The sequence below is a fragment of the Nocardia sp. NPDC051929 genome, assembly GCF_044548645.1.
GTDB classification, from domain to species: domain Bacteria; phylum Actinomycetota; class Actinomycetes; order Mycobacteriales; family Mycobacteriaceae; genus Nocardia; species Nocardia sichangensis.
Map to the genome: position 1 here is coordinate 1 of NZ_JBIUCG010000004.1, position 57,671 is coordinate 57,671.

45 protein-coding genes and 1 riboswitch (1 of these 46 running past the window's edge) are annotated in these 57,671 nt (G+C 68.1%); of the genes, 20 read left to right on the forward strand and 25 right to left on the reverse strand.

Annotation, left to right across the window (positions count from 1 at the left end; all coding sequences use genetic code 11):
- The first annotated feature begins 379 nt into the window (after window positions 1-379).
- Window positions 380-1,900, forward strand: coding sequence for an alpha/beta hydrolase (locus tag ACIHAX_RS06045; protein WP_397276063.1), 1,521 nt, complete (start codon window positions 380-382; stop codon window positions 1,898-1,900).
- Window positions 1,901-1,912: 12 nt separating this feature from the next.
- Here ACIHAX_RS06045 and ACIHAX_RS06050 read toward each other — a convergent pair whose 3' ends face one another.
- A complete protein-coding gene (locus ACIHAX_RS06050) occupies window positions 1,913-3,793 on the reverse strand; it encodes an ABC transporter ATP-binding protein (RefSeq protein WP_397076888.1) in 1,881 nt (626 codons plus the stop codon).
- An 849-nt stretch (window positions 3,794-4,642) separates the two neighbouring features.
- Between ACIHAX_RS06050 and ACIHAX_RS06055 the strand changes: the two genes are divergently transcribed.
- From ACIHAX_RS06055 to ACIHAX_RS06075, 5 genes are all read left to right on the forward strand, one after another.
- A complete protein-coding gene (locus tag ACIHAX_RS06055; RefSeq protein WP_397276345.1) occupies window positions 4,643-7,432 on the forward strand; it encodes an FAD-binding and (Fe-S)-binding domain-containing protein in 2,790 nt (929 codons plus the stop codon).
- 363 nt (window positions 7,433-7,795) lie between these two features.
- A complete protein-coding gene (locus ACIHAX_RS06060; RefSeq protein WP_397276347.1) occupies window positions 7,796-8,719 on the forward strand; it encodes a DNA-3-methyladenine glycosylase family protein in 924 nt (307 codons plus the stop codon).
- 205 nt (window positions 8,720-8,924) lie between these two features.
- Window positions 8,925-9,395 (forward strand): DNA-directed RNA polymerase subunit beta, encoded by a 471-nt coding sequence (locus ACIHAX_RS06065; protein WP_364424856.1) that lies wholly within the window; start codon window positions 8,925-8,927, stop codon window positions 9,393-9,395.
- 178 nt (window positions 9,396-9,573) lie between these two features.
- Window positions 9,574-9,798 carry a DUF397 domain-containing protein gene (locus tag ACIHAX_RS06070; RefSeq protein WP_355071076.1) on the forward strand — a complete coding sequence of 75 codons (225 nt, stop codon included), beginning with the start codon at window positions 9,574-9,576 and terminating at the stop codon, window positions 9,796-9,798.
- A gap of 89 nt (window positions 9,799-9,887) precedes the next feature.
- Complete coding sequence (locus ACIHAX_RS06075) at window positions 9,888-10,085, forward strand: hypothetical protein (RefSeq protein ID WP_355071078.1); 198 nt, start codon at window positions 9,888-9,890, stop codon at window positions 10,083-10,085.
- 46 nt (window positions 10,086-10,131) lie between these two features.
- On the opposite strand, the gene ACIHAX_RS06080 is transcribed toward ACIHAX_RS06075, so the two are convergent.
- From ACIHAX_RS06080 to ACIHAX_RS06110, 7 genes are all read right to left on the reverse strand, one after another.
- A complete protein-coding gene (locus ACIHAX_RS06080; RefSeq protein WP_355071079.1) occupies window positions 10,132-10,878 on the reverse strand; it encodes a succinate dehydrogenase/fumarate reductase iron-sulfur subunit in 747 nt (248 codons plus the stop codon).
- 2 nt (window positions 10,879-10,880) lie between these two features.
- A complete protein-coding gene (locus tag ACIHAX_RS06085; RefSeq protein ID WP_364424855.1) occupies window positions 10,881-12,821 on the reverse strand; it encodes a fumarate reductase/succinate dehydrogenase flavoprotein subunit in 1,941 nt (646 codons plus the stop codon).
- 25 nt (window positions 12,822-12,846) lie between these two features.
- Window positions 12,847-13,677: a hypothetical protein gene (locus ACIHAX_RS06090; protein WP_355071083.1), complete on the reverse strand. Its 831-nt coding sequence runs from the start codon at window positions 13,675-13,677 to the stop codon at window positions 12,847-12,849.
- Between the two features lie 770 nt (window positions 13,678-14,447).
- The gene (locus ACIHAX_RS06095; RefSeq protein WP_355071084.1) at window positions 14,448-14,735 is read right to left on the reverse strand and encodes a hypothetical protein; all 288 of its coding nucleotides are present in this window, start codon (window positions 14,733-14,735) and stop codon (window positions 14,448-14,450) included.
- A 191-nt stretch (window positions 14,736-14,926) separates the two neighbouring features.
- Window positions 14,927-15,889 (reverse strand): alpha/beta fold hydrolase, encoded by a 963-nt coding sequence (locus ACIHAX_RS06100; protein WP_397276066.1) that lies wholly within the window; start codon window positions 15,887-15,889, stop codon window positions 14,927-14,929.
- A gap of 330 nt (window positions 15,890-16,219) precedes the next feature.
- Window positions 16,220-18,175, reverse strand: coding sequence for an acyl-CoA dehydrogenase family protein (locus ACIHAX_RS06105; RefSeq protein ID WP_364424853.1), 1,956 nt, complete (start codon window positions 18,173-18,175; stop codon window positions 16,220-16,222).
- A 161-nt stretch (window positions 18,176-18,336) separates the two neighbouring features.
- Window positions 18,337-19,518 (reverse strand): ATP-binding protein, encoded by a 1,182-nt coding sequence (locus ACIHAX_RS06110; RefSeq protein WP_355071089.1) that lies wholly within the window; start codon window positions 19,516-19,518, stop codon window positions 18,337-18,339.
- A gap of 168 nt (window positions 19,519-19,686) precedes the next feature.
- On the opposite strand from ACIHAX_RS06110, the gene ACIHAX_RS06115 reads away from it, so the two are divergent.
- The 3 genes from ACIHAX_RS06115 to ACIHAX_RS06125 all read left to right on the forward strand — a co-directional run bounded on the left by ACIHAX_RS06115 (window position 19,687) and on the right by ACIHAX_RS06125 (window position 21,416).
- A complete protein-coding gene (locus ACIHAX_RS06115) occupies window positions 19,687-19,944 on the forward strand; it encodes a hypothetical protein (RefSeq protein WP_355071090.1) in 258 nt (85 codons plus the stop codon).
- Between the two features lie 219 nt (window positions 19,945-20,163).
- Window positions 20,164-20,333: riboswitch (cyclic di-AMP (ydaO/yuaA leader) on the forward strand.
- 78 nt (window positions 20,334-20,411) lie between these two features.
- Window positions 20,412-21,008, forward strand: a complete 597-nt coding sequence (locus ACIHAX_RS06120) for an NlpC/P60 family protein (protein WP_355071092.1) — start codon at window positions 20,412-20,414, stop codon at window positions 21,006-21,008.
- A 3-nt stretch (window positions 21,009-21,011) separates the two neighbouring features.
- A complete protein-coding gene (locus ACIHAX_RS06125) occupies window positions 21,012-21,416 on the forward strand; it encodes an RNA-binding S4 domain-containing protein (protein WP_355071094.1) in 405 nt (134 codons plus the stop codon).
- A 21-nt stretch (window positions 21,417-21,437) separates the two neighbouring features.
- On the opposite strand, the gene ACIHAX_RS06130 is transcribed toward ACIHAX_RS06125, so the two are convergent.
- From ACIHAX_RS06130 to ACIHAX_RS06140, 3 genes are read right to left on the reverse strand one after another with little or no spacing between them, the layout of a single operon-like run.
- Window positions 21,438-23,300 (reverse strand): fatty acyl-AMP ligase, encoded by a 1,863-nt coding sequence (locus tag ACIHAX_RS06130; protein WP_364424852.1) that lies wholly within the window; start codon window positions 23,298-23,300, stop codon window positions 21,438-21,440.
- A complete protein-coding gene (locus ACIHAX_RS06135; protein WP_397276071.1) occupies window positions 23,297-28,366 on the reverse strand; it encodes an SDR family NAD(P)-dependent oxidoreductase in 5,070 nt (1,689 codons plus the stop codon). Before ACIHAX_RS06135 ends, ACIHAX_RS06130 begins: the two co-directional genes overlap by 4 nt.
- The gene (locus ACIHAX_RS06140; protein WP_397276073.1) at window positions 28,363-28,659 is read right to left on the reverse strand and encodes an acyl carrier protein; all 297 of its coding nucleotides are present in this window, start codon (window positions 28,657-28,659) and stop codon (window positions 28,363-28,365) included. The genes ACIHAX_RS06135 and ACIHAX_RS06140 overlap by 4 nt, the downstream gene beginning before the upstream one ends.
- Window positions 28,660-28,809: 150 nt before the next feature.
- On the opposite strand from ACIHAX_RS06140, the gene ACIHAX_RS06145 reads away from it, so the two are divergent.
- On the forward strand, window positions 28,810-29,781 hold the full coding sequence (locus tag ACIHAX_RS06145; RefSeq protein ID WP_397276076.1) for an MBL fold metallo-hydrolase: 972 nt from the start codon (window positions 28,810-28,812) through the stop codon (window positions 29,779-29,781).
- Between the two features lie 6 nt (window positions 29,782-29,787).
- Here the strand turns inward: ACIHAX_RS06145 and ACIHAX_RS06150 are convergent, their stop codons facing one another.
- Window positions 29,788-30,765: a nitronate monooxygenase family protein gene (locus ACIHAX_RS06150; RefSeq protein WP_364424849.1), complete on the reverse strand. Its 978-nt coding sequence runs from the start codon at window positions 30,763-30,765 to the stop codon at window positions 29,788-29,790.
- 342 nt (window positions 30,766-31,107) lie between these two features.
- Here ACIHAX_RS06150 and fadD5 point away from each other — a divergent pair, with 342 nt between their 5' ends.
- Window positions 31,108-32,679, forward strand: coding sequence for a fatty-acid--CoA ligase FadD5 (gene fadD5, locus ACIHAX_RS06155; protein WP_397276079.1), 1,572 nt, complete (start codon window positions 31,108-31,110; stop codon window positions 32,677-32,679).
- A gap of 68 nt (window positions 32,680-32,747) precedes the next feature.
- Complete coding sequence (locus tag ACIHAX_RS06160) at window positions 32,748-33,350, forward strand: cysteine hydrolase (protein ID WP_355071104.1); 603 nt, start codon at window positions 32,748-32,750, stop codon at window positions 33,348-33,350.
- Between the two features lie 46 nt (window positions 33,351-33,396).
- Here ACIHAX_RS06160 and ACIHAX_RS06165 read toward each other — a convergent pair whose 3' ends face one another.
- Window positions 33,397-33,969 carry a TetR/AcrR family transcriptional regulator gene (locus tag ACIHAX_RS06165; RefSeq protein WP_397276081.1) on the reverse strand — a complete coding sequence of 191 codons (573 nt, stop codon included), beginning with the start codon at window positions 33,967-33,969 and terminating at the stop codon, window positions 33,397-33,399.
- Between the two features lie 98 nt (window positions 33,970-34,067).
- Here ACIHAX_RS06165 and ACIHAX_RS06170 point away from each other — a divergent pair, with 98 nt between their 5' ends.
- Window positions 34,068-34,766, forward strand: coding sequence for a class I SAM-dependent methyltransferase (locus ACIHAX_RS06170; protein ID WP_364424846.1), 699 nt, complete (start codon window positions 34,068-34,070; stop codon window positions 34,764-34,766).
- Here ACIHAX_RS06170 and ACIHAX_RS06175 read toward each other — a convergent pair.
- Window positions 34,763-37,135: a lysylphosphatidylglycerol synthase transmembrane domain-containing protein gene (locus ACIHAX_RS06175; protein ID WP_364424845.1), complete on the reverse strand. Its 2,373-nt coding sequence runs from the start codon at window positions 37,133-37,135 to the stop codon at window positions 34,763-34,765. The two genes, ACIHAX_RS06170 and ACIHAX_RS06175, sit on opposite strands and share 4 nt — an antisense overlap.
- A 279-nt stretch (window positions 37,136-37,414) precedes the next feature.
- Here ACIHAX_RS06175 and ACIHAX_RS06180 point away from each other — a divergent pair, with 279 nt between their 5' ends.
- Window positions 37,415-38,314, forward strand: coding sequence for a polysaccharide deacetylase family protein (locus ACIHAX_RS06180; protein ID WP_397276084.1), 900 nt, complete (start codon window positions 37,415-37,417; stop codon window positions 38,312-38,314).
- 21 nt (window positions 38,315-38,335) lie between these two features.
- Window positions 38,336-39,205: an SDR family NAD(P)-dependent oxidoreductase gene (locus tag ACIHAX_RS06185; protein ID WP_397276086.1), complete on the forward strand. Its 870-nt coding sequence runs from the start codon at window positions 38,336-38,338 to the stop codon at window positions 39,203-39,205.
- Window positions 39,206-39,213: 8 nt separating this feature from the next.
- Here the strand turns inward: ACIHAX_RS06185 and ACIHAX_RS06190 are convergent, their stop codons facing one another.
- Together ACIHAX_RS06190 and ACIHAX_RS06195 are read right to left on the reverse strand one after the other, a co-directional pair.
- Complete coding sequence (locus ACIHAX_RS06190) at window positions 39,214-39,978, reverse strand: SDR family NAD(P)-dependent oxidoreductase (RefSeq protein ID WP_397276089.1); 765 nt, start codon at window positions 39,976-39,978, stop codon at window positions 39,214-39,216.
- Window positions 39,965-40,759, reverse strand: a complete 795-nt coding sequence (locus ACIHAX_RS06195) for a 2OG-Fe(II) oxygenase family protein (protein ID WP_364424843.1) — start codon at window positions 40,757-40,759, stop codon at window positions 39,965-39,967. Before ACIHAX_RS06195 ends, ACIHAX_RS06190 begins: the two co-directional genes overlap by 14 nt.
- 85 nt (window positions 40,760-40,844) lie before the next feature.
- On the opposite strand from ACIHAX_RS06195, the gene ACIHAX_RS06200 reads away from it, so the two are divergent.
- A complete protein-coding gene (locus ACIHAX_RS06200) occupies window positions 40,845-41,444 on the forward strand; it encodes a GDSL-type esterase/lipase family protein (protein WP_397276092.1) in 600 nt (199 codons plus the stop codon).
- Window positions 41,445-41,563: 119 nt separating this feature from the next.
- Here ACIHAX_RS06200 and ACIHAX_RS06205 read toward each other — a convergent pair whose 3' ends face one another.
- Window positions 41,564-43,054: an ABC1 kinase family protein gene (locus ACIHAX_RS06205; protein ID WP_397276094.1), complete on the reverse strand. Its 1,491-nt coding sequence runs from the start codon at window positions 43,052-43,054 to the stop codon at window positions 41,564-41,566.
- Between the two features lie 105 nt (window positions 43,055-43,159).
- On the opposite strand from ACIHAX_RS06205, the gene ACIHAX_RS06210 reads away from it, so the two are divergent.
- Window positions 43,160-43,936: a GntR family transcriptional regulator gene (locus tag ACIHAX_RS06210; RefSeq protein ID WP_355071122.1), complete on the forward strand. Its 777-nt coding sequence runs from the start codon at window positions 43,160-43,162 to the stop codon at window positions 43,934-43,936.
- Between the two features lie 379 nt (window positions 43,937-44,315).
- Here the strand turns inward: ACIHAX_RS06210 and ACIHAX_RS06215 are convergent, their stop codons facing one another.
- From ACIHAX_RS06215 to ACIHAX_RS06230, 4 genes are all read right to left on the reverse strand, one after another.
- Window positions 44,316-45,440 (reverse strand): NAD(P)H-dependent flavin oxidoreductase, encoded by a 1,125-nt coding sequence (locus ACIHAX_RS06215; RefSeq protein WP_397276096.1) that lies wholly within the window; start codon window positions 45,438-45,440, stop codon window positions 44,316-44,318.
- A gap of 218 nt (window positions 45,441-45,658) precedes the next feature.
- On the reverse strand, window positions 45,659-47,002 hold the full coding sequence (locus ACIHAX_RS06220; protein WP_397276098.1) for a wax ester/triacylglycerol synthase family O-acyltransferase: 1,344 nt from the start codon (window positions 47,000-47,002) through the stop codon (window positions 45,659-45,661).
- Between the two features lie 134 nt (window positions 47,003-47,136).
- Window positions 47,137-47,802, reverse strand: a complete 666-nt coding sequence (locus tag ACIHAX_RS06225) for a methyltransferase domain-containing protein (protein WP_397276100.1) — start codon at window positions 47,800-47,802, stop codon at window positions 47,137-47,139.
- A 102-nt stretch (window positions 47,803-47,904) separates the two neighbouring features.
- Window positions 47,905-48,816 (reverse strand): DMT family transporter, encoded by a 912-nt coding sequence (locus ACIHAX_RS06230; protein ID WP_355071129.1) that lies wholly within the window; start codon window positions 48,814-48,816, stop codon window positions 47,905-47,907.
- A 249-nt stretch (window positions 48,817-49,065) separates the two neighbouring features.
- Here ACIHAX_RS06230 and ACIHAX_RS06235 point away from each other — a divergent pair, with 249 nt between their 5' ends.
- Window positions 49,066-50,286: a hypothetical protein gene (locus tag ACIHAX_RS06235; protein WP_364424836.1), complete on the forward strand. Its 1,221-nt coding sequence runs from the start codon at window positions 49,066-49,068 to the stop codon at window positions 50,284-50,286.
- Between the two features lie 113 nt (window positions 50,287-50,399).
- Here ACIHAX_RS06235 and ACIHAX_RS06240 read toward each other — a convergent pair whose 3' ends face one another.
- Window positions 50,400-52,070, reverse strand: coding sequence for a cutinase family protein (locus ACIHAX_RS06240; RefSeq protein WP_355071133.1), 1,671 nt, complete (start codon window positions 52,068-52,070; stop codon window positions 50,400-50,402).
- Window positions 52,071-52,264: 194 nt separating this feature from the next.
- Between ACIHAX_RS06240 and ACIHAX_RS06245 the strand changes: the two genes are divergently transcribed.
- A complete protein-coding gene (locus ACIHAX_RS06245) occupies window positions 52,265-53,281 on the forward strand; it encodes an NADP-dependent oxidoreductase (protein WP_397276104.1) in 1,017 nt (338 codons plus the stop codon).
- Window positions 53,282-53,307: 26 nt separating this feature from the next.
- Window positions 53,308-53,721, forward strand: a complete 414-nt coding sequence (locus tag ACIHAX_RS06250; protein WP_355071136.1) for a MerR family transcriptional regulator — start codon at window positions 53,308-53,310, stop codon at window positions 53,719-53,721.
- A gap of 18 nt (window positions 53,722-53,739) precedes the next feature.
- Here the strand turns inward: ACIHAX_RS06250 and dnaB are convergent, their stop codons facing one another.
- From dnaB to rpsR, 3 genes are all read right to left on the reverse strand, one after another.
- A complete protein-coding gene (gene dnaB, locus ACIHAX_RS06255) occupies window positions 53,740-56,334 on the reverse strand; it encodes a replicative DNA helicase (protein WP_397276107.1) in 2,595 nt (864 codons plus the stop codon).
- 629 nt (window positions 56,335-56,963) lie between these two features.
- Entirely contained in the window at window positions 56,964-57,416 is a 453-nt protein-coding gene (rplI, locus tag ACIHAX_RS06260; RefSeq protein ID WP_355071139.1) for a 50S ribosomal protein L9, read from the reverse strand.
- Between the two features lie 17 nt (window positions 57,417-57,433).
- Window positions 57,434-57,671, reverse strand: partial view of a 30S ribosomal protein S18 gene (gene rpsR / locus ACIHAX_RS06265; RefSeq protein ID WP_043700357.1) — the 3' portion only. The gene runs 14 nt beyond the window's last position; only the last 238 of its 252 coding nucleotides appear in the window; its start codon lies beyond the right edge, outside the window; it ends in the stop codon at window positions 57,434-57,436.

Here is a 57,671-nt window from a genome sequence, read left to right on the forward strand (position 1 = left end):
GACCCTGGAGAACTACGCTCCGATCACCGATGTGGAGCGGGTGCTGCACTCCATCCGCAACGGCAGCCACCGGGGGCGCACCGTTCTCGGCGTCAAGGGCGAATTCTGACCGCAAGTCCTCGGTAGCGCTCGGACGACATCCACGCCGGATGCGTTCCGGACCTACCGAGACCGCAGGGCATGAGACCGATCAGCGAAGCCCGGCTCGATTCGTTCGAGCCGGGCTTCGCCGGTTCGCCCGAGCGTGCTCCCCTTCCGCGGACGGCCTCGATCGGAGCTCGCCGCGCGGGGGAAGCCGTTGCCACCGTCGCGAGCACCGATCCGATACGGTTCTTCCGCATCCACCTACGTGCTTGCTCCGGTCGAGAGGCGAATTTCGTTGTCCACGAATCCGTTCTGGCGTTCGATGTCGATAGTGGCGGTGTCCGCACTGCTGGCCGCGCCCGCGTACGGCCGGGCCGAGCCGGTGGCCGACTCGCACCCGAGCGGCGCGGACCGCTTCTACCGCCAGACGCTCGAGTGGAAGCCGTGCGGGGTCGAGAACTTGGACAAAGCCGGTGGTGAGTGCGCGAATGTCCTCGTGCCGCTCGACTACGGGCGTCCCGACGGTCGCACGATCACCTTGGCGATATCCCGGGTGAAGGCGAGCGATCCGGCGCGGCGGCGGGGCATCCTGGTGTCGAATCCGGGCGGTCCCGGCGGCCCGGGCCTGGACAGTGTGGATCTGCTCGGTGACGTGCTGTCGCCCGACGTGCTGGCGAGTTACGACCTGATCGGAATGGACCCACGCGGAGTCGGCGAATCGACCTCGAGTCCGCGATGTGGGTGGCCGGTCGGCGAGATGATCCGGTCGGCGGGCCTGGATCCGCTGGGTTTCGCGCACGACACCGTTCAGTCCGCAGGCATGGCCGTGAGCTGCGTCGTTCGTGATCCGGAGTTGGTGCGGCAGTTCACTACTCGCAATACGGCGCGGGACATGGACGTCGTCCGGGCGGCCCTGGGCGAGGAAAAGATCAATTTCTACGGCTTGTCCTACGGCACGTATCTCGGGGCGGTGTTCACCCAGATGTTCCCCGAGCGCAGCGATCGGGTCGTGCTCGACAGCGCGATCGACCCGGATCGGTATTGGACGGGCTTGGTACAGGATTGGGGACCCGCCGACGAGGTCGCGCTGGACGATTGGACGGTGTGGGCCGCCGCCCACGACGAAGAGTTCCGGCTCGGCGCGACACCGCAGCAAGTGCGCGCGAAGATCGAGGAGCTGGTTCGCATCGTCCACCGCCAGCCGATCGTCATCGACGGATTCGCGATCGACGACCATTGGTTGCCGTTCATCCTGCACGCCTTGCTGTGGAACTTCCGGCTGAACGAACCGCTGGCCGCGACGGTGCGCGAACTCGCCGACGCCGCGGGCGGTCCGCCCACGACCTCGCAGACGCCGCGGTTGCGCGCCATCGTGGCGGCGCTGCGGGACAACGAGAACTCCGTCCTGGCGGAGGTCGCATGCGGCGATGTCAGCGCGCCCATCGATCCCCTCTGGTACTGGCGCAATATCGAGGAGAGCCGGGCCACGCAACCGGTGTTCGGCGCGCTGGCGGGCAACATTCAGCCGTGCGCCTTCTGGCCTCGACCGGTCGAACCCGCGACCGTGGTCCGGAACGCGGTGCCCGCCCTCATCGTGCAGGCGACGGGAGATCCGCGCACTCCCTATGCGCACGGCGTCCGGCTGCACCAGTATCTGTCGCAGTCGCGGATGGTCACTTTGCAAGACGTCCGTATCCACATGACGTTCCGGCCGGAGCTGAGCAGTTGCGTGAACAACGCGATCAACACCTACTTCGGCGCGGGAACCCTGCCGGACGCCGACACGACCTGTACCGCGGACCAGACGGCGAGCTGACCGGATGACGGATCACGCCGCGGCCGTGACGGGTTCCTCGGCGAACTGCGTGCGGTACAGCTCCGCGTAGCGGCCATCGGCGTTCAGCAGCTCGGGGTGCGTGCCGCGTTCCACGATCCGGCCGTCTTCCAGAACCAGGATCTGGTCGGCGGCGCGGATGGTGGACAGCCGGTGTGCGATCACCAGCGCGGTCCGGCCCTCCAGCGCTTCGGACAGCGCCTCCTGCACGGCGGCTTCCGAGGTCGAGTCCAGCGAAGCGGTCGCCTCGTCCAGGATCACCACGCGCGGCTGCTTGAGCAGCAGGCGCGCGATGGTCAGGCGCTGGCGTTCACCGCCGGAGAGCCGGTAGCCGCGCTCGCCGACCACGGTCTCCAGCCCGTCCGGTAGCGACGCGACCAAGTCGCGCAGCCGGGCGCGCTGGAGTGCGTCCCAGAGTTCGTCCTCGGTGGCCTCCGGCCGCGCGAGCAGCAGATTGGCGCGAATGGTGTCGTGGAACAGGTGTCCGTCCTGGGTGACGAGCCCGACCGTGTCGCGGATCGATCCGGTGGTCAGCTCGCGCACGTCCACGCCGTTCAACCGCACCGCGCCCGCGTCTACGTCGTAGAGGCGGGAGACCAGCTGCGCGATGGTCGACTTGCCCGCGCCCGACGAGCCGACCAGCGCGATCAGCTGACCGGGCTCAGCGCGCAGCGACACGTCGTGCAGCACCTCCACCCCGCCGCGGGTGTCCAGATTCGCCACGTCCTCCAGCGAGGCCAGGGACACCTTGTCGGCCGACGGGTAGCCGAAGCGCACCGCGTCCAGCTCCACCGCGACCGGGCCCGCCGGCACCGTTTTCGCATCCGGCGCGTCCTCGATCAGCGGCTTCAGGTCGAGTACTTCGAAGACGCGCTCGAAGCTCACCAGCGCGGCCATGATCTCCATCCGGGCGCTGGCCAGCGCGGTGAGCGGCGTGTAGAGCCTGGTCAGCAGCAGCGACAGCGACACCACCGCGCCCGCGTCCAATTGCCCGCGCAGCGCGTACCAGCCGCCGAGCCCGTACACCAAGGCGATCGCCAGCGCGGACACCAGCGTGAGCGAGGTGACGAAGACCGTTTGCAGCATCGCGGTGCGCACGCCGATGTTCCGCACCCGGCGGGCCCGCAGCGCGAACTCGTCGGACTCCTGTTCCGGACGGCCGAACAGCTTGACCAGCGTCGCGCCCGGCGCGGAGAACCGCTCGGTCATCTGGGTGCTCATCGCCGCGTTCAGCCGGGCCGCTTCCCGCTGCAAATCGGCTAGGCGATTGCCCATCCGGCGCGCAGGCAGCACGAATACCGGAAGCAACACCAGCGCCAGCAACGTGATCTGCCACGAGATGCTGATCATCACCCCGAGGGTCAACGCGAGGGTCACCAGATTGGCCACCACGCCGGACAGGGTGTCGCTGAACGCGCGCTGGGCGCCGATGACGTCGTTGTTCAAGCGGCTGACCAGCGCGCCGGTCCTGGTTCGGGTGAAGAAGGCGACGGGCATCTTCTGCACGTGGTCGAACACGGCGGTGCGCAGGTCGAGGATGAGCCCTTCCCCGATTCGCGCCGACATCCACCGGGTCGCCACCCCGAGTCCGGCATCGAACACCGCGAGCACGCCGATCACCACCGCGAGGACGACCACCACCCGCGGCGCAGCGCCGCCGACTATGTGGTCGACGACCCGGCCAGCCAGCACCGGCGTGGCCACGGCGAGTACCGCCGATATCACGCTGAACAGCAGGAACGCGCCGATCCGCCGCCGGTGCGGCGCGGCGAACCGAACGATGCGCCCTGCGGTGGCTCGGCGGAACGGGCGCTGTTCCTGCGGCGCGTTCGCCCGCCGGTACATCTGGCTCCACGCCACGGATTCGATGCTCACGTTGCTCTCCCTCTCGCTCCCCGCCCCATCCAAGACCTGGCCACCGACACTAAGACCTCAACAATGGTTGAGTTCAAGTCGATTCCGGGCAGGCGGTGTTTCCGCCCACGGCGAAACGAGCGCAACCCGAACCAAGACGGCTGATCGACATTCGCGTAACTAGCGCATCGCGCGCACCACAAGCGCAGCAGTCGTCATTGGCGTATACCGCGACCGTGAACATGGAGACACCGGTTCCTCGAGGCTGCGGTCCAGGCATCGACGCGGCGAGCCGGCGACTACGACCAAATGGCTCTTCCTCGAACCGGCCTGATACGAGTGATCTTGTTGCGAATACCTCGCCGCCATCGCGGGCGGTCCAGAGGGCCATCACGTCCTCGACGAGCCACTACTGCCGACGAGCCTGACAATGGCCGCCCTCACTCCGCGCGCACCGGGTCCGCGACTCACAAGCCCGACGCGCTCAGCGCACCTCAGCCATGTCTTTCGAGCGAAGCGAGACCGAGCCTGTTCCGTTCGCGGCCCGGGGCGGGGGTTGGGGGGGGCCGCGGGGGGGGGGGGGGGGCGCCGGGCGGGGCGGCAAAGCCCCCCCCCACCGGGGCGCCACCCCCCCCGCGCCCCGCCCCCCCCACCCCCTACTTCACGGCGAAGCGAGACCGAGCCTGTTCCGTTCGCGGCCCGGCTCGCGTTTGCGCGGCCGCCGCGTAGGCGACGAAGGAGCAAGCGGCGGTCGCGCAAACGCGAGCCACAAGAGGGCCGCGAACACGCCGCGCCGAAGGCGTGGCCAAATAACACAGCCCGTGAACACCCAGCGCCGCAGGCGCTGGAAAAATCAACACAGTGAACCGTATGGCGGCGCTGCGCGCCAGGATCGCGGGTGAGGTCGACGCCTCCGAGCGGCGGCGGGCGGAGTACTCCTCGGACGCGTCGAACTATCGGGTTCTCCCGGCGGCGGTCGTCTTTCCGCGGACCGACGAGGACGTCGCGGTCACCTTGGACTTCGCCCGAGCCGAGGGGCTGCCGGTGACCGCGCGTGGCGCGGGGACGTCGGTGGCGGGCAACGCGATCGGTCCCGGTCTGGTGCTCGATTTCAGCAAGCATATGAACCGGATCGTGGCGATCGATGCGGCCGCGCGCGTGGCTACCGTGCAGCCGGGCGTGGTGCTGTCGGAGCTGCAGCGCGCGGCCCGTCCGCACGGCCTGCGCTTCGGACCGGACCCTTCGACACAGAATCGCTGCACGCTCGGCGGCATGATCGGCAACAACGCGTGCGGACCGCGTGCCGTCGCGTGGGGCCGCACCTCCGACACGGTGCGCGAACTGCGCATTCTGGACGGCACCCGCACCGAACGCATACTGGCCGCCGACCTGTCCACGGTGCCGGGTCTCGCGGAATTCAGCCGGGCAAATCTCGCGGTGTTGCGCACCGATCTCGGGCGTTTCGACCGCCAGGCGTCCGGATACGGTTTGGAACATCTGCTGCCCGAGCGCGGCGCGTCGGCGGCGAAGGCGTTCGTCGGCAGCGAGGGCACCTGCGGTCTGCTGCTGGACGCGACCGTCGAGCTGGTCGAGCTGCCCGCGGCCACCGTGCTCACGGTGCTCGGCTACCCGGACATCGCCACGGCGGCCGACGATGTCGCCGCCGTGCTGGCCTGCGCGCCGATCGCGGTGGAGGGCATCGACGCGCGGCTGGTCGACGTGGTCCGGGCGCATCGGGGAACGGTGCCCTACCTGCCGCGCGGTGGCGGTTGGCTGTTCGTGGAGACCGCGGGCGCGACGCAGGCCGACGCGCTGGCCGTCGCACAGCGACTGTGCCGGACGGCGGGCGCGATGGACAGCAGGATCGTCACCGATCCCGGTACCGCCGCGCAGCTGTGGCGGATCAGGGCCGACGGCGCGGGGCTGGCCGGTCGCACGCCGGACGGGCGGCCGGCCTGGCCGGGCTGGGAGGACGCGGCCGTCCCACCGGAACGGCTCGGCTCCTACCTCCGCGATTTCGCCGCGCTGACGCGCGAGCACGGTGTCGACGGGCTGCTCTACGGGCACATCGGCGACGGCTGCATCCACGTCCGCCTCGATCTTCCGATCGCCGACGCGCCGCGGCGCTTCCGCGCCTTCCTGTTCGACGCGGCGGAGCTGGTCGTCCGGCACGGCGGTTCGCTGTCCGGCGAGCACGGCGACGGCCGGGCTCGCTCCGAGTTGCTCTCGGCGATGTACTCCCCCGCGGTGCTCGATGTCTTCGCCGGGTACAAGGCCTTGTTCGACCCCGGCGACATCTTGAATCCGGGCGTGCTCGTCGCGCCGCGTCCGATCGATGCCGACCTGCGGCTGGCCGGACTCGGTGAGGTCGGCACATCGAACGGTTACCCGCTCGGAGAAGACGACGGCGATATGAGCGTCGCGGTGCACCGCTGCGTCGGCGTCGGCAAATGCCGGGCCGACGGTGGTTTCATGTGCCCGTCTTACCAGGCGACCCGGGACGAGAAGGACAGCACACGCGGGCGGGCGAGGGTGCTGCAAGAGGTGGTGCGCGGCGCGCTGCCCTGGTCGTCGGAGGCCGTCGCCGAGTCGCTCGATCTGTGCCTGTCCTGCCGGGCATGCCGGTCGGACTGCCCGGCGGGCGTGGACATGGCCACCTACAAGTCGGAGACGCTGTATCGCCGCTACCGCCACCGGCTCCGGCCGATCGATCACTATTCGCTGGGCTGGTTGCCTCGATGGCTGTCCGCCGCGAGCCGGATGCCTCGGGTCGTCAACGCGCTGGCGGGCCGGACCGCGCTGCGTCGAGCCGGGCTGCGGGCGGCAGGCATCGACCCGCGTCGTGAGGTGCCGCGCTTGGCCGCGCGTACGTTCCGCCGCATCTGGCGCGATCTGGACGAAGGCGCGCGCCTGGCCGAGTCCGCCTACGCGCCCGAGGTGCGGGCCGAAAGCGGTGTCTCCGGCGAGGTGATGCTGTGGATCGATACCTTCACCGACGCGTTCGACCCGGAGATCGCCTTGGCCGCGGCGCGGCTGCTTGCCACCTTGGGCTACCGCGTTCGCATCCCCGAGCAACGCGTCTGCTGCGGACTCACCTGGATCAGCACCGGTCAGCTCGACGGCGCTCGCGCGCGGTTGCGGGCCACGTTGACCGCGTTGCAGGAGCATGTGGAGGCGGGTGGAGTGGTCGTGGGACTGGAACCGTCCTGCACCGCGGTTCTGCGCGCGGACCTCACGGAATTGTTGCCGGACGATCCCAGATCCGCCCCGACCGCCGCCGCGGTGCGCACCTTGGCCGAATTCCTCGCCGATCAGCCCTCCTGGCGCCCCCCGCAGCGCACCGGCCGATCGGTGGTGGTTCAACCGCATTGTCACCAGCACGCGATTCTCGGATTCGATGCCGATCGCCATTTATTAGCCAGTATGGGCGTGACGGTGACGGAAATCACCGGGTGCTGCGGTCTGGCGGGAAATTTCGGAATGCAGTCGGGCCATTACGACATTTCGGTCGCGGTGGCCGAGAGCGGCATGCTCCCCGCGCTGCGCGCCGCGGGAGACGACGCGATCCTCCTCGCCGATGGCTTTTCCTGCCGCACTCAGGCCGCGTCCCTCGCTGGGCGCCGGGCGCGGCATATCGCGCAATTCCTACTGGGCGAGTGACCTTTTGGGGCGCCCGCCGGACAGGCAGGGCGGGCGCCGCGCGGTTCAGCTGCCGAACGGCAGGGTGCCCGGCGGAATCTGGTAGCCCGAGCTGCCCGCGGAAACTCCACCCCAGGCGTTGAGCAGCCAGTTGAGCAGATTGGTGATCATCGAAGAACCTCCGTCATTGCTACTGCCAGATATTTGCCGAACGAAAACAATATCGCCGTGAATCTCATGCCGTTACATCTGATTGCGAAACCATAATCATGTGCGATCGGTATGAATGGCTTTAGGTGTGGCTCAGATAATAATCCGCGTGTCCCGGTGGAGGGGGACGCGGCGCCGCGCGCCGCACCGGGCAGAATGTCTCGGGTGCGCAGCATGACGGTCGAGCCGGGAGCCAGCCGGACCGTGACCACGGATCGGCCGATCGACCTGGCGTGCACGCTCGCTCCCCTCGGTCGCGGCACCGGCGATCCGTGCCATCGGGTGACCGGCGACGGCGCGCACTGGCACGCCTCCCGTCTGCCGACCGGGCCGGTCACCTACCGCCTCGCCCAGTCCGATCCGCGCACTGTGCGGGCCCGCGCCTGGGGGCCGGGCGCGGCGGAATTCCTCGCGGGTCTCGAGCACATGCTCTGCCTGGACGAGGATGTCTCGGCGTTCCTCCCGGCCCATCCGAAACTCGTCGATGCCCATCGCCGTTTTCCCGGGCTGCGCATGCTGCGCACGGGCTTGGTCTTCGAAGCCCTTGTGCCGTCGGTGCTGGAGCAAAAGGTGCACACCGTCTCCGCGCGGGCGTCGTGGCGGAAACTGGTGCGGCAGTACGGCGAACCGGCGCCCGGCCCCGCACCAGAGGGAATGCGGCTGCCGCCGGACGCGGACACTTGGCGGCGAATTCCTTCCTGGGTGTACCACCGGGCCAATGTCGGACCGCAACGCGCGCAGACCATCGTGCGCGCGGCTCGGATCGCCGAATCGCTGGAGCGCGCGGCCCGGGTCGATCCGGTCGAGGCGGCACGAAGGTTGTGCGGTGTCCCCGGTATCGGGGTGTGGACGGCAGCGGAGATCGCGCAGCGGGCTTTCGGCGACGCGGACGCGCTGTCGGTCGGCGATTACCACCTGTCCGCCGCGGTCGGCTGGACTCTGCTCGGCCGTCCCATGGATGACGATGCGATGGTCGAATACCTGGAGCCGCTGCGCCCGCACCGTTATCGAGCGATCCGCCTGCTGGAAATCAGCGGCCACTTCTACAAGCCGAAGTTCGGCCCGCGCACCCCGCTGACCGATCACACCTGGCACTGAGTTCACAGCGGCCCCTCGGCGCGTTCACTTTTCCGCAGTTTTGCCCATTCTTTATCAGTCGGTTCCGGCCGGAGAAAAGCAAAACTATAGGTAGTCGCGCCACACTCGGCCATCGCCGCATTCTCATCGGTACGCGAGCGGTAGCCGGAGGGGTTCCGTATGGCGCGCACTCATCGTCGAACCACACAACTGCAGGGGGTTGTCAGTGGAGCAGAGGCCACTCGGGGATACGCCACGATCCAGATGCCTGTTCTACCGGCGGGAATGCGATCTGCCCGCCGTTGTGGATCCGCCCGAGCTCGGCCGGATCGTGATGCGCGCAGGGTCGGTGTGGGCGTTGACCATGCCGAGCAGCCTGGGTCAGGCGGTCAAGGCGCACATGCAGAGCAAGAGCGTGCGGCTGGGCCCGATCCTGGCGCACCCGCGCTCGAATCGATGGACCTTCCTGATCGCGCCGGACCTGCCGGAAAACGACACGCGCCTGTTCGCGGAGTTGTTCCGGCTCAACGTCTCGGTCTGCCGCACAGGGTCGACGATCGCGTTGCCGTCCCCGACGGCGTCGGTCGGCGCGATTCGGTCTTGGATAGTGCCGCCACGGAACAGGTTTCGCCCGTCCGGCCGGGTGGTCGTCGCGGCCATTCGTGCGTGGGCGGAGCCCGCGCCACGCCGCCGCTGAGCGCAGGCGGCGAATCACGTGGTCGGTCGGAGTACCGGGCCGTTCTTCGTCGGTTGTTCGCCCGACAGCGCCGGTCGGCGGCGGTACTATCGGGCGCGCGTGCGTGCGCCCAGCGGTGGTGCTGGGTTCTCGGTCCGTACACACGTCTCCCACGGCAGATAGCGAAGGAGTCCGTCTCGTGAGCATTCAAGGCAACACGAACATCGACCTGTCCGGCGCCACGTGGCGGAGGGCCGGGGAAGGGGCGGGCAACGACAGCGTCGAAGTGGCGCTGCTCGCCGACGGACACGTGGGAATGCGCAACGGGAACGATCCCGAGGGGCCGGTGCTGATCTTCACGCCCGCGGAGTGGGCCGCCTTCACCGCCGGTGTGCAGGACGGAGAGTTCGACCGGCCGCGATAAGGCACGGCCGCCTTCGAAGATCACGGAATGACACATTTTCGGCAACGAAAAGACGTTTATCGAGGCCGAATACGGGTAGCCCATCATCTGTGGACCGAGGGCTCAAGAGTTCCCATCCCCGGTACCGGAAATTGCGGCCGGACGATTGGGTGGAATGGCTGATCGTCGCGCTGTTGTTCGCGGTGTCGGCGGTCGGAGTCTTCGTCCTCACCAGCTCGCTGTTGTCGGCGCTGCTCGTCGGCATGCTGGTGTGGGTCGTGGCCCTCGGCGTCGTGGCCATGTTGTAAGGGTGCGCCGACCGGCCGGGGATCGCCCCGGCCGGTTGTCCGGCGTCTATCGGCGGAACAGCTTGTTGCCCAGCCAGACCAGCGGGTCGTACTTGCGGTCGGCCACCCGTTCCTTCATCGGGATCAACGCGTTGTCGGTGATCTTGATGTGCTCGGGGCAGACCTCGGTACAGCATTTGGTGATGTTGCACAGACCGAGCCCTTGCTCGTCCTGGGCGAGTTCGGTGCGGTCGCCCGCATCCAGCGGGTGCATCTCCAATTCACTGATCCGCATCAAATAACGCGGTCCGGCGAACGCTTTCTTGTTCTCTTCGTGGTCACGCACCACGTGACAGGTGTTCTGGCACAGGAAGCACTCGATGCACTTGCGGAATTCCTGCGAACGTTCGACGTCGACCTGCTTCATCCGGTACTCGCCCGGTTTGAGATCGGCGGGTGGCGTGAAAGACGGTATCTCCCGCGCCTTTTCGTAATTGAACGACACGTCCGTCACGAGGTCCTTGATCACGGGGAAGGTGCGCATCGGCGTCACCGTGATCACTTCGTCCTGGGTGAAGGTGGACATCCGGGTCATGCACAGCAGGCGCGGCCGCCCGTTCACTTCGGCCGAACAGGAACCGCACTTGCCCGCCTTGCAGTTCCAGCGCACGGCCAAATCGGGCGCCTGGGTGGCCTGTAGCCGGTGGATGATGTCGAGTACGACCTCGCCCTCGTTCACCAGCACGGTGAAATCCTGCAGTTCTCCGCCGTCGAGATCGCCGCGCCATACGCGGAATTTGGCGTCGTAACCCATCGTTACGCCTCTCGCTCCGTCGATTGCCCGGCCGCGGCCGGGTGCCCGGCGAGTTCATCCGGGGTGTAGTACTTCTCGAGCTCGCCGAGATCGAAGAGGGCGAGCAGGTCCGATCGCATCGGGATCTGATCCTTGCGCGTCACGGTGACGCCGGGGATCGGGTCGCAGGCCGTGCCCGGATCCACCGCGCAGACCAGCAGTTTGTTCCGCCAGTCGGGGTCCATCGACGGGTGGTCGTCCCGGGTGTGCCCGCCGCGGCTCTCGGTCCGCAGCAGCGCCGCGTGCGCCACGCATTCGCTGACCAGCAGCATGTTTTGCAGGTCGAGCGCGAGATGCCAGCCGGGGTTGAACTGGCGGTGGCCCTCGACGGTCACCTGGCGGAACCGGGCACGCAACTCGGCGAGTTTGTCGATCGCCTCGCGCACCTCGTGTTCCTTGCGGATGATGCCGACCAGGTCGTTCATCGTCTGCTGCAAATCGGTGTGCAAGGTGTAGGGGTTCTCGCCTTTGCCGTCGGCGGGCGGATCGAACGGCGCCACGGCGGCCTTCGCGGCGTTCGTGACATCGTCGTCCGCGACTGCGGGCCGCTCGCCGAGCTGTTCCACATAGGCCGCGGCCCCGAGCCCGGCCCGGCGGCCGAACACCAGCAGGTCGGACAGCGAGTTCCCGCCGAGGCGGTTGGACCCGTGCATGCCGCCGGAACACTCACCCGCGGCGAACAGACCGGGCACCGTGGCCGCGCCGGTGTCCGGATCGACCTCGACTCCGCCCATCACGTAGTGACAGGTGGGCCCGACCTCCATCGGTTCCTTCGTGATGTCGACGTCCGCCAGCTCTTTGAACTGATGGTGCATCGAAGGCAGTCGTCGCACGATCTCCTCGGCAGGCATCCGGGAAGCGATGTCGAGGTAGACGCCGCCGTGCTCGGTGCCGCGCCCGGCCTTGACCTCTTCGTTGATGGCGCGGGCGACCTCGTCACGCGGCAGCAGGTCCGGTGTGCGGCGAGCGGAGTCGTTGTCGCGCAGCCACTGGTCGGCCTCTTCCTCGGTCTCGGCGTACTGCCCCTTGAAGACCGGCGGAATGTAGTCGAACATGAACCGCTTGTCCTCGGTGTTCTTCAGCACCCCGCCGTCGCCGCGTACGCCCTCGGTGACCAGGATGCCCTTCACGCTGGGCGGCCAGACCATGCCGGTGGGGTGGAACTGCAGGAACTCCATGTTGATCAGCGTCGCGCCCGCGCGCAGCGCCAGCGCGTGCCCGTCGCCGGTGTACTCCCAGGAGTTCGAGGTCACCTTGTACGACTTGCCGATGCCGCCGGTCGCCAGGACCACCGCGGGGGTCTCGAACAGGATGAAGCGGCCGGATTCGCGCCAGTAACCGAACGCGCCGGAGATGCGGTCACCGTCCTTGAGCAATTCGGTGATGGTGCATTCGGCGAAGACTTTGATGCGCTTCTCGTAGTCACCGGTCTCGGCGAAATCCTCCTGTTGCAGCGACACGATCTTCTGCTGCATGGTGCGGATGATCTCGAGGCCGGTCCGGTCGCCGACATGCGCGAGCCGCGGGTAGGTGTGGCCGCCGAAATTGCGCTGACTGATGCGGCCGTCCGCCGTCCGGTCGAACAGCGCCCCGTAGGTCTCCAGTTCCCACACTCGATCGGGCGCTTCCTGAGCATGCAATTCGGCCATGCGCCAGTTGTTCAGGAACTTGCCGCCGCGCATCGTGTCCCGGAAATGAACCTGCCAATTGTCCTTCTCGTTCGCGTTGCCCATCGACGCCGCGCAGCCGCCTTCGGCCATCACGGTGTGCGCTTTGCCGAACAGCGACTTGCACACCACCGCGACGGACAGGCCGTGCTCCCTGGCTTCGATGACCGCCCGCAATCCGGCGCCGCCCGCTCCGATCACGACGACGTCGTACTTGTGCCGTTCCACTTCTGCCATGCAGAGAAACTCCTCGATGAGGCGGTCAGTCGATGAACCGCAGGTCCGAAATCGTTTGGCTGGCAACCAACATGACGTAGAAGTCGGTCAGCACGAGCGTGCCGAGAGTGGTCCAGGCCAGCGCCATGTGCCGGGTGTTCAGCTTGGAGACCTGAGTCCAGAACCAGTAGCGCACCGGATGCGCGGAGAAGTTCTTGAGCCGTCCACCCGCGATGTGCCTGCACGAGTGGCACGACAGCGTGTAGGCCCACAGCAGGATCACGTTGACCAGCAGCACGATATTGCCGAGGCCGAAACCGAAGCCACCGGTCTTGCCGTGGAAGGCGACGATGGCGTCGTAGGTGTTGATCACCGAAACCACCAGGGCCACATAGAAGAAGTAGCGATGCGCGTTCTGGACGATCAGCGGCAGCCTGGTCTCACCGGTGTACTTGGCGTGCGGCTCGGCCACGGCGCAGGCGGGCGGGGAGAACCACACCGCCCGGTAGTAGGCCTTGCGGTAGTAGTAGCAGGTCAGGCGGAAACCGAGCAGGAAGGGCAGCACCACGAAGCCCAGCGGCAGGATCGCGGGCAGATCGCCGAAAGGGGTGCCGAAATGGCTGGAGCCCTCGACGCAGGAAGTGCTCAGGCACGGTGAATAGAACGGGGTCAGATAGTGATAGTCCGGGACCCAATATGCCGTGCGCACATACGATCTGATCGTCGCGTAGATGACGAACGCGGCTAGCCCGAGCACCGTGACGAGTGGGGGGATCCACCATCGGTCGGTGCGCAACGTGCGATCCGAGATTCGGGCCCTTGTTCTGCTGAATACGCCGGTGCCCGCTTCGGGGGCGGCGGTCGGTGCGGCACTCACAGGCGGATGCCTCGCTGATCTTGTGTGCGGGTGGTCATCGTTACCTCCGCAATCGAATGTGATGCTGAGCACCATACGACACGTGCGCTATTGATCGAACGGGGTCTCGACAAACATGCCCCGCCGTCAACCGTATGATTTGCGCCACATCAGGCACGCCTCATGCTTGTCTACGCGGGTTCCGGGCCAACCGGACTTTTCGAAGTCACCTTCCGCGAAACAAGATTCGAGCAGGCAAAAACGGAATGCCGTAATTGTCTCTTCAACCGCAGGGTGAAGACATCGATCGTCGGCCATATCCGACCGGAATCAACCTGTTGACCTGCTCGGATGCACCCGGCAACGGGAGGGTGCGACTGGAGCGCCTGTGCAGGCAGCGGCACGCGCCGCGCGGCCTCGCCGGATGTCGGTCTCGATGGTGTGCCCGCCGCGGTGACCGAACGCTCGGTGCGGGAACCGACACGGGTGGCGGTCTCGGCGCTGGTGCGAGAAGAACGACTCGATCGTCGCGCCGGGCAAGGTGAACATCTTCATCGCGCTCGGTGTCCGGCGGGGGTGAGCGGCTTGCGCACCATGGCGGGTCGCTGCACGAACTGTGTCGTGCGGAGGACCGATACGGCTCAGACGTCCATCGCGCGCTGTGCGATCACGGCGGCGCCGTGCGCCAGGCCGCCGGGACCGCGCGCAGCCCGGTGGCACGGGTGCGGCCGCCACGGCAGGCATCGGGCAGGGAGTACCGCGATGGGCGGCGCGCGCCGCCCACCCCGGAACTACTTCGTCCGCGGACGGGAGTGGAAGCCGAGCCCCTCGTCCTGTGCGCCCATCCAAGCGGCCTCGTCGGACTTGCTGTCCGGCACGTAGATGACGTCTTGGGCGGTCCGCCGCACCTCCGGCGGCGGTGACTGCTCGAGTTCGTCGGCGTCGATGGCGAGGCGCTCGAGGTCGTTCTCCAACCGCCGCACCGTGCTGGCGTCGCCGTACTGGGTGCGGAGTACGCCGATGGATTGCCGGAGTTGGCCGACCGCGTAGCGTAGTTCCGCGAATTCGCTGCGAGTCATCGATACCTCCTGGATTCCCTGGCGGACATGCGAACTCGGTGCCGTGACGCGCGGTTGCCCGTTCGCCTTGGGCCGCGCTGTACCGAGTCGTGTGACCCACCACACAACGTGATCTACAACACAGTACCGAAAGAATCCGATCCTGGCTCGCGTGCGGTCGAAATCCGATGGTTGCCGCCCGCTTGCCGAGCTCAGCCCGCTGCGGCGTACCCGGCGCCCGACGGCGCCGCGGCGAACGCGCGTTCGGCGAGTCCGGCGATGGACAGCGCGACTTCTTCGGCCCGCTCGAGCAGCACGCTGTGCCCGGCGCCTTCGAGCCGGACCAGTTCGGAACTGGCCAGCTGGGAGGCCAGTGCCACCGAGTGCGCGAACGGGAAGATGAGGTCCGCCGAGCCCGCCAGCACCAGCGTGGGAATCGCGCCGAGCCGGTGCAGAGTCGCCGTCTCGTCGAAGGTGATCAGCGAGTGCAGGAATCCGGCCATGGTCAGCAGCGGCGTGTCGTTCAGCATGGCCGTGGCCAGCGCGGCGATCCGCGGGTTCACCTTCCTGGTGCCGAATTCGGCCTCGCGCAGGATCGGCGTGAACAGGCGGCGGGTCAGGTGCCTGGACGCCTGCATCACCTTCGGGGCGTGCGTGACGGCGGCTTGCAGCGAGTTCACCGCCCGCCGGTTCAACAGGCGCGCCAGCCCCACCTCGGTGATCCCGGCGGCAGCGGCCGCGAGCAACCCGACGCCTGCGATCCGCGTGCCGATGGCCTGCGGGTAGAGCCGGGCGTAGGCGAGCACGACCATCGCGCCCATCGAGTGGCCGACCAGGATCACCGGACCGGTCGGCGCGACCGTCCGCAACACGGTGTCCAGGTCGTGCCCGAGCTGTTCGATGGTGTAGGTCGACGGATGCGCCACCCCGGATTCGCCGTGGCCGCGGTGATCGTAGAACACCATCCTGGTGTCGTCTCCCCACTGCCGCAGGAGGTGCTCGCGCAGGTAGATCCAGGATTCGGTGCGCAGGCAGTGGCCGTGCACGAAGACGACGGTCGCGAGGGCGTCGTCGCCGCCGAAGACGCGGACCGCGAGGGGAACGCCGTCTTCGGCCGACACTGTGACGTGGTGGCCGTCGTGATCTACGGCGCGGCGGGCGATGGTCGTGGACATGGCACCCTCCTGTGGGCGCGGCGCATGTTCGGCGCCTCTTGCCCAGATGTCGCACTGGATTTCCGCCCCGTTAACCCCCTACACCTGCCGTTACGTACACGTTGTCCAACCGACGCTGCCGGTCGATCGAGCAGCTGGCTTCGCTCGCACAGAAAAATCTACGAAATAGTAGTTGGAGAACTAGATAGCTTTAGATTGCCCTGATCGCTATGTGCGGCACGCTCGCGAGAAATATCTGCGGTTCTCTAGGAGAATTCCGATATTGGCGAATAGTTCGCGAGCGACCGCCCGCCGCACGCTCGGGTGGGCGTGCGGCGGGTCCGCTACCGCTCAGGCTTCCGCGCGGGAACGCGTGGACGGCAGGAATGGATGCAGGAGGTTCTCCTCGGTGGACGGGCCCATCTGCCACTCCGCGATCCACGGGCCGGTCCCCTCGCTCGGGTCGAGCACGCCGCCCTCCAGCCATTCGTAGCGGCCGTCGAGCACGCCGCGGGTCAGGGTGCGGTCGTCGTCGTCGGTGTTGTCCCACAGCGCGTCGAACAACTCGCGCACGCGCAGCCGCGACTGCCTGCAGAAGGTGTCCGCCAGTTCTTCGGCCGCCTTGCCCTCCGGCGCGTCGGCGGCGCGCAACGCGTGGGCTCGCACGCAGGCCGCCGACATCGCGAACAGCTCGGCGCCGATGTCGACGATCCGGCCGAGGAAGTTCTGCCGGTACTCCAGGCCCGCCTGCCACCGGCCCATCGCGTACATCAGGGACCTGGCCTGCTTGCGCGCACTGCGCTCGACGAAGCGCAAATGCCGGGCCAGCACGCCGAATTCGGTGTACGCCGCGGGTACCGTCCCCGCGCCGACCGCGAGCTGCGGGAACCACTTGGCGTAGAAACCCGTCGCGCCGACCGCGGCCTTCGCCTTGTCCTTGAACTCTGCTTTGCGGTCGACCAGCGCGCCGGCGGCCGCCATGTGCGCGTCGGCCATCTCCCTGGCGATCAGCAACCGCATGATCTCGCTGGAGCCTTCGAAGATGCGGTTGATCCGCAGATCGCGCACCAGCTGCTCGGCGGGGACGGCCCGCTCGCCCCGCGCGGCGAGCGAGGCCGCCGTCTCGTAGCCGCGGCCGCCGCGGATCTGCACGAGTTCGTCGGCGATCCGGCAGCTCATCTCACTGGCCCACAGCTTGGCCAGCGCCGCTTCGATCCGGATGTCGTTGCGGCCCTCGTCGGACATGGTGGCCGACAGATCGAGCGCCGCTTCCAGCGCGAACGTCGTCGCCGCGATGAACGCGATCTTCTGACCGACGGCCGCGTGCTCGCCGACCGGCCTGCCCCACTGCACCCGCTGGGTGCTCCACTCCCGCGCGATCTTCAGCGACCACTTGGCGGCGGCGGTGCACAACGCGGGGATGGCGAGCCTGCCCGCGTTCAGGGTGGTGAGCGCGATCTTGAGGCCGTCGCCCTCCCGGCCGATCAGGTTGCGCTTGGGCACCCGGACGTCGTGCATCCGGGTCAGGCCGTTCTCGATGCCGCGCAAGCCCATGAACGAGTTGCGCCGCTCGACGGTGATGCCCGGTGAGTCGGCTTCGACCACGAACGCCGAGATGCCACCGCGGTGCCCCTCGCTCTTGGGCACGCGTGCCATCACCACCAGCAACTCGGCGACCACGCCGTTGGTCGTCCACAGCTTCACGCCGTTGAGCAGGTAGGCCTCGCCGTCCTCGGTCGGCGTCGCGGTACTGGCCATCCTGGCCGGATCGGAGCCGACATCGGGCTCGGTGAGCAGGAACGCGCTGACCGCCCCGGCCGCGCAGCGGGGCAGGAACTCGGCCTTCTGCTCGTCGGTGCCCGCCAGTTTCAGCGGTTCGGGCACCCCGATCGACTGATGTGCGGACAGCAGCACGCCGAGGCTCGGGTGCGCCGAGCCGACCAGCATCAACGCTCGGTTATAGCCGAACTGGGAAAGTCCCTGGCCGCCGAACGATTGTGGGATCTTCAGGCCGAAGCAACCGAGTTCGGCCAGGCCCTTGACGTATTCGTCCGGGATCCGGCTCTCCGCTTCGATCACCGATCCGTCGATGGACTCGCACAGCGTCCGCAGCCGGGACAGGAACGCCTCGGTTCGCTCGGCGTCCTCGGGGCCGGGCTCCGGATACGGGTGGATCAGGTCGAGCCGGAACCGCCCCAGGAACATTTCCTTGGCGAAGGACGGCTTGGCCCAGCTCGTTTCGCGGGATTCCTCGACCAGTGCGCGGGCCTGTTCTTCGGTGGCGTCGACTTTCGCGGCTGTCGCCATGATGTCCTCCCTCGGACGTGATCAGGATCACATCCGAGTGTAGGAGGGTTTGTTACTCATCGGTAGGCCTGCTGGTCGAGATAAATCTACGAATATCTATTGATCTTGAAAGACGGGCGAATAGTTGGCAATCAATCGCTGCGCGCGTGGCCGGCGGGCGCTCACACCGAGCGCAGATAGCGGCCGAAGTGCGGCACCGTGAATCCGATGGTGCCGCGCTCGGCGGAGTAGATGAGGCCTTTCTTGATCAGGCCGTCCCGGGCGGGCGAGAGGGAAGCCGGTTTGCGGCCGAGTTCGTTGGCCACCGCCGCGGTCGCCACCGGCCCGTCGTCGCCGGACAGGTCGGCCATGGCGCGCATGTATTCCCGCTCAGCGGGGGTAGCCCGCTCATAACGGGAACCGAAGAATCCGACCGCCAACTCTTCCTCGGCGGCGGGCGAGGCCACCTCCACATCCTCGGCCGTGATCGGGCTCTCCGGCGCCTGATCCCATGCGGCCTTGCCGTACGCCTGCACGAAATACGGGTAACCATCGGCCTTGCTGTACAACGAGTCCAATGCCTCGTCGGTGAACTTCACATCCTCGCGCTGGGCGGGCGCGATCAGCGCTTGGTCGGCGGACTCCCGATCCAGGCGGTCGATGCGGTGATAGCTGAATAGTCGTTCCGAGTAGCTCTTCGAGGCGGACAGCACCGCGGGCAGGTGCGGCAGGCCCGCGCCCACCACGATCAGCGGTGCGGCGTCCTGGCTCAGTTCGTGGCACGCGCCGCAGATCGCGGAGATGTCGGCGGGCCCCAGATCCTGCATCTCGTCGATGAAGATCGCGATGCCGACGCCGATGTCACCGGCCAGCGCCGCCGCCTCGACCAGCAGCTCCACCAGATCGATCTCGATGTCGCCGGAATCGGCCCGGCCGCTCACCGCGGGCACGTCGATGCCGGGCTGCCAGCGTTCCCGCATGCCCTTGTCCGCGGTGGACCGCAGCGCGAAAGCCTTGAGGATGCCGAGGAAGTCGTCCACCCGTTCCGGATTGCGGTGCGCCGTCGCGATCGCACGCGCCGCCATGTGCAGCGCCGAGGACAGCGGGCGGCGCAATTCCTGGTCCGGGCGCGCCTCGATCTTGCCGGTGCCCCAGCCGCGCGAGATGGCGGCCGAGCGAAGCTGGTTGAGCAACACCGTCTTTCCGACGCCGCGCAAGCCGGTGAGCATGACGCTGCGTTCCGGCCTGCCGCGCGCGACGCGTTCGAGCACGATGTCGAAAGCCGTGAGTTGCTTGTCGCGCCCGGCCAATTCGGGCGGGCGCTGTCCCGCCCCAGGGGCATACGGATTCCGCACGGGGTCCATGCCCCGACACCGTAGCGCGTTTCGTCCGGATAATCTGGGCACATCTATGGCGTGTTCTAGAAAGCCTTAGCGTTTCGTATTGCACTATTGCTCTCGCCGCCGGCTCTCTAGGCTGGTTGCGGTTCGCCAGAACGGTCGCGCGGCACGGCAGCGCGGGAACGGAGGGGCATGTCCGACGAACCACCTCTCGCCGGCCTCGCCGAGGTAGTCGGGTCTTGGAACGTGCCGGCGGGCGCCACGGTGGCCCAGCGCATCCGGTCCAACATCCTCGTCGCGATCGAGCGGGGCTACGACGATCCACAGCTGGTCGCCGATCTCGCGGTCGGCCCGCTGGTCATGGCGCTCGGCAAGCTCGAGGTCGAGCTGGCCGAGGCGCGCCGCAGGATCGACGAACTCGAGCGCGCGGTGCACGGAACGCGCCCCTGAACCCGAGTGGTCGGACGGGCCGGCGATGTCCTTCGGTGACCTCGCGCCGCCCGGCGAGATCAGTCCGTGACCTTCGCTTGGGCGGCCATTTTCCGCCGATCCAAGCGGGCTCCGGTCGTGATGGAAAAGACGCAGCTCTGTGGGGTGGACAACATCGCGTCGGCGCCGTAATCTCTTCGTGACTTAGTGGAACCAGTCGCTTCGTAAGAGAAACGGCGCCACTAGTTACCGCCTTAACGGCTGTCGGGGCCAACCGGTCTCGGCTGTCGTACCGGGGACCCACAGGTTCGTCTGGGGTGAATCCTCGAGGCCGATTTCGGTCGCGAGGTAGGGCCGCTCTCCCGGCCCGAGCCCGTCAGCTAACCCGGTCGGCGGGAGAGCAGCAAGATCGGAGACGTAGCTCGGTGGGTAAACACAGCTTGCAACGGGATTCTCGGGTTCCGAATTCCGTCAAGGGTGCGATTGTCATGGGTGCGGTGGCCGCGACCGGCGCCATGCCCGCGATTCCGGCCATGGCCGCGACCATCAACGTTCCCGGTGTCGGCAATTTCGATGTTCCGCAGGAATGGGAACAGCCGGTCCAGCAGCTCAATCAGCAGATCCAGCAGGCGCTCGCGGCCGTTCCCGCCGCCCCTGCCCAGGCGCCGCAAGAGGTCGCTCCTCAGGCTCCCAATTTCGCGCCCATGCTGCCGGGCCTGTTCGGCCAGCAGCAGAGCAACTCCCCGGGTGACATCGCCCTCGACGCCGCCAGGACCAAGGTCGGCGCCCAGTACTCCTGGGGCGCGGCGGGTCCCCGCTCCTTCGACTGCTCCGGTCTCGTCCAGTGGGCATTCCGTCAGGCGGGCATCGAGCTTCCCCGCACCAGCTTCGAGCAGTCGCACGTCGGCGCTCCGGTCGCTTACAACGAGCTGAAGCCGGGTGACATCGTCATCACCAACGGCGGCGGTCACGTCGGCATCTACGCGGGCGACAACAAGCTCCTGAACGCGGTGCAGACGGGTACGCCGGTGTCCTACACGCCGCTGCGCCCCGACATGGTGGTCACCGCACGCCGTATCGTCTAACGAGTGGCCCGCGCCGAATCCGGCATCCAGAACATCGCCACCCAGGCCCGCGTTGATTCGTGGACCTGGGCGGTGCGTCTGTTCAAGACCAGATCCGCCGCTGCGGAGGCATGTCGTGGCGGGCACGTCCGGGTGAACGGCGCGACAGTCAAGCCCGCACAGCCCGTGCGTCCCGGTGACGAGGTCCGCGTCCGCGCGGGCGGTATCGAACGCATTGTCATCGTGGAGCGGATCGTCACCAAGCGCGTCGGCGCTCCGATCGCCGCGCAGTGCTTGATCGATCGCAGTCCGCCTCCTCCCCCGCGCGAAATCCTGGCGAGCATGCCCCGCCGTGACCGCGGCGCAGGGCGGCCCACCAAGCGCGAGCGTCGCGAGACCGACCGTCTCATGGGCCGAGACGAGCACTGAACGAAAGCCGGCGACCGCTGTTCAGATCATGGCCACCGGGCTGAGTCGGCCCGCCAGATAGCGTGCCCTGCACTCGCCGCGGCGGAGCTTTCCGCTGCTGGTCTTGGGGATTCGCCCCGGTTCGAGGAGCAGTACCGCACCGGGCATCACCTCGTGGGTGGACGCGACCGCGGTGCGGATGCGCCGGGCCAGGGCGAACAGTTCGATCGGCTCGCGTCCGTCGACCGTGCCGAGTTCGGCGGCAACGACCAGGTCTTCGCGCAGCCCGTCGTCGTGCCCGAACGCCGTCACGTGACCCGGCCTGACCTCGGGCGCGCATGCCTGCACCGTCGCCTCGATGTCGGCGGGATAGTGATTGCGTCCGTCGACCACGATGACGTCCTTGCGGCGGCCCGCGATGTAGAGCTGGCCCTCGTGCTGGAAGCCGAGATCGCCGGTGCGCAGCCAGCGGGCAGTGCTTCCCGGCAGCGTGGCGCAGAATATCTCCGCCGTGGCATCCGGTCTCCCGAAATATCCGTCGCACACATTGTCTCCGGCCACCCAGATCTCGCCGACGCGTCCAGCGGGCAGCGCGGTTCCGAGCACCGGATCGACGATCCGCAGCTGTTGTCCAGCGGGTGCGCCGCACCCGACCAGTGGCACACCGTCCACGGATCCCGCCGCGTCCTCGGACAGCGCGACCGCGCGGCCTTCGGACAGTGCGGCGCGGTCGAAACGGTGCCATACCGGGTTCTCGCGCTGGTCGCAGACGGTGACCGTCAGGGTGGCCTCGGCCAAGCCGAAGCCGGGAGTGTGCGCGTGATGGCGAAAACCGTAAGGGGCGAAGGTCTCGGTGAACTCCTGCAAGGCGTCGGCGCGGACCGGCTCCGAGCCGTTGAGCACGATGTCCAGTCCGGACAGGTCCAGCCCGGCCCGCTCGGCGGGGGTGGTGCCGGACACCGCGAGTTTCAGGCCGAAATTGGGACACCCCGTGGTACCGGCGCGGTAGTCGGCGATCGCGCGCAGCCAGCGGACGGGGCGCTTCACGAACTCGGCGGGCGCCAGCGTGATGCCGTGCACGCCCAGGAAGAGTGGCAGCGAAAGGCCGAGGATCAGACCCATGTCGTGGAAGAACGGCAGCCAGGTCACGACGGGCCGATCGTCCGCGACCGACACGGCGTGCCCGAGTTGCGTCAACGCCGTGGCGAGATTGTCGTGCGTGACCCGGACGCCCGCGGGAGACCTCGTCGATCCGGAGGTGTACTGCAAATAGGCCAGCTCGTCGCATACCGGATCGATCACCGGTGCGGCCGACGGCGTGGCGGGACCAATGCCGGGCGCGACGAAGCGTGTCTCGAGTGACCCCGCGCGGCGTGTCGTCGGGTCGGCCACGCTCGCCGACGCCATCGCGGTAGGCGCGCCGCACCTGATTCCCGCGGCTGAACCCCATTCCGGCACACCGGGATTCGCGGGCAAGGCGAGTGCTCGTCCCAGTGCTGTGCCCAGGATCGGCGCGGTGATCTCGTCGTGAGCGGAGAGCAGGCTGAGCGAGGGCCTGGCATCGGCCAGGACGGCGTGCAGGCGTTCGCGGTTGCGTGCGCCCGCGGCCGGGAACAGCGGCACCGCGACTCGATTGCTGTACAGGCAGGCGAGAAATGCCACCGCGTAGTCGATGCCGTGGGCGCAGAGGATGCCCACGCGGTCGCCGGGGGCGCTTTCCTGCCGCAGTCGTGCGGCCAGCGCGCCCGACGCGGCATGCAGGCGCGCGTAGGTCAGCGTGACGGGCTTGCGTTCCTGGACGCGGAACCGCAGCTCGGTGAAGGCGGGCTCGTCCGGGCGGGTGGCGGCCCACGCGGCCACCGAAGTCGCGAGACCATTCCCCGCCGGGTGGTCGCCGCGGCTCACGAGGTCTCTCCGGTGTTCGCGGCGACCCGATCCAGCAGGGCGGCGCCGAGGGCGGTGATGGTGGGGTGTTTGAACAACTCCGCCGTCGCGATCCGGACGCGTAGCCGCGCTTCCAGGTTTCGGCGCATCTCGATCGCGAGCAACGAACTGAGTCCGAGGTCGTTGAAGTCGGCCCCGGCGTCGATGTGCTCGGCGGGCAGATCGAGCGTGCTCGCCAGAACGCGGCGGATGGTCGTGGTCAGCGGTTCGGCGGGCTCGGGCGTGCGCTCACTCGCCTCGGCGCGGGCGGGCGCGGGGTCGGGACGGCCGACGGGCACGAGCAGATTCGTCAAACGGATCGCGATCGGGGAAGTGTCGGTCGTCGGCGTGTGCTCCAGCACCAGAAGGTATGGGCCGTCGTAGCGCAGGACCTGGGACAGTACGGCACTTCCGCCCGGCAAGTCGAACGCGCCGATGCCCGCTCGACGCAAATGGCTCGCGCCGCCCGCCGCCGCGGCGAGGCCGGAATCCCACAGCCCCCAGCCGACGCTCAGGATCCGTCTGCCCGGATCACGCTGCGCGAGTGCGTCCATCGCGGCGTTGGCGGCAGCGTACGCGGCCTGCCCCGGCGCACCGAGGGCGCCGGTGGCCGAGGAGAACAGCAATACGAAGTCGGTGGCGTCGGTGGCGGTGAGCTCGATCAGATTGCCCGCCGCGGTGGATTTGGGCAGGAACGTCCTGGTCAGCTGGCTCGCGGTAATCGCGTCGAACCCGGCGTCCTCCAGCACGCCCGCCGCGTGCACGACACCACGGATCATCGAGTCGGAGGCCCGGATGTCGCTGAGCGCGTTGGCCAGGTCGTCCCGGTCGGCGGCGTCGCAGCGCACCACGACGATGCGGTCCTCCAAGCCGTCGAGCAGCGCGGGCACCGGGCGAGGCGCCCTGGTCAGCACCACCACGTCGCGCGCGCCCGCGTCGAGCAACCAGCGCACGGCGACCGAGCCGAGCCTGCCCAGTCCGCCGGTGACGACGTATGTTCCGTTCGCGTCGACGCCGACGGCAGGCACGGCGCGTGGTCGCGCGGGCGTGAAGCGACGCACCGCGGTCTCGCCCGCTGACAGGCGCAGCTCGTCGGGAACGGCGCTGTCGGTGGTCGCCACCAGGCGGGTGAGCAGCGGCAGGTTCCTGGGGTCGGAATCGGCCCAGACCAGGCGCACCGTACGACCCGTCTCCAGTTGCAGCGAGCGCACCAGCCCGGCGATCGCCGCGGGGACGACCGAGGCCGCCGCGGCGGGCTCATCGGGCCGCGGGAGCGGGCGGGCCGGATCCTCGTGCGGCAGTACCACCGTCACGGACGCGGTGGCGTCGTGAGCGGAGATCAGTTGCAGCAGTTCGAGGACACGACCGGCCGCCGCGGCGCTCTTGCCCGCGCTCACGCCGAAACCGCTGGGCCAGACGGCCACTACGGCGTGGTCACCGCTGCGCCCGGCCAGTACCGCGCTGACGAGCGAGCTCGCGTCGTCCGGTTCCCGCGCGATCCGCTCGGTGGGCAGCTCGGCGTCCAGCGCGCGAGCGAGCCGGACGGCGAGGTCGGAGGCGCCGACCACCACCGCGCGCCGCACGAGGGGCGCGGGTGCGTCACCGAGCCCGAGTGAACCGGGATCGCGCGACTCCCAGGACTCCTGACGGAAGGGCGCGTTTCGCGTTTCGTGTTCGGCGTGCGCCGTGCGAAGCCTGCCGAGCCCCTCCTCGTCGGTGGGGTCGGCATAGCGAATGTGTACACCGGAGAAGGCGAGACAGGGCACCCCGTGCTGGTCGGTCGCGATGACGTCGCCGATCAATCCGGTGTCGGCGCGCTCGCGGACCAGCGCGTGCACCTCGAGCACGTGGCGATTCGGTTCATGTGACAGCCAGGCCGAGTCGATGCCGATGGGCAGCGGAATCGACGTGCCGGGCAATTCGTCGAACACCGCCGCGGCGAGCACATGCAGGCAGCCGTCCAGCGTCGCGGTGCGATGCAATTCGGCGGCGTCGAACAGGCCCAGCGCCCGTCCGGTGCCCGCGGCGATGCCGCGCAGCGGGCGGAATCGCGGACCGTACTCCAGCCGTCTGCGGCGCAATTCCTGGTAGAAGACGCCGATGGTGATGACGCGCATGTGATGTCTTGCGGCCCGGTTTGCGTCGACCACCCGCATCCATGCGACGATATCCGCGGGTGTGGGGTCACCGGCGGGCCGGGCCGAAGCCAGCGTTCCGGTGCCCGTGACCTCCGCCCGTACGCTTTCCTCCGCTCCCGGCCCGCGATAGACGACCTCGGGCAGGGCGCTGGGATCGGTCCTCTCATGTACGGCGAAGTCGGCCAGTGCGGCCGCCCCCGCCGTGTCCTTGGCGAGCCGCAGCAGCCGCCGCAGCCAGAAGACGGCGGGCACGATGTTGTCGCCCTGTACCACGTGATGGGTCAGATCCTCGGCGGCGAAGGCGGATTCGGAGACGTGCGCGCTCGCGGGTCCGGCCACCAGCAACGGGAATTTCCGCTTGCGCCACTGCCGCGGTACGGGTGTGCCGAAGGGGCCGAGTGCGGACCAGTCGACCGGCCGCCCCTCCAGGTACAGCCCGGCCACGCCGGTGAGGAAGCCGCTCGCCTCGTCATCGCGCAGCGCCGCGGCATGCGTGCCGTCGCGGAAGTCCGGGTACTCCCGCACCGCCGCGAGCAACACCGGCTGCGGGCCGATCTCCACCACGGTGGCGATGCCGTCTTCGGCCGCGCGCTCGAGCGCGGCCGCCAATTCCACCGTGCCCGCGGCATTCTCCGTCCAGTAGTCGCGGTCCATGGCGGCGGTGGTGATTTTCGCGCCGCGCCGCGCCGTCGAATACACCGGCAGGCGCGGCGTCAGGGGCGTGATCTCGGTCAACGCCGCGACGAAAGGCGCGAGCACGGTGGTGACCTGCGGGCTGTGCGCGGCGAAGTCGACCGCGAGCCTGCGCGCGAACATGTTGCGGCGGGTGGCTCGCCGCACCAGCGTGTCGATATAGCGCGGGGTGCCGGACACGACTACCGACCTCGGGCCGTTGATCGCGGCGACGGCCACTTCCGATCGCATCGGCTCCACGAGTTTGGCCGCCTCGCCCGGGGCCGCCTCCAGCACTGCCATCGCGCCGCGCCCGTCCAGATGCGCCAGCGTCGCGCTGCGCAGCACCACCACGCGCGCCGCGTCCGCGAGGGTCAGCGCGCCGCTCACCGCCGCCGCCGCGATCTCGCCGAGACTGTGGCCTGCCACCGCATCAGGGCGGATCCCCCATGCCGCCAGCAATTTCACCAGCGCCACCTGGAAGGCGAACAACGCGGGCTGCACCAGATCGGTGGCTTGCGCCGCACCCGCGGAGGTGAAACCGTGACGCGGCGTCCAGACCCGCGGCCCGCCCGCCGTCACGATCGCGTCGGTCGCCTCGGCGAGTGCGGCGGCGAAGACCGGATATCGCGCCGCCAGCGCACGGCCCATCTTCGGATGCTGGCCGCCTTGCCCGGAGAACAGGAACAACAGCCCGCCACGGCGGCGGTTCGCCACGGGGCCCAGCGCCGCGTCGGCGTCGCCGTGGCCGAGCGTGCGCAACCGGTGCACCGCGTCGGCGTGATCGTGCGCGAGGATCGCGGCCCGGGTCGGCGCCGGCACCGCTCGCGCCGCCGCTGCGACCGATTCGGGCAAGGAGGGCCCTGTTCGGTCGAATTCATCGGCCAGCCGCAGCGCGCGGTCGCGCATTTCCTCCTCGTCACGTGCGGTGAGCGGCAGCAGTATCGGGAAGTGCGCATCGTGTTCGGCCCGCGCTCGCGTGGCGCCGCGGAGCACGAGATGCGCGATCGTGCCGCCGAATCCGAACGAGCTGATGCCCGCCACGCGTTCCGTCGCGTCCACCCCGCTCCAGTCCACCGGCTCGGTGGGCACGCGCAGGCCGCGCTCGGCCAAGCGCAGCAGCGGATGCTCGGTGTGCACGTTGATCGTCGGGGCGATCACCCCGTGGTGGACGGACAGCGCGGTCTTCACCATCCCGGTGACTCCGGCGGCGGCCTCCAGATGCCCGATGTTGGACTTCACCGAACCGATCCAGATCGGGTCGTCCGCGCCGGGCCCGAGCGCGGCGGCGAGCGCGCCGACCTCCACCGCGTCACCCAAAGGCGTTCCGGTGCCGTGGCATTCGATGTACCCCGCGCTGCTGGGCGGGCGCCCGGCTCGCGACCACGCGGCCCGCAACGTCTCCTGCTGTGCGCGGCCGTTCGGCGCGTACAGGCCGTTGGAGCGGCCGTCCGATCCGACGGCGGTTCCGACGATCTCCGCGTACACCCGGTTGCCCTCGCGTACCGCGTCCGCGCTGCGCTGCAGAATCACCACGGCGCAGCCGTCGCCGCGGGTGTAACCGTCCGCGGCGACGTCGAACGGCGTCGAGCGTCCGCCGGGCGACAGGAAGCCGCCCTCGGCCAGGTAGTTCGAGGTGTGTTCCAGCAAGACGAGATTGACGCCGCCCACGATGGCGAACGGGACGGCGCCGTCGGCGAGCAGCCGGACCGCGAGGTCGACCGCGGCGAGCGAGGACGAGCATGCGCTGTCGAGTACCAGACTCGGCCCGTGCAGGTCGAGCACGTACGACAACCGGTTGGCGATGATGCTGAGCGCCGACCCGGTCACCGCGTAGGGCGCGTCGTGACCCGCGCGGCCGAGCACCGCGATGCCGTGGTCGTACCCCGACGCGCCGAAGACGACGGCCGCGCCGGAACCCCGCGTGCGATAGCCGATCCCGGCATCGTCGAGCGCCTCGACCGCGACTTCCAGCGCGAGCCGCTGCTGCGGATCCATCAGCGCGGCCTCGCGGTCGGAGATGGCGAACCAGTCGTTGTCGAAGGACTCGACATCCGCGAGGTACCCGCCGCGCCGCGAGCCCAGCCGCCCGGCGGGCGGGGCGGACGTGGCGTCCCGGCCCTCGAGCAACAGCTGCCAGAACTCGGCGACGCTCGCCGCCCCGGGCAGTCGGCAGCCGATGCCGATGATGGAGACGGGTGGATGCGAGCCGACGGAATCAGTGGCCGCGCTGCTCATCGCATCGCGAGATACTCGACAAGCTGTTCGATGTCCGGATGGTCGTAGAGCGCGGTCAGCGGAACTTCGACTCCCATGGCGTCCTCGAGATAGGCGGTCAGCCTCGCGAGCTGAGTGGAACCGAGGCCGAGATCGGTGAATGGCGAGCTGGTCGACACCGAGGCGGCGTCGACACCTAGTAGATCCGCTACGGCAAGGACGGCGGCACAAGTGAGTGCGGTGCGTCGGCTATTGCCGAGCGAAACGTCGTGTTCCGGTGCACCACTGTGCCCGTCCGGAAGACCGGGCCGCATCGCGTCCTCCCTCCCCGTCTCCCCGGCTGCTGTCACCGCTCGAGAACGGTACCCCCGCGATTATGCCGCAGAAACCGCCCGGAGCAACGTCGCATATCCGCTGCCTGCCCGGCTCTTTCGCGAACCGGCGTGATCACATACCGTGGCACCGTGACCGAACCGGACAGCGGTGCCGCCACCCGTGCCGAGCGCACGCCGACTCTGCCCACCCTGCTGCGCTGCTGCGCCGCCTTGGCGGCCACGCCGGGCCGGTTGTTGCGGCCGCGCCGCCCCGACACCGCCCTGCTGGCGAACCTCGAAGCGCTGCCGCCGCCCGCCGCGAGCGCCACGGTCCGGCTGACCGTGCTCACCCAGGCCACCATGTCGGCGCCGACCACGATCGTGGCCGAGGGCGTGCGCAGCCTGCGGGAGATGCGGCTGTCGATGGCGGCGTTCCTGGTCGAGCATCCGAAGGCGCGGTTCCTGGTCGACCCGGCCCTGTGTGCGGGCGTGCACGAGCGCGTGCTGCCCGAATTGCCGTTCCCGGTGCCGCTGCTCGTCGCGCCGGACAAGCCGGTGCTCGGGCTGTCCGACGCGCTCGCCGCGCACGATGTCGCGGGCGAGGACATCGATTTCGTGGTGCCGACCCATCTGCACTGGGATCACGTCTCCGGCCTGCTGGAGCTGCCCGCCTCGGTCGAGATCCGATTGCCCGGAGTCGAGTACGACTGGGCGATGGGCGGCCCGCACGCACCGGCCGGTGTGGCGCGCGGACCGCTGCGTGGGCGCAGTTTCGACCGCTTCGAGCTGGACGGACCGCCCGTGCTGACCTTCCCGCGCAGCAAGGACCTGTTCGGCGACGGCTCCATGCTGCTGGTCGATCTCGCGGGCCACACGCCGGGCAGCATCGGCGTATTGCTCGCGGTGGACGACGGCAGCCGCGTGCTGTTCGCCGGCGACGCCGTCTGGAGCAAGTTGCAGGTCGATCTGCTGCGGGAGAAGGCGCCCATGCCGGGCAAGCTGTTCGACGCCGACCGGGACGCCGCCTTCACCACGATCCATCGCCTGCACGCGCTGCCCGACGGCATCGAACTCGTCGCGAGCCACGACTACGCGGCCGTCACCGCCCGCGCGGCCAAGTAAACGCGGTCAGCCGACCACCACGGTTTCGGCCAGACGGGCCGTGATCAGCTCCTCGGCCTCGGTGACCATCCGGCCGATCAGCTCGGCGCAGGTCGGGATGTCGTGGATCAGGCCCTGGCACAGGCCGACCGACCAGATGCCCGCGTCCAGGTCGCCCTCCTCGAACACCCGGCGGCCGCGCGCACCCGCCACCAGGTCCCGCACGTCGTCGAAGGTGCCGCCGGACTTCTCGATCTCGACGACCTTGCGGCTGATCTCGTTGTCCGCCACCCGCGCCGTGTTGCGCATGGTGCGGAAGATGAGCTGGGTGTCGCGCTCGGAGTTCGCGACGATCTTCTCCTTGACCTTCTGATCGATCGAGGACTCCTGCGTGCACAGGAACCGGGTGCCCATGTTGACGCCGTCCGCGCCGAGGGCGAGCGCGGCGACCAGGCCGCGGGCGTCGGCGATGCCGCCGGAGGCGATCATCGGGATGCTCAGCTCCCGTGCGGCGGCCGGGATGAGCACCAGGCCGGGGACGTCGTCCTCACCGGGGTGGCCCGCGCATTCGAAGCCATCGATGCTCACTCCGTCCACGCCGATCCGCTCGGCCTTCAGCGCGTGCCGCACGCTGGTGCACTTGTGCAGCACCTTGATACCCGCGTCCTTGTAGTACGGCAGGAACGGTTCGGGGTTGCTGCCTGCCGTTTCGACGATCCCGACGCCGCTGTCGATGATCGCCCGCACGTATTCCGCGTACGGCGGCGGATTGATCGACGGCAGGATGGTGACGTTCACGCCGAACGGCTTGTCGGTGAGTTCTCTGGTGCGCTCGATCTCGCGGAGCAGGTCGTCCGGGGTCGGCTGGGTCAGCGCCGTGATGAAGCCGAGCCCGCCCGCGTTGGCGACGGCCGCGACGAGTTCGGCCCGCCCGACCCACATCATGCCGCCCTGCACGATCGGGTGTTCCACCCCGAACTTCTCGGTGAACCTGGTCCGCAGCATTGCGCTTCTCCTATGTCTCGCGCGGGCGTGCCGGTTCGCCCGTTCGGGTCGATGGTGACACGAGAATCGGCCCGTCTTCAACTCACAAGTGAGCCGAGGTTCGCATATTTGACGATCTTCATCGCTGCCGTTTCCGCTTCGCAACCGTTCGGTGGGAGGTCAAATGGCCTGCTAGAAGAGTTCAAGCCGAACCGGGTACCAGCTCCAGGCTGATTAACCCGGATTCATTCCGCAATCTCTTGCCGGGCGTTTAAGTTAGTTGATATTCTGCACGCGATTCAGCCCGTCGCCGCCGTCGGACCACCCGGCGGGCCGATGACGGTCCGAGAGGAGTTCGTGGCAATGACCACCGGGGCAGCAGCGCTCGACGAGCCGATCAGGTCGCGGCGTAATCACTGGAACAACCAGATCGCCGTGCACGCGCAGATGCGCCCGGACGCGGTCGCGATCCGGTTCCGTGGCGTGGACACGACCTGGCGGCAGTTGCACGAGCGGTCGCTGAAGTTCGCCGACGGACTGGCGCGCCGGGGCGTCGGGTTCGGCGACCGGGTGCTGATCCTGGCGCTGAATTACCCGGAATACCTCGAGGCCGTGTTCGGCATCAACGCGCTGGGCGCGATCGCGGTCCCGGTCAACTTCCGGCTCACGCCGCCGGAGGTCGCCTATATCGTCGGCGACAGCGGGGCCAAGGCGGTCGTCACCGATACCGTGCTGCGGCCGCTGGCCGCCGCCGTGCGAGCGCAGGCGCCCGCCCTGGAGACCCTCGTGGTGATCGGCGGCGCGTCCGAGGACGGCGTGATCGGCTACGACGACCTGATCGCCGAATCGCGTGAGTCGCACACCCCGCTGGACATCCCCGAGGACACCCCCAGCCTCATCATGTACACCTCGGGCACCACCGGCAGCCCGAAGGGCGCGGTGCTGACCCACGCGAATATGAACGCGCAGGCGCTGACCTGCATCCGAGCGCTGGCGCTGGAACCCGACTCGATCGGGCTGTGCACCTCGCCGCTGTTCCACATCGCCGGTCTCGGTAGCCTCGCGCCCGCCTTCCTGCTGGGCTCGAAGACGGTGCTGCATCCGCTCGGCGCCTTCGACGCCGGTGAGTTCCTGGACGCGCTGGAGCGCGAGCAGGCCACCTCCGCGTTCTGCGTGCCCGCGCAGTGGCAGCTGGTCTGCGACCATCCGACGGTGAAGGATCGCAAGCTCGCGCTCGAGGTGCTCAGCTGGGGCGCCGCGCCCGCCTCCGACACCGTGCTGCGCGCGATGGCCGAGTGCTTCCCGAACTCGTTCAACGTCGCGGTGTTCGGCCAGACGGAGATGTCGCCGATCACCTGCGTGCTGGAGGGCAAGGACGCCATCCGCAAGCTCGGCTCGGTCGGCAAGGTGATCCCCACCATCCAGGCGCGCATCGTCGACGACGAGATGAACGACGTCGCGCCCGGCGAAGTGGGCGAGATCGTCTATCGCGGTCCCACGCTCATGCAGGGCTACTGGAACAAGCCGGAAGCCACCGCCGAGGCCTTCGCGGGCGGCTGGTTCCACTCCGGCGACCTGGTCCGCCAGGACGAAGAGGGCTTCGTCTACGTGGTGGACCGCAAGAAGGACATGATCATCTCCGGTGGCGAGAACATCTACTGCGCCGAGGTGGAGAACGTCCTGTTCGCCCACCCGAAGATCCGGGAGGCCGCGGTGGTGGGCCGCACGCACGAGAAGTGGGGTGAGGTGCCGGTCGCGGTGGTCGCCCTGCACAACCCGGACGATGAGCTGACCTTGGCCGAGTTGGAGCCGTTCCTCAACGAGAACCTCGCGCGCTACAAGCACCCCAAGGAACTGGTGCTGCTTGCCGAGCTGCCGCGCAATGCGAGCGGCAAGGTGGTCAAAGTCCAGTTGCGCAAGGACTATTCGTCTTGAGCATGCGGTGCGTTCGGTTTCACGTGAATCGGACAATGCACGCGGGCGCGGATGCGTAAGGTCGTCACATGGCGATCCGACGCATCCGCGCCGCCGTGCTGGCGCTGCACTGGCAGGTGAATGTCATTCGGCCGGAGGGGTTCTTCGGTCCCATGCTGGCCGCGCCCGTGGCGGCTTCTGGCGTCGTGGCGCGGGCGACGGACTTCCACGCCGCGGCGCTCGCGGCGCGGCTGCCGGTGGTCTTCACCCGGTTCACCATTCCGATCGGCGAAGGAGAACTGGTGCGCAACACCGGATTCATGCGCTCGGTCGGCGCGGCGCAGACCGAGTTCCGGCCGGAATCACCGGGCGCCGCGATCATTCCGGAGATGGCGGCGCAGCCGACGGAAGTCTTCGACAACCAGAAACTCTCCGGCCTGGCGGGCAGCAAACTGCCGGAATGGTTGGCCGATCAAGGGATCGAGACGCTCTTCGTCACTGGCGTCGCCACCAACCTGACCGTCGAGCAGACCGCACGGCACGGCACCGATCTCGGCTTCACCGTGCACCCGGTAGCCGACTGCGTGGCCGCCGCCACCCCGGAAGCGCACGAAGCCGCTTTGGCCAACCTCGAACTCGTCACAGCGGGCAGTGTGCGCGCCGCGGATGCGCTGGAACTGATCAGCGGCTGAGCATCGCCGCGGAGGAAATGGCTTCTCGGCCCACGCGGAAGGCCGGTCACCCACTCCGTCCGGCCAACCCTGGACCGATGAGGCGGACCACCTGCTGGTACGCCTCCTCGGCCGAGAGCGGTGGGTGTCCTTCCGCGATCGCGCCGAGCAGGCCGACGACACCCCAGGACAGGAACGTCACGGTGGTCGCGAACTCGTCTTCCGGCATCGTCAGCCGGTCGCGCAGCCGCTCGGCGAGGATCTGCGCGACCATCACCCGCGTGGTGCGCAATAGCACCGTGCCGCTCTTGCGGCCGAGCAGCGCCCGGTAGATCTCCGGGTGACCGGCGGCCAGCTCGAACAGCGTGCGCACCGGCGCGAGCGGTTCGGGAGCGTCCGCGTCGGTCTCCGCCGCGGTCATGGCCGCGCGCAGGTAGTCGGTGCTGCTGCGCAGCAGCAGATCGTCTTTGTCCCGGTAGTGGGTGTAGAACGTCGACCGCCCGACGTCCGCGCGCTCGAGGATGTCGCGCACGGTGATCCGGTCGTAGGCGCCTTCGACCATGAGTTCGATCAGCGCTCGGTGCAGCGAGGCCCTGGTGCGCCGGACCCGGCGATCGGCGCTGTCCTGTTCTTCCCGCACGGTGCCTCCCGGACAAATGTCTCGTACGCGTCCGATTACGGACGGTTTCCGTGGCATTGATCCTGGTCGGCACGGCCATATCGGCAGATCCTGAACTCATGTCCGGAAACGAACACCAGTCTGCCACCGATAGCCACCCCGACGTCGGCGTGCTGCTCACCCAACCGCGCCGCTACCGTGCCCTCAAAGCCGCGCTTCTACTCGGCCGGGCGAACCGCCTGAACGCCCGGCTCGCCGAGTTGGCTCGTCCCGCCGCCGGCGCCGAGGTCGTCGATGTCGGTTGCGGTCCGGGCGACCTCGCTCGCGTGCTCGCTCGCCGCGTCGGCCGGGTCACCGGCGTCGATCCGTCGCCGCAGATGATCGACTACGCGACCGCGCGCTCACATGACCTGGCCAATTGCCGGTTCGAAGTCGGGACGGCACAGGATCTTCCGCTGCCCGACGCGTCCGCCGATCTCGTGACCTCGACCTTCGCGATGCATCACATCCCCGCGTCGCACCGTGCCGACGCCATCGCGCAGATGTTCCGGGTATTGCGCCCGGGCGGCCGGCTGCTGCTCGCCGACACGCTGCCGACCGATCCGTTGCTCTCCACCGTGGTGCGCGTCATGGCGAGATTCGCGGCGCACCGCACCCACGATGCCGATCACGACCACGGTGATCCACTGGCGGGCATCGATATCCGCCGGTATCGAGACGACCTGCGCGCGAACGGTTTCGAAAGTGTCGAATTCGTCGTCGTCCGCCCCGCGACCGCCGTGCTGCTGGCGAACAAACCAGGCGAGACCGCCGCTTAGATCAGGTCCTTCTTCGCCAGCCAGCGCATGGCGCCCCAGCCGCAGAACACCGGAAGCCAGCAGGTGAGTACGCGGTAGAGCAGCACCGAGGGCACCGCGATGTTCGCGGGCAGGCCGAAGGCGGCCAGACCACCGATCAGCGCCGCCTCGACCGCGCCGACACCGCCCGGGGTCGGCGCGGCCGCGGCCAGCGTGCCGCCGATCATGGTGACGATCGTGACGGTGATGAAGGTGGTGCCGCCGCCGAACGCCTGCACGCTGGCCCACAGCGCGCCCGCCATACCGACGGTGAGCGCCGCGCATCCGCCGATGATCACCGCGGAACGTTTGGGATCGCGGGCCAGGTCGGCGAGTTCGCCGATGACCTCCTGCAACTGCGGCCGCACCGCGTCGTTCAGCCAGCGGCGCAGTTTCGGCACGAACATGAACGCGCCGACGATCCCGACGCCCACGCCGGCGAGCAGATACAGCACCGTGGCGTGCGGGACGAAATGCGACAGGTCCGTCGAGGTGCCCGCCAGGATGCTGAACGCGAGCAGCAGGCCGACATGCGTGATCACCTGCACCGCCTGTTGCAGCGCGACCGCGGCGGTGGCGCGCACCGTGCCGATACCTGACTTCTGCAGAAACCGCACGCTCAACGCGAGTCCGCCGACGCCTGCGGGAGTGGTGGTCGCGGCGAAAGTATTGGCGACCTGCATGATGAGCAGATTCCGGATGTTCACCGCGCCGAACGCACAGGCCCACAGCGCCGCCGCCGCGCCGACGTAGGTCAGGGCGGAGACGAGCAGCCCGAGCAGCGCCCACCACCAGTTCGCCGTGCGCAGCTGGGTGAAGAAGGTCGGCACGGCGCTGATGAACGGGTAGGCGACGTACACCAGCCCGATCAGCAGGACCAACTGGATGATCTGGTTGCGGGAGAACCGGGTGATCTGCTCGGCTTCGATCCGGTCCTGACCGGTCTGTTTGCGCACCTCGTCGCGGGCGTCGGACAGCGCGGTCTTCCATTCCGGGACCGCTTTGCGGATGCCGGTCGGGATGGCCGACTTGGTCAACCGGCCCGCCGCGGCGAGTACCCGCGCCTCACCCAGGGTTTCGATCGCCGCGCGCACGGCGGGCTCCTTGCCGAACGTCGCGGTGGTCGTCACCAGCAACTGGGCGATGTCGGATTGCAGTTGCGCGTCCGACGCTCCGTATTCGGCGTTGCCGAAGCCGCCGAACAGTGTGACGCCGTCGGCCACACGGATGTCGACCGGCCGCAGGTCGCCGTGTGAGATCTGCTTCTGTTGCAGAGTGTCCAGCGCTCGCCACACTCCGGGCAGCACTTCGGCGGACTGTTCGGTGATCGCCGTGCCGCACGGCTGCGTGTGCGCGTACAACATCCAGCCACGCGACAGCGCGGCGACCGCGACGGGGGTGCCGCTGCCGAGCCCCAGGTCGGCGACGGCGATCGCCATGAGCGCGCGATGCTCGACCGCACGGTGCATGGAACCGTGGATGGCCGCGGTTTCGCTGGAGCGGAAGGTCAGCCAGCGCCACAGCTGGCGCAGCGCGCCGAAACTGCGCTGGTTCTTGCCGAACATCTCGACGAGCAGCTCGCGTTCCGGCCCTTCGATGGCGGCGGCGAGCACCAACGGACCGCGGCCCGCCGGATGCACCACGGTGAACCCGGTGACCGTGTGACCACGATTGGCGAGCACCCGCACGGCCGCGTCGAGCGGGACCTCCAACGCGGGCGTGCCCACCACGAGCACGATCACCGCGCCGACCAGCCAGCCGACCGCGAGCCCGAACATCGCCCGGGCGGGCACCACGGTGCTGACCGCGAGGTGGATCGGCGCGAACGCCAGCAGCAGGAACCACAACCAGCGCCGCGGGCGGGTGGGCAGCCACGGACTGGCGACGGTGAGCATGGCGGCGATCATCGCGATCCAGCGCGGATCGTCGAGGAACTGGGACAGGAAGGTGTCCAACCGGTCCGGCACCTGCAGATGCCATTTCGGCGCGGAGAGGCCGGTGCCGGTGATGGACAACAGCAATCCCGCTACCACCCCGGCAGCGGCATAGCCGGCGAGCAGCTTCCACTGCCTGCCGATGATCAGCTCGATCAGGATCGCGAACGGCAGCGCGAGAATCGCCATGCCGTAGACCAGGTACACCAGGTTCGACTGGTCCGGGTTGAGGAAACCGACGATGTTGGAGACCGAGCGTTCCAGGGCCAGCCATTCCGGGCGGGTGATCAGTGAGGCCGCGATCACGACCGCCACCCACAGTGTTGCGAGGACGACCCGGATGATGTCGCTCGTGCGCCGGATCAGCGGCTGTAGCAGGCTCCCCGTGACCGGGATCTCCCGCCCGTCCACTCGCATGCTCGCCCGCCTCTCCGGGTATTCAGGCCGTACTGGTTGGAGCCGCGAGACCCGCGTTCAGGTCCTGCGTCGAGTGCCGCTCCCCTTTTCTGGGCGTACCCGGTGAGTTACCCATGTGCGTACGAAGTCTGTTGTTACGTTCGCTGCACGATACCGGCTGGTGTGGACGATCCGGCTCGCGGAACCCCGCCGCTGTCTCCGCTCGGTTGTGCAGTGTGCCGGACATCACTCACGCTCGAGGTTGATCTTCACATCAGTGTCAAGTTTCAGCATGAGGGCATGGACAACGAACTCTTCGAGTACAGCCCGATCGTCGATCGTCCGCCGTTGCGGTGGCCCGGCGGTGCCAGGGTGGCGTTCTATGTCGGACTCAATGTCGAGCACTATCGGGTGGACCGGCCGTCCACGAGCATCTTTCCCGGTACTGCCGGGCTCGCGCCGGATCCGCTGAACTACGGCTGGCGTGATTACGGACCGCGGGTGGGCATCTGGCGGGTGATCGAGGTGCTCGACCGGCACGGTATCCGGGCCAGCGCGTTGCTGAATTCCGATGTCGCCGAGCGGTATCCGCAGATCATCGCGGCGGGTGTACGGCGGGACTGGGCGTGGCTCGCGCACGGGAAGAACAACTCGATCTTCCAGCCGGACGTTCCGGCGGAGGAGGAGGGCGCCTACCTCGCCGATGTGGTCGCGACCATCGAGCGCGCGACCGGACGCAGGCCGCGCGGCTGGATGGGGCCCGCGCTCACCGAGTCCTTCCGCACCCCGTCGCTGCTGGCCGAACTCGGCCTCGGCTACGTCCTCGACTGGACCAACGACGACCAGCCCTATCCCCTGTCGGTACCCGGCGTGCTCAGTGTCCCTTACTCGGTGGAACTCAACGACAACACACTGTTCCTCGGCAAAGCCACCAGCGGACCGGATTTCGTGCGCATGGTCCGCGATCAGTTCGACCAGCTCTACGCCGAGTCGGCCGACAGCGGGCGGGTCATGGCGCTGGCCCTGCACCCCTTCGTGATCGGGCAGGCTTTCCGGATCAAATACCTGGACGAAGCACTCGCATACGTGTCGGGCCACCCGAGAGTGTGGCTGACCACCAGCGACGAGATCGCCGCCCACTACTCGAGCGCGTTGGTGCTTGCCGAACCCGCGCGAGCCGATGACGATCGGGTCAGGTAAACCGATCTGCGAGAGGCAGCGATGGCAGCGCAGGAACAGACACAGGACCAGGACCTCACCGGAAAGACGGTGGTGGTGACCGGCGCGAGCTCGGGCATCGGCGCCGCAGCGGCGCAGCGGCTCGCGGCTCGCGGCGCCACCGTCGCCGTCGTCGGCCGATCACCGGAGCGCACCGCCGAGGTGGCGGCGAAGGCGGGCGCGCAGCCGTTCGTCGCCGACTTCGCCCGGCTCGACGACGTGCGCAAGCTGGCCGACCAACTGCTCGACCGGTACCCGACGATCGACGTGCTGGCCAACAACGCGGGCGGCGCGTGGCCCAAGCGGACGGTCACCGACGACGGCAACGAACTCACCTTCCAGGTCAATCACCTGTCCCCGTTCCTGCTTACCAACCTGCTGCTGGAGCGTTTGACCCGTTCGCGGGCCCGGGTGGTGAACACCGCGAGCACGACCTACCGGATGGCGAAGCTGGACTTGGACACGGCCAACGCGCCGACCGGCTCGTTCAACCAGCTCGGCGCGTACGGCGCGTCCAAACTGGCGAATATCTTGTTCACCAGGGAACTGGCCCGCCGCACCGAGAGCACCGGCATCACCACCGCGGCCTTCCACCCCGGTGTGGTCGCGACCCATGTCTACGACAACGCGCCACTCGGCTTCGGCTGGTTCGTCCGGTCTCCGCTGGCGCGCCCGTTCTTCATCCAGCCGGACAAGGGCGCCGAGCCGCTGGTGCATTTGGCCACGACCGCCGACGGTGCGGCGATCAACGGCCAGTACTTCCATCGTTTCCGACTGGAGCCGCCGCGCAACAAGCAGGCGGTCGACGCCGATCTCGCGGGACGGCTCTGGACGCTGTCCGAGCGGGCCACCGGGCTCACGTCGACCGAATAGTCAGGCGGTCATGGTTCTGCGAGCCGGAGTGAGGAGCCCGCTGCCCGCTCCGGCTCGACACCGACCCCGTACACCCCACCGGACACCGCGCCCGCGTCCAGCTCGACGATCGCCCGCGCGACTTGCTCGGTGGGGACCAGGGCCGGAAAAGTGGTCGGGGCGATCGCGTTCGCGCGCACCCCGAACTCGGCGAACTCGGCGGCGATATTCCGGGTCAGCTGGTTGAGCGCGGCTTTCGACGCGGAGTACAGCGTCTGTGCCGGGTAGACCTCCGAGCCGGAGATGCTCGAGACATTGACGATGTTGCGGTTGCGCGCGCGATTCTCGGGTCCCGCGTGCAACCAGCATCGTTGTGCCAGCCGCGCCGAAAGACGCAGGGGTACCGCTACGTTCAGCGCGAAGTGCGGATCGAAGTCGTCCAGCGCTGCGTCGCCGTCGACGATGCCGCCCGGATGCAGCCGGACGTGCGCCGCGTTGTTCACCAGCAGGTCGACTCCGCCGAACCGGGCCAGCGCCAGATCGACCACCCGTTCCACTTCACCCGGCTCGGTCAGATCCGACCGCACCACGAACACACGGGAATCGTTCTCGGGCACGGTCGCGTTCGGCGCCAGCGGATCGATGTACCACTCCAGCTGCGACGGCACCGCGGGCGTGCGCGTGCGGCACACGGCGACGATGTCGTAGTCGCGGTAGTAGGCCTGGCAGAACGCGTCGCCCAGCGTGCCGCTCGCACCGGTGAGCAGGCAGACGCGGCGTTCACCAGTGGACAATCTTGTCTCCTCCCCAGCGCCGTTCGGCGTCCGCCTTGGTGCGGTGCACCCACATCACCACGCTGTTGCGGTCGTTGACGTTGTTGCCCGCGAACGTGTGCCAGGTGCGCGGGGTGACCTCGAACAGCAGCAGCGAATTGTCCAGCGGCGGGACGAGGGACACCGACGGCAGCGCGGCTCCCTGGGCGACGTGGTCGTACAGCGCGGTCTCGCCGCCGTCGCCCGGCTGCCAGCCCGGATTGCCCAGATAGAACAGCACCGCGACGCCGCGCACGGTCTCGCGCGCGACGACGCCGGGCGCGCGTGCCCCAGTTTTGGTGTGCACGGTGGCGTCGGGCAGGCGTACTTCGCCGGGACTTGGCGGCGGGCCGGGGAACCAGGCCGGGTTGAGATCGTTGTGCGGCCAGCCGAACGGGCTGCCCGGCCCGTGGTGGTGCACCGATCCTTCGACGTCGCCGGTCGGTTCGACACCCCCGAGCCGGGCGACCAGGTCGTGCCACTCGCGTGAGGTGAACACCGCGAGCGGGCCGTCGCGCAGGTCCCCCAGCCGAATTCCGTCGGCGCTGTAGCCGTCGGCGACCGGGGCGACCAGGTCGGGGCGCTCGCCGCGAACCCGCTCCAGTTGCTCGGTCAACCGCTGATAGAACTCGGGAACGAAGACATCGCGGGCGTACACGTGCGGAAAGGGCCTGCTGCGCCGGATCCAGCGTCGGTGGGCGAACAACTCTGCGAACCACTGCGGAACCGGCGGTGTCGCGAGCTCCGGCTCGGTTGTCACCATTACTCCCTCCCGGTCGAACCTCCGTGATCATATTGCCCGTACCCGGAACACGCGGGCCGGTACCGGCCCTGCGAGGATCACGCGAATGAACCGGGATCTGCGGGTGTGTTTCGTCGGGGATTCGTTCGTCGCCGGTGTCGGCGACCCGGATTTCCGGGGGTGGGTAGGCAGGCTCGCGTCCGCGGCACATGCGGAAGGGATTCCGCTGACGGCCTACAACCTCGGGGTGCGCAGACAGACCTCGGCCGAGATCGTGCGGCGCTTCCGCGCCGAATGCGCGCCCCGCCTGCCGGAGGGCGTGGACGCGCGGGTCGTGCTCTCCTTCGGCGTGAACGACGCCATGCACGAGAACGGCGGTCCGCGGGTCGCGCCCGGGGAATCGGTGGCCAACCTCGGCGAGTTGCTCGGGCAGGCGGGCGAGCGAGGTTGGCCGGTGCTGATGGTCGCTCCGCCGCCGATCGCCGACGACGAGCACAATGCCCGCACCGCCGCACTGGACGAGCGATTCGCGCAGGTCTGCGCCGCGGCGGAGGTGCCGTACGTGCGAGTGCACCAGCTACTGCGCGACAGCGCGGTGTGGGCCGCCGACGTGCGCGCGGGTGACGGGGCGCACCCAGGGGCCGCGGGTTACGAGGAGATGGCCGCGCTCATCGCTCCGCAGTGGCGCGCGTGGCTGTCGCGGTGACACGTCGATTTCGGATCGTATAGACTAGTCTGTCTCAGACAGAACAGGCTACTATTTCGAATTCGGCGTCACCGACCCGGCGTTGCACCGAAATTCCCTGCGCCCCAAAGTGACCGGAATTACCCGATCGACATTCCCCGCTCGGCCGCCTCTGCCCGCCGTCTCCGCGCGGGCTCCAGATCCAGCGTCGGCGAACCGCCCTTCGGCACCTCGTCCGAGACGAACGCTTCGCTCAATTCCGGTACCCAACGGACGATCTCGTCGCGATAAGGACCTTCGGTCTCCAGCTGACCGAGCACGCCCACGAGCGTGAGGAACGAGCGGGCGAACGGCGTGAAGTAGGCGGGCATGGTCAGCTGCCGGACCACATTGGTCAATCGAGGATTGGTGGTGCGCAACACTTGTCGCCGCAACCAGCGGGTGGTCAGCCGGTAGGTCTCGTGCCGGAAGGGTTCACCGCAGGGAGTGATGGCGGCGTAGAGCGCGTCGCTGTCGAGAGCGAGTCCGTTCGCCACGAAGCCGTGTCGGCGCGTGGCGTCGGCCAGATCTCCTGGCCCGCCTCGGAATATCGCTTTACAGCAGTCGAGCGTCAGTTCGCCGAAACCCGCAGGAGGCCACGGGCTGCACGCGCCGAAGTCCATGACGCCGAGCCGGCCGTCCGGCAGCACGCGGAAGTTGCCCGGATGCGGATCGGCGTACAGCAGGCCGTGGCGAGCCCAGCCGGAGGTCACGAAGCGGACCATGAGCATGCCCACCCGGTCACGCTCGGCCTGCGTGCCCGCGGCGAGGACGTGCGGTACGGGTGTGCCATCGATCCATTCGCTGATCAGCACGTCACCGTGTTGCGCAACCACATTCGGCACATAGAAGTCGGGATCATCCGCGTAGGCCGCGGCGAAGGCGCGCTGATGCTCGGCTTCCGCCGCATAGTCGAGTTCCCCTGCGACCGACGCGCAGATCGCTTCGGTCACCGCCTTCACGTCCGCGCCCGGCAGGAAAACCGTGGCGAGATAGGAGATCCGGCGCAGGTGGTCCAAATCGCGGGCCACCGCCTGCCTGCCGCCGGGATACATCACCTTGACCGCGACCGGTCTGCCGTCGTGCCAGATCGCCCGGTGCACCTGCCCTAGCGAGGCCGCGGCGGCGCGTCGATCATCGAACTCGCGGAAGTGCGAATGCCATTCCATCCCCATGCTTTCGGCTATGGCAGCGCGGACGGTGTGCGGCAGCATCGCGGGCGCGGCGTCCTGCAACCTGCTGAGCGCGATCCGGTACGGCTCGGCCACCTCCCGCGGCAGTGCCAACTCGTAGATGGCCAGCAGTTGCCCCAGCTTCGCGGCGCAGCCTTTCAGCTCGCCGAGCACCTCGAAGATGTGCTGCGCGGTGCGGAGCTGAATGTCCCGATTGACTTCTTCGGCCGATCTGCCGAGCGCCCGCTTGCCGATGCCCGCGGCCTGCCGTCCCGCGAAGGCCACCGGCAGCGCGGCCAGTCTCGCGCCGCGAACAGCGCCGTGAACAGGCGGTTTATCGTGGGAACGCGACGCGAAGAGCCGGGATCGTTTGCCCGCGGCCCCCGGCTCGGGGCGCTCTCCGATGGGCCGGATGGTCATGACTCACCTCACAGTCGCGGGCACAAGTGTGACACAGGTGCAGTACCCGACAGTAGGGCTTAGACTGTCTGGGACGTGTTCGAAAGTAGTCGAAAGGTGACTTCGATGGGATCCCAGACGGTGGTCGCCGACGTTGCCGACGAGCTGGCGCGCCGGGTTGCCGCGGGGGAATATCAGCCGGGGGATCTCATGCCGTCGGTGCGTCAGGTCGCCGAGGAATTCGATATGAACCGCGCGACCGCGCAGCTGACGCTGGGCAGGCTGGAGTCGTACGGTTTCGTCGAAGCCCGGCGCGGCAAGGGATTCACGATCCGTGACGTCCGAGAGGCGGGCGGGGTGGACGTGTACCGCCAGCTGTTCCGCTTCTCGATTCCCATGCCGGACATCGCGATGGAGATGTTCCGCGACATCGTGGACGTCGAGCGCAATCTTGTGCTCGAGACGCTGCTCGCCTACACCGGTGGCGAACAGCGGATCGATTCGGCCGAACTGAAATCCACCATCGACGAGCTCGAATCCCTGGCGCGTCAGCAGGTTCCGGATCTGCGGCAGATGCTGGCGCTCGAGGTCGCGCTGGTGCGCAGACTGCTGACCACGCTCGGTCTCCCCATGCAGCGGGCGATCTTGAACTCGATCGGTGAGACGGTGCTCGAGGTGCCGGAGGCGGTCGAAGCGTATTTCGCGGGCGCGCCGGATCTGCACGTTCTGGTCTGGCGAGCGCTGGCCGCGGTGTGGGATTCCGGCTCGGGGCCGAGCGAGGCTCAGCTGGCGCTGTTCGAGGATCTGTTCGGCATGTACCACGAGAAGGTGATCGCGCGCTTCGAGGAATTGGTGGTCGGCATCGAGGAAAGCGCCGGCGTGAACCAGGCCGCCACCGCCTAGTCGTTTCGTACGCTGCACAGTGCGTCTGGGACGATTTGCCCCGACCATCCTCTCGTTGCGCCGAAGTCAGCCGGGCCACCGCGTTCCCTGAGGGTATCTGTCCCAGACGCTAATGGGTCGAATGGGATGAATCGGCCGCGGCTCGCGCGGGTGTTCGGGCCGCTGCGCACCGCGCCGACCACGACGAAATCGTCTCCGGCACAGGGTCTCAGCGGCGCGACCGAGTGCTTCTGGGCAGCGGGGTTCGAGTTCGGCCCGAAGTCGTGAACCGGAGATCGCACCGGCGTAGGGGTGGCCGCCGCTACGCCGGTGCGATCGTCCCGGGCTTCGACCGGACGGATGCCGCACGGCATCGCCGTCCCGGAATCGACGCCCGGACTCAGGCCCCGCCGTTGAGCTTGTTGAGGCGCTCGCACGCCTCGACGTACTCCTGGATCAGGCGGTTGACCACATCCGCGGAACGCTCCACCCGATTCATCATGCCGACGATCTGGCCGACCGGATTGAAGTTGACGTCCTTGGCGGCCTCCGGATAACGGTGCCCGCGCTTCACGCCTTCCAACGCGACCATCATCTGCAGCGGCATCGGCAGCGGGTCGGGGGTATCGGCCCGCTCCCACGCCTCGGTCCAGTCGTTGCGCAGCATGCGGGCGGGCTTGCCGGTCCATGCGCGCGAACGCACGGTGTCGTGGCTGGTCGCGTCGATGTAGGTCTGCATCTGGGCGGGCGGCACGTTGGCTTCCTCGACGGTGAGCCACACCGAGCCGGTCCACGCGCCCGCCGCGCCCATCGCCATCGCGGCGGCCACCTGGCGGCCGTTGCCGATGCCGCCCGCGGCCAGCACGGGCAGATCGCCGACGGCATCGATGACCTGTGGCCACAGCACCATCGAGGAGACCTCGCCGCAGTGGCCGCCGCCCTCGGTGCCCTGGCAGACCACGAAGTCGAGGCCGGCGCGCTTGTGGTTGAGCGCGTGCTTGACCGAACCGCACAGCGCGCCGATCAACCGGCCGGAATCCTGCACCTGCTTGATCACGTCCTCGGGCGGGGTGCCGAGGGCGTTGGCGACCAGCTTCGCCTTCGGGTGCCGCAGAATCACCTCCACCTGCGGGCCCGCTGTGGTGGCGGTCCAGCCGAGCAGTTGGTTGTGGTGCTCGCCTTCGGGCAGCTTGGGCACGCCGTGGTCGGCGAGGATCTTCTCGGCGAAGTCGCGGTGCCCCTGCGGGACCAGTTCGGCCAGCTTGGCTTCGAGTTCCTCCGGGCTCAGTCCATCGATGCCCTTGCCCTCGTACTCGGAGGGAATCACCAGATCGACGCCGTACACGCCCTGTACGTGCTCATCCAGCCAAGCCAACTCGACCTCGAGCTGCTCGGCGGTGAAGCCGACGGCGCCGAGCACGCCGAGTCCGCCCGCATTGCTGACCGCGGCCGCCACGTCGCGGCAGTGGGTGAAGGCGAAGATAGGGAATTCGATCCCGAGCCGTTCGCAGATTTCGGTACGCATGGCGTGCTGGTCTCCCTAACTGCTCCGCCGCGAACGGCGCGGCGCAGATGTACTAGAACGAGTTGCATAAGTGGCGCTCGGTTCGGCCTGGTCGCCGCACGTCGAGTCCACCGCGAGCCGCTGATATCGCCATGAAGCGGCTGCGGCATCCTCGACTGGCCTTCGCACCATGCCTCGACAGTAACACGTTCTAGTTTTCTGCGGAATGCGATGCCGGATCAGGCGGTGGCGCGCTCCAGTTCGGCGAGCGACTCCTCCAGGTGGTCGAGCAGACGGGGCAGCTGCGGCACACTGCGACGGCAGCCGACCAGGCCGAAGTCGAGATTGCCCGCGTTGGAGGTGAGCGTGATGTTCACCGCCTGACCGTCGAACGGGATCGACAGCGGGTAACTCGCGTCGAGACGCGCGCCGTTCCAGTACATCGGCTCTCGCGGCCCGGGCACGTTCGAGATGACGATGTTGAAGGTCGGACTGGTCCACGGGATCAGCGCGGGCACGAGGTTGAGGGCGAGCGGGCTGAGCATCAGTGCCGACAACGCCATCGTCTGATTGCACGACAGCGTGCGATAGACGTCCTTGCCGTCGCGCATCGACGCGGTGACCACCTGCAGGCGCTCCAGCGCATCGGCGATGTCGGTGCCGAGGTTGCACAGCACCGCGCCGACCTTGACCCCGTTGGTCTCGTCGTCGTCCTCGGCGCGCAGCGACATCGGCACCATCGCGACCAACGGCTTGTCCGGCAGAGCGTCTCGTTCGAGCAGGTAGCGCCGCAGTGCGCCCGCCGACATGGTGAGCACCACGTCGTTGAGCGTCGAGCCGGTCGCCTTTTTCACTTGCTGCAACCGTTCCAACGGCCAGGACCGCACCACCGCACGGCGCGCGCCGCCGATCGGGACGTTGAACATGGTGCGCGGCGCCGCGAACGGCAGGGTCAGCTGCTGCCGCGACAGCGCGGTGCGCGCGGCACGCAGCACCGATGCGCCGGATGTCGCGGCGGAGAACAGGTTTCGCGCCACACCATCCGTACCGGACGGCGTCCTACGCCTGCCCCGAGGCAGGTGCCACGGCACGCGCGTGACACTCGAGGACGGATCGCCGGTCAGCGTGCGCCGGAGTAGACGCTGGGCGGAAACGCCGTCGATCAACGCGTGATGCATCTTCGAATACAGTGCGAACCTGCCGTCGGCGAGGCCCTCGATCAGGTGGAACTCCCACAGCGGGCGGTGCCGGTCGAGCAGACTGCCGTGCAGGCCGGAGGCCAGCTCAACGAGTTGGTGCATGCGTCCCGGCCCGGGCACGGCCAGCCGCCGCACGTGGTAGTCGAGTTCCACGTCCTCGGCGCGCGTCCACGCCATCTGCGGAGACCCGAAGATCGTCGCGGGATGCTTGCGAAAGGCCGGATCGATGTCGGTGCTGCGTAATAGCTTGTCGTGCACTTGTGCGGCGAAGTCCGCTCCGGCGTCCTCCGGCGGCTCGAACAGCTGCAACGCTCCCACGTGCATCGGCTGTTCGCGGGATTCGGCGAGCAAGAAGACGGCATCGACCGGCGCGATGAATTCCATGATGAGTCGCCCCCTGACGACATGGTGAGGATGTTCGGAGTACGAATCGACCACGTTGTCGGCGGGCCCGCGCAGCCATGAAACCGCCGCGACACGACAAACTTACCCGGGCGCGACGGACCGCGTTCGGTGAATCACCGAACCTTCGAGGCCAGCAGGTAGGCCTGCCCGAACCGCTCGTCGGGACCCGGCTCGCGCACCATGCGAGCGATCATGGCGAACCCGGCGTCACCGAGCAGACGCACGAGACGCTTCGGCGCCCACCGGTAGGCGCGAGTCACCTTGTGGTCGAAGGCTTCCACCGCGTCGGGCTGGTCGGCCGTCTGGAAAGCCAGCAACACGTGCCCTTTGCTTGCGAGTACCCGATGGAACTCGCTCAACACGTGCGGCACGCGATCCGGTGGGAGGTGAATCAACGAATACCACGCGACTATGCCGCCGAGCGCCTCGTTGCTTATCGGTAGCTGCTCTACGGAACCTTGCGCGAAAAGTAGCTGCGGATGTTCCACGCGGGCCAGCTCCACCATTCGCGGCGAGAGATCGATCCCGAATACCTGCGCACCCAACGCAGCGAGGTGTCCGGTGATCCGTCCCGGGCCGCAGCCGACATCGGCTATGGGGCCGGAGCCGTTGCCCGCCACCGATTCCACGAAGGCGCCGAGCATCGCCCGATCGAGCATCGCACCGGCGAGGTGGTGGCGGAAAAGCTCGGTGTAGAGCTCGGCGACGTCGTCGTAGGCGGCTCGGGTGACGGCCACGTCAGGGTGTTCGTCTGCGAAGTCTTCGGTCGAATCCAGCACCCGGAGCAGCGTATTACGTGCTCACTCCCTCGAATCGAATGCCAGGGCGACGGCGAGGCCGTCCGCGTAGACGCGGTGCCGGGTGATGAGGCGCCGTGGCGATCACCTCTCGGGTAATTGGGCGGCAGCTTCCGGCGCGGCGGGCGCGTCCGCTCGTGCCGCTGTGTCGCGACCGCGCGCGGTTCCCAGCACGGAACCGAGGATGACCAGCGGGAAGCCGATCGCCATGCCCGCGGTCAGCGGCTCGCCGAGCGCCGTGACGCCGAGCAGGATCGCCACCGCGGGATTGATGTAGGTGATCACCGTCGCACGGGCCGGGCCGACCTCGGCGATCAGCGCGAAGAAGAACAGGAACGCTACGGCCGTGCAGATCACCGCGAGGCCGAGCACCGACCAGGCCGCGTCGGCGGTGATGCGCGACGGGCGCAGCCACCCCGCGAACGGCGCGTAGATCACCGCCGCCAGCAGCAGCGATGCGGTCACCACACCGAGCGGGGGCAGATCGGCCAGTGCGCGATTGATGACGATCGGACCGACCGCGTAGCCGACCGTGGTGAGCCCGATCGCCGCGATCGCCGCCGGATTCCCCGAATCGACATCCAAGCCGACGAGCGCGGCGACGCCCGCGAACCCGACGAGCAGGCCGACCACCCGGCTCGCGTCGAACCGGTCGTGGCCGAGCACGGTCACGATCACCACGGCGATCAGCGGCACCGCCGCGATCAGCAAGCCGACCGTCGAACTGTGCAGCGTGGTCTCGGCGTACCCGATCAGGAACCACGGCCCGGTGATCTCCACCAGGGTGTAGAGCAGCAGAGGCCGCCATCGCCGGAACACCGGCGCCAGCGCGTCGGCGTAGAGCGCGACCGGCAGGAGCAGCAAGCCACCGATCAGCGTGCGGCCGAACGCGACCACGATCGGGTCGAGATCCTCCACCGCGATGCGGATCATCGCGTACGGCACGCCCCAGATCACGCCCATCGCCAGGAAGAGGGCCCATCCGCGGCGGGTCATCGCACGACCACCGCGCGGCGCGGACGGACGGCGACCGATTCGGTGCCGGGGGTTGAGAACATGCTCCGCTCGCTTTCGACCACTGGGAGCTTATCCAGGTGATCCGATCATCCGACAGATCCACTTCCCCGCTCCGGCAAGGCCGGTTCGCTCCGTTTCCATGTCCCGTTCGTCCTATTTGAGCGAATGATGCGCGAGTGCAACGTTGTTCGGGCTAGTCTTCGCCCGGAGCGAAGGGAAGGCATCATCGTGGTCGACGTCATCCGCCGACTGGCCCCGAGCGAGGAGATGTTCGCCGCGGGCGAGGTCTTCATCGGTTATGCGGCACGGGTATCCGGTCGGTTGGACCTCCCCGCGTTGACAGCCGCCTTCGAGGCAGTCGCCCGGGCGCATCCCATTCTGCGCGCCCGCATCGAGTCGTCCGCCGACGGCGGTCGAGTCTTCACCGTGACGGACGCGGCACCCCAGGTCTTCGTCGCCGACGGCGATACCGAATTCGCCTTCACCGGAGCGAAATTCGACCAGCGCACCGGCGTCTGTGGGCTGTGCGTGGTACGCGACGGCGACACCGCGAGCGTCACCGTCGTGATCCATCACAGCATCGCGGACGCGTTCCACGCGTTCGCCATCGTCACCGAGTTCTGGGCCGGGTATCGAGACGCGGTCGGCGGAAAGATCCCCGAGTCGCCGGTGCACGCGTTCCCCGAATCGATCGAGCATCTGCTCGCGGCGCGAGGCATCGAGAAGATGGCGCTGCCCGGAGCCGGGGCCGCTGCTACCGCGCCACAGGTACCGCAGCCGCGCGACGACGACTATCCGACGCTGCACACCACCCGATGCCGGCTCTCCCGAGAGGAGACCGCGGCGCTGGTCGCCCTCGGACATCGCGAGAACGTCACGGTGCACGGTCTGGTGTCGGCGGCGCTGTTGCGGACCGAAGCCGAGATCCGCGAGCTACCGCTCACCGGGCTGCTCTACCTGTACTCCGTCGACCTGCGGACCAGGGTGAGCCCCGAAATCTCCGCCACCGAAGGCACGAACGTCCTCGGTTTCGCCAATTACCTCTCCCCCGAATCCGCCGTCACGCTGGTGGAATCGGCCCGCGGCATCAGCGCGGCGCTGCACGCGGGCCTGGCCGCTGGCATCGTGCAACGCACGCCGTTGAGCATCCCCGACATGGCGGCGGCGCCGCGACCGGCTCTGCCCGGCGTGGTCATCGCGACCAACTGGGGCACTATCCCGCCGCTGCCCGAGCAGGGCGAGCTGCGCATCGACGACTTCCACTCCACCATGCTCGCGAAGCCGGACCTGACCGGCCGCCGTCCGCAGCAACCGGGCGGCGGCACCTGCGTCATCAGCACTTTCGCCGGACGGCTGAGTGTGGAGATCCATCATCCTGAGGAATTCACCCAGCTCCAACGCCATCGCGTCGAAGTGCTGGCCCGCAACCTTCGCGCCGTGCACGACTGATTCCGCCCGACACCGAGCGCACCCGGTTACACGTCACCACTCGCGCGTTGGCGGGCGAATACGCCGCGGGCCGCGATCACGCCGAACGGCTGTGATCGCGGCCCGCGGGTCGATCAGTTCGACGCCTTCGCGGTCGCCGTGGTGGTCGGCGCCGCGGAGTGCGTTGTCGTCGTGGTCGATTCGGTCGTGGTGGTCGGCTTCGTCGTCTCGACCGGCGCCGCGACCGGAGCAGGCGCGGGCGTGGTGGTGGTGACCACCGGCGCCGAGGTGGTGGTCGAGGTCGGCGCCGTCGTCGTCGGCCGGTCCGTGGTGCCGGTCGTCGTAGGGGCGGCGCTGGTCGGCTTCGGTGCCGTGGTCGAGCTCTTGGCGGGTTCGGTCGTCGGAGCCGCCGAGGTGGTCTCCGCCGCCTTGTACACGGCGGCCAGGTCCGCCTCCTGCGGCTTGGACGTCGGGTCGACCTGCTTACCGGCCTGCGCCTGCTTCGCCAGATGGGTGAGCCACGCGGCCGCGTACTCCGCCGAGGTCAGCGGCTTGCCCGCGGCGGGGTCCGCGTCGTCCCAGTAGTCGAAGTGGTGACCGGTGTGATTCGGGCCCAGGGTGAGGTTGTACGGGTCGCTGAGGATGACCGGGATCGTGTTCTGGTTCGTCACGATGAGCCCGACGATCTCGTTGAGCACCTTCTGCGGCAGGTAGGCCAGCGGCGACATGTCGTTCGTGGCAATGGAGTCCGCCTGCACCGGCGCTTTCTTCTCACCCGGCTTGTACGCCGGGTCCGACACCCGCAGCAGCACCTGCAGGAAGGTCTCGTCGCTCTGCATCCAGTTCGGCTGCGACTGGATGTCCGCGAACGCCGCCATCGCGATCCGGCCGAGGACCACGGCGACGTCCTGCCCGGTCGCCGGCGTGAGCCCGTCGCGCTCGAGCGCGTCCACGTTCAACTGCCTGCCGACATTGACCACCAATTGCAGCAGGGAGATGTTCTGCGGCGCCGAGCAGGTGAGATCGCCATCGGAGCAGAACGACGCGATCTTGCCGTTCAGCGCGCCGAAGTCACCGCTGGTGCCGCGCACCGCACCCTGCCCGGGAACCGCGTTCGTGCCGTTCTGATATTGCTGGTCGAAGCCGTCCGGGTTGCTGAACGGGTCCTTCGATCCCGGGAACGGCCCGTCGCCCGCAGAGCGACCCGAGTCGGCGAGGATGACGACGCCGACGACGTCGGCCGGATCCACGATCCCGTACGCGCCGTCCTGGCCGGGTTCCTGATGGCCGATCTGCATCGCGACGCGGCGGACGACGTCGGCGCCCTCGCTGTAGCCGACGATCGAGAACTTGGTGTCGGGGCACGCCTGGGCGATCTCCCGCATCACCCGCTCGGTGTTCGCGACACCGGCGTTGACAGCGTCCTCGTAGGTGGACATATTCGCCGGATAGGCGATGTAGACCGCGGCGTACGCGTCCGGATCGACGTCGTCGGCCGGTGCGTTGACGACCGGATCGACCCACTCACTGCTGTGATCACCCGACAGCGCGGCGGGCAACGGGTTGCCGTTGGCATCCACCAGCATCCTGGTGGTCCCCTCCACCGGAGTGTCGTTGCGACCGGCCACCGAGATGGTGACCATGTCGCGGCATTCCGTGACAGAGGTCGTGAGCTGGGTTTCCCTGGTTTCCGGCGTCGACGTCAACGCCAACGAGGTGGCGACCACCGCCGCCACGCCCAGCACCGCCGGAGCGGCAACCGCCGAAGCGATGCGATGCCGCGCGAAGAACTCGCGAAGAGCCATGTCCTGATTTCCATTCCATACACCGACAAAGTGGACGGACAAGCCCCCCGACGGGCCATACGTCACCGAGGACGTCGTGGTAGGGGCCCTGAGCGTTACTTAGTGCCGGATGGAAGGGTTCGAACCGCGAAGCGTCCCCTTGCGCCTGATTGCTGCTTGACCTTCACGTATGCGTCAATCCTTAGCGTCGGGGCATGACGACTGTGACGCGAACCTCCCGAGCGATTCAGCTGGCCGCGCGACCGAACGGATTGCCGGCATTGCCGGACTTCCGGCTGATCGAAGAGGCGGTACCCGATCCCGCACCGGGACAAGTGCTGATCCGCAACCTGTACCTGTCGCTCGACCCGGGGATGCTGATGCAAATCGGCGGATATCCCGAAATCCCGATGCCCGCCTTCGTTGTCGGCGAAGTGATGTCCGGTGGCGCGATCGGTGAGGTCGTCGCGTCCGCTGACCAGTATGTGCCGGAGGGAGCATTGGTGCTGCACCAACACGGCTGGCGCGAGTACGCCATCGCGGACGCCGACAGCGTTCGGGTCGTCGACGCACAGGCGTATCCGTCGCCGTCGACGTACCTCGGTTTCGGATTGGTCGCGTATGTGGGGCTGACCGTGGTCGCGGGGTTACGCGAGGGTGAGACCGTTCTGGTCTCCAGCGCCGCCGGAGCTACCGGAAGCCTGGCCGGCCAGCTCGCGCGACTGCTCGGCGCCGGGCGAGTCGTCGGGAGCGTGGGATCACCGCGGAAGGCCCGCTACGTCATCGACGAGCTCGGCTTCGACACGGCGTTCGACTATCACGACCAGCCGTTGTCCGACCAGTTCCGGGCAGCCGCGCCGGAAGGGGTCGACGTGTATTTCGACAACGTCGGCGGCGCGCAACTGCGCGCCGCGATCGAGACGATGAACGTCGGCGGACGAATCGCCCTGTGCGGCGCGCTCGCCCGGCAGCGCGCGGGTGGGACGCCCGATGGTGGGCCCGGAGACCTGCTGCCGGTGATCGCGAAGCGAATCACACTGCGCGGATTCACCGCCCTCGATCACCTGGATCTGGCGCCGGAATTCGGACGGCGGTTACGCCAGTGGCTCGCCGAGGGTTCGCTGCGGCACGCCGAGAATGTCGTCGATGGGCTGGAAAACGCTCCACAGGCACTGCTCGACCTGGTGCGAGGTCGCTACACCGGGAAAGTAGTTGTGCGGCTCACGCGTTGAACAGTCACCACGGGAAGGACACGACAATGCTGATCGGTGAACTGGCGGAGCGGACCGGAACGACCACGCGCGCTCTGCGCTTCTACGAGGAACGAGGTCTGCTCACCTGTGAACGCACCACTTCGGGCTACCGCCGCTACGACGAAGAGGCGGTGAAGCGGGTACACAACATCCGGGAACTGCTCGATGCCGGATTCACCATCGACGATGTCCGCGCGTTCGTGCCCTACCTCGACCGCGACCTGCCCCAAACTTTCCCGTTCGAGCCGCGGTGCCCCAACGGGTACGCATCCGTCGGCCCACCACGGTTCGCCGAGCTCAATCGGCGCATCGCGAATCTGATCGAACTACGTGATCGCCTGATCGACCGGATGCCGTGGCTGGCACAGGACAGCCCGAGCGAGCCGACTGGCGAAGACCAACAGCCGTGCGGTACTTGAGCCCAGCCTCCCCCGAACTCAGCCGCGCGCCATATCCACGAACCGCGACAAATGCAGCTGATGGGCGACGGTGATCGTCGCGGTGGGGCCGTTACGGTGTTTACCGAGAATCAGGTCGGCCTCACCGCCGCGCGGGTCGTCGCGCTCGAAAGCGTCGGGACGGTGCAGCAGGATGACCATATCCGCGTCTTGTTCCAAAGATCCCGACTCGCGGAGATCGGACACCATGGGGCGCTTGTCGGTTCGTTGTTCGGGACCGCGGTTGAGCTGGCTGATCGCGACCACCGGCACTTCGAGTTCCTTGGCCAGCAGTTTCAGATTACGGGAGAAGTCCGAGACTTCCTGCTGACGGGATTCGACCTTTTTGCCGGACGTCATCAGCTGGAGGTAATCCACGACCACGAGTTTCAAATCATGGCGCTGCTTGAGCCGCCGCGCTTTGGCGCGGATCTCCATCATCGTCAGGTTCGGCGAATCGTCCACGAACAGCGGCGCCTCGCTGATCTCACTCATCCGCCGCGCCAACTTGGTCCAGTCGTCGTCGCTCATCCGCCCGGACCGCATATCCCCGAGCTTGATCTTCGCCTCCGCCGACAACAACCGCATGACGATCTCGGTACGACTCATCTCCAAGGAAAAGATAACGCTCGCCAAGCCATGCTTGATCGAGCAACTGCGCATGAAATCCATTCCCAAAGTCGAGTTGTGCGTGGGAATCATCGAGCGTCCGGCCAGATACAGATGATCGGCGTTGTCCACTTCGACGCAGCGCACCGGCACGCTGTCGATCCGGCGTACATCGACGACGAATCGCGAGTTCGATCGCACCGTGCTGCGGCTGGCGCGCCGTTCCTTGTGCAGCAAGGCCTTCCGATACAGACCGAACACCTCGTCGTCGGTGGCGAAGGTGAGGGTGTAAGCGGTAGAGGATTCCTCGGAACGCCCTCGGACTCGCTTGGTGGAGAGATGACAGCGGTAACCGAGGCCGACGATCAGCTCGTGCACGTCTGCGACGAGCCGGGCGTTCGTGACACTGAACTGTACGGAGCCGCCGTTGGTCACGGTGCCGTCGGTGTCCAGCAAACCGGCCAGTAGGGACCGTCGCTGTTGCTCGGACGCTCGCAGGTAGTCGATGGGAATGTGCTTGTCACCGAGGACACCGAGCGTCCGCAGGCGCGCCTGCACGCTCCCGACGGTGTTCCGGCACTTCTGGCACAGGCGCAGACCGATCGACCGTTCGCCGCAATTCGGGCAGCGCGGTGCAGGCACCGGAGCCGAAAGGAACCGAGCCTTTCCGCCGCAGGACCGCCCACAGGTGCGGACCTCGGTGGTGAAAGGAACGAATTCCTTGCCGCAGACCAGGCACTCGCGTGCGGGGATCGGCTCGTCGGCAGGCAATGTCAGCTGATAACGCAGCCGAGCCGACCGCGAGGGCACCGCGACGATCCCCTCGGCCTCGATTCGCGCGATGATCTCTGGATCGGCGCAGGTGAGCTGTGCGGCGGCGGACGTTCCGTCGCCGAGCCAGGCGCCCAGCGTGTAGGGCGGCACCGTCAGGGCGCGCGCAGGCAGTTGTAGCGGGCCGGAATTGCTGACCGAGTGGTTCAGTCTGCGATCCGCGGTGTCGCACCGCAGCGTTCTCGCGATCTCGGCGGTCGTACGCACCTCGGCAGCTGCCCGTTTCGACCGTCTGGATGCCCTGGTCTCCGTGAGCCATTGATGTTGTTCATCCGCGACGAGCACGGAGCCGTCGGAGAACTCCACCTCGTAGCAGGGACGCCCGGACAAAACGTCGGTCGCCGCTACGACGCGGGTGGGACGACCCTTCGCGTCCAACAATTCGTCGCCGACGTGGACCTCACCCATGGTGGTCCATCCGGTGGGTGTCGGAAGGGGGGTATCCAGGGCCAGCGCCTTGCCCACACCAGGCCTGGCCGCGACGATGATCATCTGACCGGGGTGCAGGCCATTGGTGATTTCGTCGAGTTCGGTGAAACCGGTGGGGACGCCGAGGGAGATGCCGCCGCGGCTGGCGATGGAGTCGATTTCGTCCATCGTCGGCTGGAGCAGTTCTTCCAGGGGGAGGAAGTCTTCGCTGGTGCGGCGTTCGGTGACCTCGTAGACCTCGGCTTGGGCGCGGTCGACGACCTCGGCGACGTCCTGGCCGTCGGCGCCCGCGTAGCCGTACTGGACGATGCGGGTGCCCGCCTCGACCAGGCGGCGCAAAATGGCCTTCTCGGCCACGATTTCGGCGTAGTAGCCCGCGTTGGCCGCGGTCGGCACGGTCTGGGTGAGCGTGACCAGATACGGCGCGCCGCCGATGCGCTTGAGCTCGCCACGGCGGTCCAGGCCCGCGGCGACGGTCACCGGGTCGGCGGGTTCGCCGCGCCCGTAGAGATCCAGGATCGTGTCGTAGATGGCCTGATGGGCGGGACGGTAGAAATCGCCGGGCCGAATCGCCTCGACGACGTCGGCGATGGCGTCCTTGCTCAACAGCATGCCGCCGAGCACCGACTGCTCGGCCGCCATGTCGTGCGGAGGCTGGCGGCCGAAGTCCTCGCCGGGAGGTTCGGGCGGGAAGTCCGTGTGCCCGCGGTCATCGGTGGTTGTCACCAGACTCGACCGTCCTCTCTACCCCACGACCGGGATGCACCCTGTCGACTCGTTTTACTCCCGGGCACCGACACGTTCGAAAAAGCCTTTGACCAGGGCTCCAGCTACCGTCGCGGCACCGGTCCGTGCGCGCGCTCGGGAGCGGCCCGCGCGCAGCGATGCGACGAACCTAGGCGACCCGCTGGCTGTGCACCAAACCGCACTGTGCACACAGCTGTGGATAACTTGGGGAGAGTTCACTCAACCGTGTGCACCCCCTGTGTACAACTTGGGGAAAACCCAGGTCGGCGGGGTCAAATACGCAGATAGATATGGACTTCCGCGTTCTTCCAGGTGTGGATTAATGAAGTACCGGCGTGTCGGCCAAGTTGAACAGCCGGGCGTGTTGGGTTAACAGCACGTGAGCTGCATATGGCCTGAATCACATTGCGGACGGTCGGTTCGACCAGTAATCCACAGGCTGGGTAGACCAGGCGTCGTTGCGGTGTGCGGTGCGGCCCAGATTGTCCCTGATGACGCGCTCGGTCATCCGGCAAATAATTAGCTACAGAGCGGCTCGCGGCAGCGGAGCACGACCGAGGACCACTCCCGTGAACGGACGGGAGTGGTCCTCGACGCGATGCCTGGAATCAGGCGGCGGTGACCGTGAGGTCGAACTTCGCCGCCACGTCCGGGTGCAGGTGCACCAGGATGGCGTGCTTGCCGGTCGACTTGATGTGCGCCTTCGGCAGCTCGATGCTGCGCTTGTCGACGACGGGGCCACCCGCCGCCTTGACGGCCGCCGCGACGTCCGACTGGGTCACCGAGCCGAACAGCTTGCCGGTGCCCGCGGTCTTCACCGCCAGCGAGACCGACTCCAGGTTCTCGATGGCCTGCTTCAGCTCGTTGGCGTGGTCCAGGTCGCGGACCCGGCGGGCTTCCTGCGCCCGGCGAATGCCCTCGACCTGCTTCTGCGCGCCACGGCTGGCCGCGATCGCCAGGCCGCGCGGCAGCAGGTAGTTGCGGCCGTAGCCGTCCTTGACCTCAACGGTGTCGCCGGGGGCACCGAGGTTGTCCACATCAGCGGTAAGAATCAACTTCATTGGCGTGCCTCCCTTTCTCAGCGAGCCGTCGACACGTAAGGCAGCAGCGCGACCTCACGCGAGTTCTTGACCGCAACCGCGACATCACGCTGGTGCTGGACGCAGTTGCCGGTGACGCGGCGGGCGCGGATCTTGCCGCGGTCGCTGACGTACTTGCGCAGCAACGCCGTGTCCTTGTAATCGATCGTGACGGTTCCGGTCTTGCTCTCCTTGCAGAACGAGCAAGCCTTCTTCTTCAGCACCTTTTCGCGCGCG

What these genes read in the sequence shown, in the direction of transcription:
- ACIHAX_RS06055 (WP_397276345.1), top strand. Translation starts at nt 4,643, where the DNA reads ATGGCGGCGCTGCGCGCCAGGATCGCGGGTGAGGTCGACGCCTCCGAG.
- ACIHAX_RS06060 (WP_397276347.1), top strand. Translation starts at nt 7,796, where the DNA reads ATGACGGTCGAGCCGGGAGCCAGCCGGACCGTGACCACGGATCGGCCG.
- ACIHAX_RS06080 (WP_355071079.1), bottom strand. Translation starts at nt 10,878, where the DNA reads ATGGGTTACGACGCCAAATTCCGCGTATGGCGCGGCGATCTCGACGGC.
- ACIHAX_RS06085 (WP_364424855.1), bottom strand. Translation starts at nt 12,821, where the DNA reads ATGGCAGAAGTGGAACGGCACAAGTACGACGTCGTCGTGATCGGAGCG.
- ACIHAX_RS06095 (WP_355071084.1), bottom strand. Translation starts at nt 14,735, where the DNA reads ATGACTCGCAGCGAATTCGCGGAACTACGCTACGCGGTCGGCCAACTC.
- ACIHAX_RS06100 (WP_397276066.1), bottom strand. Translation starts at nt 15,889, where the DNA reads ATGTCCACGACCATCGCCCGCCGCGCCGTAGATCACGACGGCCACCAC.
- ACIHAX_RS06105 (WP_364424853.1), bottom strand. Translation starts at nt 18,175, where the DNA reads ATGGCGACAGCCGCGAAAGTCGACGCCACCGAAGAACAGGCCCGCGCA.
- ACIHAX_RS06110 (WP_355071089.1), bottom strand. Translation starts at nt 19,518, where the DNA reads ATGGACCCCGTGCGGAATCCGTATGCCCCTGGGGCGGGACAGCGCCCG.
- ACIHAX_RS06115 (WP_355071090.1), top strand. Translation starts at nt 19,687, where the DNA reads ATGTCCGACGAACCACCTCTCGCCGGCCTCGCCGAGGTAGTCGGGTCT.
- ACIHAX_RS06120 (WP_355071092.1), top strand. Translation starts at nt 20,412, where the DNA reads ATGGGTGCGGTGGCCGCGACCGGCGCCATGCCCGCGATTCCGGCCATG.
- ACIHAX_RS06135 (WP_397276071.1), bottom strand. Translation starts at nt 28,366, where the DNA reads ATGAGCAGCGCGGCCACTGATTCCGTCGGCTCGCATCCACCCGTCTCC.
- ACIHAX_RS06140 (WP_397276073.1), bottom strand. Translation starts at nt 28,659, where the DNA reads ATGCGGCCCGGTCTTCCGGACGGGCACAGTGGTGCACCGGAACACGAC.
- ACIHAX_RS06150 (WP_364424849.1), bottom strand. Translation starts at nt 30,765, where the DNA reads ATGCTGCGGACCAGGTTCACCGAGAAGTTCGGGGTGGAACACCCGATC.
- fadD5 (WP_397276079.1), top strand. Translation starts at nt 31,108, where the DNA reads ATGACCACCGGGGCAGCAGCGCTCGACGAGCCGATCAGGTCGCGGCGT.
- ACIHAX_RS06160 (WP_355071104.1), top strand. Translation starts at nt 32,748, where the DNA reads ATGGCGATCCGACGCATCCGCGCCGCCGTGCTGGCGCTGCACTGGCAG.
- ACIHAX_RS06170 (WP_364424846.1), top strand. Translation starts at nt 34,068, where the DNA reads ATGTCCGGAAACGAACACCAGTCTGCCACCGATAGCCACCCCGACGTC.
- ACIHAX_RS06175 (WP_364424845.1), bottom strand. Translation starts at nt 37,135, where the DNA reads ATGCGAGTGGACGGGCGGGAGATCCCGGTCACGGGGAGCCTGCTACAG.
- ACIHAX_RS06180 (WP_397276084.1), top strand. Translation starts at nt 37,415, where the DNA reads ATGGACAACGAACTCTTCGAGTACAGCCCGATCGTCGATCGTCCGCCG.
- ACIHAX_RS06185 (WP_397276086.1), top strand. Translation starts at nt 38,336, where the DNA reads ATGGCAGCGCAGGAACAGACACAGGACCAGGACCTCACCGGAAAGACG.
- ACIHAX_RS06195 (WP_364424843.1), bottom strand. Translation starts at nt 40,759, where the DNA reads ATGGTGACAACCGAGCCGGAGCTCGCGACACCGCCGGTTCCGCAGTGG.
- ACIHAX_RS06200 (WP_397276092.1), top strand. Translation starts at nt 40,845, where the DNA reads ATGAACCGGGATCTGCGGGTGTGTTTCGTCGGGGATTCGTTCGTCGCC.
- ACIHAX_RS06205 (WP_397276094.1), bottom strand. Translation starts at nt 43,054, where the DNA reads ATGACCATCCGGCCCATCGGAGAGCGCCCCGAGCCGGGGGCCGCGGGC.
- ACIHAX_RS06210 (WP_355071122.1), top strand. Translation starts at nt 43,160, where the DNA reads ATGGGATCCCAGACGGTGGTCGCCGACGTTGCCGACGAGCTGGCGCGC.
- ACIHAX_RS06215 (WP_397276096.1), bottom strand. Translation starts at nt 45,440, where the DNA reads ATGCGTACCGAAATCTGCGAACGGCTCGGGATCGAATTCCCTATCTTC.
- ACIHAX_RS06220 (WP_397276098.1), bottom strand. Translation starts at nt 47,002, where the DNA reads ATGGAATTCATCGCGCCGGTCGATGCCGTCTTCTTGCTCGCCGAATCC.
- ACIHAX_RS06230 (WP_355071129.1), bottom strand. Translation starts at nt 48,816, where the DNA reads ATGACCCGCCGCGGATGGGCCCTCTTCCTGGCGATGGGCGTGATCTGG.
- ACIHAX_RS06240 (WP_355071133.1), bottom strand. Translation starts at nt 52,070, where the DNA reads ATGGCTCTTCGCGAGTTCTTCGCGCGGCATCGCATCGCTTCGGCGGTT.
- ACIHAX_RS06245 (WP_397276104.1), top strand. Translation starts at nt 52,265, where the DNA reads ATGACGACTGTGACGCGAACCTCCCGAGCGATTCAGCTGGCCGCGCGA.
- ACIHAX_RS06250 (WP_355071136.1), top strand. Translation starts at nt 53,308, where the DNA reads ATGCTGATCGGTGAACTGGCGGAGCGGACCGGAACGACCACGCGCGCT.
- rplI (WP_355071139.1), bottom strand. Translation starts at nt 57,416, where the DNA reads ATGAAGTTGATTCTTACCGCTGATGTGGACAACCTCGGTGCCCCCGGC.